Here is a 55736-nt window from a genome sequence, read left to right as displayed (position 1 = left end):
CGCGGCGCGGGGCATCCGGCCTGTCGTCGCGTTCGAGCTCGAATTCTACCTGTTCGCCGCGCAGCTCGCGGAAGGGATGCCGCAGTATCCGCGCGACCGGTTGAGCGACGACCGCGACGATCAGCCGAACATGCATATCGAGCGCCTGTCGCGCTTTTCCGACGTGCTGCACGAGATGGTCGATGCCGCGCGCGAGCAGGGTGTCGACGCGACGGTGATCACCGCCGAGCTCGGGCCCGGCCAGTTCGAGATCAATTTCGGCCACACCGACGACGCGCTGCGCGCGGCCGACTGGTCGGCGCTGTTCTGCCGCAGCACGCGCGGCGTCGCGTTGCAGCACGGCTATCGCGCGAGCTTCATGGGCAAGCCGTACCTGCATGCGCCGGGCAGCGGGATGCACGTGCACGTGAGCCTGTACGACGACGCGGGGCGCAACCTGCTCGCGGCGGACGGGCAGCGGCCGTTGCGGCATGCGGTGGCCGGCTGCCTCGCGCTGCTGCCGCACTGCATGCCCGTGTTCGCGCCGAATCACAACGCGTTCCGGCGCTACGGGTCGATGGTGAATGCGGCGAGCCGCGCAAGCTGGGGCTTCGAGGATCGCGATGCATGCATCCGGATTCCGGAGTCGGATGCCCGCAACCTGCGGATCGAACACCGGCTCGCGAGCGCGGATGCGAATCCGTATCTGGTGCTCGCGGCGATCCTGTCAGGGATGGAACACGGGCTCGACGCGCGGATCGATCCGATCGCGCCGCTCAACGAGGATCGCGGCAGCGGGATCGATTTCCCGAAGGAGATGCTGTCGGCCGTCGCCGCGATGCAGGATCATCCGGCCGTACGCGAAGGGCTCGGCAGCGAGTTCGTGATGGTGTATTGCGAAAACAAGCGGCAGGAAGAGCTGGATTTTCGCAATGAAATCGGCGCGCGGGAGTATCGGTGGTTTCTTTGACGGCCGTGCCGGCCGCTGGAGCCGGTCAGGGAAGCGCGCGCCAGTAGCGCACCTCCTCGATCGGCGTCCCGTCGATCTCGAACGTCTTGATGTCGTCTTCGGCGACGAAGCCTTCGCGTTCGTAGAATGCCCTGGCCCGGCGGTTCTTGATCAGTACCCACAGCGACACCCAGGCATGGCCGGCATCATGCAGCGACCGGCACGCATGATCGACCAGCGCCGCGCCGATGCCTTGCCCGCAATGCGACGGATGCAGATAGATCGCTTCGATTTCGCCCCACGCGCGATCCTTGTCGGTGTCGCGGGTCGGACCGTAGGCGATCCAGCCCGTCAACGCGTTTCCCGAGAGCGCAAGCGCGACGCACGGCCGTCCTGCGTCGAGTGCATAACGCCACCCGGCCGTGCGCTTTTCGATCGACAGGCCGGCGAGGAACGGAGCCGGCATGATGTCCGTGTAGGTCGCTTGCCAGGATGCGACGTGGATGCCGGCAATGGCGGGCGCATCGGCGGCGGTGGCGGCGCGGATGTCGATCGTCGTCGTGTTCGGTGCCATGCGTACCTCGCCTGATCGTGTGCCGTGCGCAGCGTTGCCCTGCACGGAATTCATTCCGCCGGATCCAGGCTGCTGTCGATGGCGAAACTGTAGCCGAGATCCACGTGTGACGCGTCGCTCGGCGTGTCGGTTTTCTTCAGCACGAACTCGAACGCGGGTTCGAACCAGCCGTTGCGCGGCACTTCGCCACCGAGGACTTCGACGTCGTACCAGCCGTTGTCGAGGTCGATCACGGGCCGGCCCGGTTCGCGATAACGCGCCAGCAGCGCGTTCACCGATTCGTCGTTGAAGCGTTCGAGAATGCGCCACGTGTAAAGCATCACCGAACGGTGTTCGACGCGTAGCACGTATCCGCCGCGCCGATGCTGCAGACGGCTTCCCGCCTTCAGCAGTTCGGGCGTGTCGTCGTCCAGCGTGAAGATGACCGTATACGGATGGTTCTCGATACCGGCCAGCGGAATGACGACGCCTTCGAGCACGGCGTTGTCGCCGCTGTCGCCGGTCGTGAACGCGAACGCGACGTCGTCCGGCAGCCGATGTGTTTCCTTGTAGCGCTTCAGCAGCAGAAGATCGCCGACGAGGAAACAGTCGATCAGGTCGTTGAGGACTTCGGAGAATTCATGCCGCATCGTCGTGTCTTCCAAAGGCGGCGTGCCGCGACCTGCATGGCGGCACACCGCGTCCGACGAGCTTACTCGCCGAGCTTCGACGTCACGCACCCCGTGCTCGAGCATTCGCGCTCGCGCTCGCGCAGGAACGACAGCCGCGACTGCGTCATGTCGTTCGCGCACTGGATATCCACGAGGTAGCTGTTGTTGCGCGTTTCGCTGCACTGTGCATCGCGCTGCTTCAGCCACGCGAGCTGGCCGGCCTTCAGCGCGGCCTGCTGGTCGCCGCTCAGTTGCTTGCGCAGGCGACCGTACTCGTCGTTGAGATCGCGATCGGATTGCGAGAACTGCGTGCTGGTGCAGTACACCTGGTCGAACGCGCTGCGCGGCTTCCCGCAGCCAGCCGCCTGTGCGGCGAACGGAACGGCGAGCGCGAGCAGCGCGCAGGATGCGAACAGCGTCTTCTTTTTCATCGTGATGCTCCTGACTGGGTGAAAACCGTTGGGCCCGATGGGCGTTCATCGTTTATTGCGGCGTCGTGCACGCGTCGATCCCGCCCGCGATCGCGGCGGACAGGCGCTGGATCGTCTCGCGCCGCGCGAGCCGTGCCTCTTCGTCCGGATTGACGATCACGCCGGCTTCGACGAGCACGGCCGGAATCGGCGCGGTGCGCAGCACGACGAGATCGTCGAAGCGGTGGATGCCGAGTGACGGGTCGATCAGCGGGCGGTTTTCGCCGCGGATCGGCTGCGCGTGATACAGCGACGGCCGTTCGCCGGCCGCGACCAGGCGTTCGGCGATCGCCTTCGCGCAACGCAGGCTTTCCGCGTAGCGCGGATTGCGTTCCGACACGAACACCGAGAAGCCGCGGAATTCGCGCTGCCGGCCCGCGTCGATGAACTGCTGCTGCATCGAGTCGTGATGGATCGACACGAACAGGTTCGCATCCGGCGCCTGCGTCGAGCGTTGATCGAGCTTGATCTCGCGGCCGTCGGCCGACGTGCGCAGCACGCGGTCGCCGTGCGCGGCGAGCCTGTCGGCGACCGCGCCGGACAGGTCGAGGTTGTACAGGTATTCGACGCGGCCGCTCGCACCGGTGGAGCCGGGGTGCGCGGGCGTATGGCCGGTGTCGACGACGATGTAGCGCCCGGAGGCCGCCTCGGTGCCGGTGGTGCCTGCGGTGCCGGCCGCATGCAGCGCGGGCGGCGCGCCGAGCAGCGGGACGCACGCGAGCACGCGCGCGGCGGCGCGCACGAACGGGCGAAGGCGTCGATGGATTCGGTTCGTCATTGTTGTCGTCGCGGAGGGCATACGGTGCGTCGCACGCTGCGGCACCGTCGGCCTGCTCGATGCAGTCGGAATGTCGCGCGATTATAGCGTTTGGCGGCGGTACCGCAATGACGGACGGCGGTGGTCAGGCGAGCACGCGCCGGGCCGCTAGCATGCCCCAGTACGACGCTTCCTCGAACAGCGACAGCCCGGACAGGTCGGCATGCGCGAACACGACCGGGCCGTCGGCGTCGCGCAGCGCAAGGAGGCCCGGCCGGTTCAGGAAGCCGACGTCGGGTGTCGCCATCGCGTGGCCGCGCACGGTGATTTCGAGCGCCGTCGCATGCTTCCAGAGTTCGCGCCCGTAGACGGCCTGCAGGTCGATCGCGGCCTGTTCGCGCAACGCATCAGGCTTGGCGTCGGCAAGCCAGCGGCGCGTGTCGTCCGGCGTTTGCGTACTCAACGCCTGATAGGCGGAGAACACCGAGCGCGTCGGCGGCGACATCCGGATCAGCTGGTGGGTCGACACGACATAGCCGAGCGCCGCGCCGTCGTAGACGACGTTGTCCCACGCGAGCGGCACACCGGCCGCTTCGGCCGGCATGCCGTCGAGCAGGAAGTTGGAGACGAGCCAGGGCGCGCGCGGCGGCAGGTCGCGCGCGGGTTCGAAGCCATACGCGGCAAGCTGCGGAAACACGCGCGCCGCGACGAACAGCGGCATCGCGCAGACGACGCGCCGCGCTTTCAGCGTGAACGTCGACAGCGTGCCGTGCTCGCCCAGACGCGCGCACAGCACGTCGACGCCGCCCGCGCGCTCGGTCGCGCGCACCGCGAACCCTTCCCGTGACCACGCGTTCGAGCCGGTGCGTGCTGTGATCGAATCGCGCAGCTTCGTCACCATCGTGTGCAGCCCGTCGGGCCAGGTCAGCACTGCGCCGTCGCCCGCATCGCCCGCATGGCCGCCGCGCGACGAGAAATAATGGAGACCGGCCCAGGCCGATACATGCTCGTAGCCCGCGCCGTAGTCGTCGCGGCAGCAGTAGTTCAGGTACCAGTGCAGCGCCTTCGCGGTGTAGCCCTCGTCGAGCAGCCACTGGCGGAACGAACGCCGGTCGAGCGCGCGCCAGCGCGGGTCGCGCGACGATTCCGCGAGCGGGATGCAGAACACCTTGCGGCCGTCGGCGCCGCGCGCGGTGCGCAGGCCGTCCGTGTACGCGAAGAACTTCGCCTGCTGCGCGAGCGCGTCGGGGTCGAGGCCGGCGGTCGGCACGATGCCGTCCTGCCACTGGCCGGCGATGAAGAGCCGCTCGTCCGGCGCATGGACGAGCGCGCGTTCGTCGTACACCGGGCGGGCGGAGAACGGCGCGGATTCGATCACGCCGAGATCGGCGAGCATGTCGCGCAGGTGCGTGGATTCGAGCGACGGCAACGGCAGGTAGTGCGCGCCTTTGGGGTAGCCGAGTTCGCCGAAGCGCCCGCCGGCCGCATTGCCGCCGAATTCGGGCCCCGCGAGCACCGTGAAGCGCTTGTGGCCCGCGCGGGCGAGCTGCCATGCGCACGACAATCCGGCCGCGCCGGCGCCGAGGATCGCGACATCCGTGTCGATCGTGCCCGACGGCGGCGGCAGCGCGGCATGATCGCGCAACGCGTGGCCTTCGCGCATGCCGGGGTAGCCGACGCGCGGCGTCGTCTCGATCCAGCCGGTGCGGCCGCATGCGGCGAGCGACGCGGCCGCCGACGCAACGAGGAACGTGCGGCGGTCCATCAGCGCAGCACGTGTTTCCAGTCGTCGTCGAAGCGGCGCACGAGCGGCTGGTCGTTGAGTTCGTTCGGCGACATCGGCAGCGCCGGCATGTCGGCCGGGAAGTGGAACATCTCGGCGGCCGTCTGCGCATCGAGCCAGCGGGTCGGCACCGAGTAACGCGTCGGCACCGTGAAGTCGCGGCGCTTGCCGGCGATCACGAAGCCCCAGTCGCCGAACGACGGCACGTAGCAGTGGTACGGCCACGTGTTGAGCCCGGCTTCTTGCAGGGTCGCGATGATGGTCCAGTACGCGTGCGGCGCGAAGTACGGCGACGTCGACTGGATCACCGCATAGCCGTTCTCCGACAGGTGGCGCGCAAGCAGGCGGAACACCGGCACCGAATACAGGCGGCCGAGCCCGAAGTTGGTCGGATCGGGAAAGTCGACGACGATCGCGTCGTACACGTCGGCGTTCGATTCGAGCCAGCGTACCGCATCGTCGTTGATCACGCGCACGCGCGGATCCTTCAGCGAGCCCTGGTTCAGCCTGACGAGCGGCGCGGACGTCGAGAACAGCTTCGTCATCGCGGGGTCGAGATCGACGAGCGTGATCTGTTCGAGGTTGCGATGCTTGAGCAGTTCGCGCACGGCGAGCCCGTCGCCGCCGCCAAGCACGAGCACGCGCTTCGCCCACGGCAGCGCCTCGATCGCCGGATGGATCAGCGCTTCGTGATAGCGATGCTCGTCGCGCGACGAGAACTGCAGGTTGCCGTTCAGGTACAGCCGCAGGTCGTCGTGCCACTGCGTGAGCACGATGCGCTGGTACGGCGTCGTTTCCGAATAGATCGTCTCGTCGCCGTACACGCCGTGCTCGGCCCAGTGCGTGATGCGGTCCGACAGGGCGAAGCCGGCGACGAGCAGCCCGATCACGAGCGACGCGCGCATCAGCTTGCCGCGCACGTTGCGGATCTCGTCGCGGAACAGGTGTGTCGTCCACAGCGCGACGCATGCGTTCAGGAGGCCGAACAGGAAGCTCGTGCGCAGCAGGCCGAGGCGCGGCGCGAGCACGAGCGGAAAGATCAGCGACACGGCGAGCGAGCCGAGGTAGTCGAAGGTCAGCACTTCGCTGACGGTATGACGGAACGCCTGGCGCCGCTGCTGGAACGCACGCATCACGAGCGGGATCTCCATCCCGATCAGCAGGCCGAGCGCGAGCACGAGCGCGTAGAGCGCCGCGCGGAACGGCGCGGCGAGCCACGCGAATACCGCGAACAGCAGCGCGGCCGACACGCCGCCGAGCAGGCCGACGAGCAGCTCGATATCGACGAAGCGGTCGAGCACGTCGTCGTCCTCGACGAACTTCGCGAGCCACGAGCCGATCCCCATCGCGAACAGGTAGCAGCCGATCACCGACGAGAACTGCAGGATCGAATCGCCGAGCAGGTAGCTCGACAGCGCGCTGCTGATCAGTTCGTAGCCGAGCCCGCACGACGCGAGCACGAGAATCGACAGGACGAGCGCGCGCTTATGCAGCATGGCGCGTCCGTTGTGCAGCGATCGGCAATGTGGATATACTGGCGCGGAATTTTGACCGCTGGCCCCGCGCGGGCCGGCCGGCGACGGGGCGGCGAACCGAGCACAAAATCCGAGGGAAAGAATGAATAGTGCCTATCTCTATGCGGTTCATTTACTGTCGGCGTTCGTGCTGCTTCTTGTGTTCGCGGCAGTGTACCTGAAGGTCACCCCGTTCGACGAACTGGCGCTGATCCGCGACGGCAACGCGGCCGCGACGCTGTCGTTCGGCGGCGCGCTGATCGGTTTCTGTCTGACGCTCGCATCCAGCATCGCGCACAACTCGACGCTTGGCGAAGTCGTGGTCTGGGCCGTTGGCGCGATGATCGTGCAACTGATCACCTATGCGGCGCTGACGCGCCTGATGCCCGGCATGAATCATGCGATCGAGGATCGCAACATCGCGATGGGCGGCCTGATGGGCACCGCGTCGCTCGTCGTCGGCATCATCAATGCCGCCTGCCTGACCTGACGCGCCACGCGTCCGAGGAGACCGACATGAGTCTGGGTTCATTCATCCGCAAGCAGTTCATCGACGTCCTGCAATGGACGGAAGACACCGACGGCGTGCTGGCCTGGCGCTACCCGATGGAAGACCAGGAGATCCAGTACGGCGGCAAGCTGACCGTGCGCGAAACGCAGGTCGCGATCTTCGTCAACGAAGGCAAGGTGGCCGACGTGTTCCAGCCGGGGTTGTACACGCTGGAAACGAATACGCTGCCGGTGCTGACGTACCTGAAGAACTGGGACAATTTCTTTCAATCGCCTTTCAAGTCCGATGTCTACTTCTTCAGCACGCGCTTGCAGCTCGGCCGTCGTTGGGGCACCGCGCAGCCGGTGACGATCCGCGATCGCGAGTTCGGCTTCGTGCAACTGCGTGCGTTCGGGATCTACTCGTACCGGATCGTCGACGCGGCCGCGTTCCACCGCGAGGTGAGCGGCACGCGTGCGCAGTACACGGTCGACGATCTCGAGCAGCAGTTGCGCAACCTGGTCGTCACCGCGATGAGCACGACGTTCGGCTCGGCCGACGTGCCGTTCGTCGACATGGCCGCGAACCAGTCGCTGCTGTCGCAGCGCGTGGCCGAGGCGCTGGTGCCGGTGTTCACGCGCTACGGGCTCGCGCTCGACGCGTTCGCGGTGGAAAGCGTGTCGCTGCCGGCCGAGCTGCAGAAGGCGCTCGACCTGCGGATCGGCGCGGGGATGGCCGGCGATCTCGCACGCGCCACGCAATACCAGACGGCGCAGGCGATTCCGCTCGCCGCGCAGAACCCGGGCGGCATCGCCGGGGTCGGTGCGGGCCTGGCCGCCGGCGCGGCGATCGGGCAGGCGATGGCCGGCCAGATCGCGGGCGCCGCGCAACCGGCGCCGCCCGCACCGCCCGCACCGCCCGCACCGCCCGCACCGCCCGCGCCCGCCGCCGCGCCGGCAGAGGGCACCGACTACGTGCAGCGGCTCGAGCAGCTGAAGGCGCTGTTCGACAAGGGCCTCGTGACCGAAGACGAATATTCGCGCGCGAAGGCCGAGATCCTCGCGAAGCTCACCCGGTAAGCATCGCGCATGTTCAGTACCTCGTGCCCCCAGTGCGGCGCGCCGGTCGAGTTTCGCTCGGCGGCGGCCGTGATGGCCGTCTGCGCGTTCTGCCGCAGCACGCTGCTCAAGCGCGGCGCCGACGTCGAGCGGATCGGCGAGCTGGCTACCGTGATCGACGATGCGTCGCCGATCCAGATCGGTACGGCCGGGCGCTACGGCAAGCGTGCGTTCACGGTGCTCGGCCGCATCCAGATGACCTACGACGCCGGCGCGTGGAGCGAGTGGTACGTCGTGTTCGACGACGGCGCGTTCGGCTGGCTGTCGGATGCGTCGGGCCAGTACGCGGTCACGGTGCGCGAGCCCGACGATGCATCCGGCGGCGCATGGCCTGCGTTCGGCACGCTCGAGCCGGGCATGCGGATCGACCACGGCGGCCGGGCGTATCTCGTGTCCGACGTGCGTACCGCGCGTTGCACGGGCGGCGACGGCGAATTGCCGTTTCGCGTCGATGCCGGCTGGGAGGCGCGCGTCGTCGACCTGCGGACCGGCAACGCATTCGCGACCTACGACTATTCCGACGCCGATTCGAACGGCGGCAGTCCGGCCGTCTATACGGGCGAAGCGCTGGAATTCGATGCGCTCGCATTCACCGGGCTGCGCGATACCGAATACGACACGCGCGAGAAGCGCGGCGCGGAGATGGTGCCGTTCGCGTGCCCGAGCTGCGGCGCGCCGCTGACGTATCTGCCGAACGTGGCCGACTACGTCGTGTGCGGCAGTTGCCACGCGGGCGTGCAATGCACGGCCGAGCAGCAGACCGTGTTCGCCGCGCAGCGCAAGCTCGATGCGGTGAAGGGCGCGCTGGAGCTCGGCGCGATCGGCACGTTCGACGGCGTGAAGTACACGGTGATCGGCATGATGCGGTGCCGCGTGCCGGGCGACGCCGAGACCTGGGACGAATACCTGCTGCTGAACCCGAAGCGCGGCTTCCTGTGGCTCGTGCAGAGCGAAGGGCGCTGGGAGCGCGTGCAGGTGCTCGACCAATGGCCGACGATCGGCGGCGAGTCCGACGTGATCGACGGCGGCAAGACCTACCGGCTGCGCGAGGCATACGACTCGGAGGTCGTCTACGTGGTCGGTGCGTTCAACTGGCGCGTGCAGGTGGGCGATCGCACGTCGATCGTCGACTATGGCTGGCAGAAGGACAAGCTGACGCGCGAGCGCAGCGACGCGGAAATCGTCTGGTCGCGCGCACGGCCGCTGTCGGGCAGCGCGCTTGCCGAACGTTTCGGCACGCCGGCGCTGGCGACGGCGGCGGCCGCTTCAGGCGCGGCCGCATCGACGGGCCTGTTCGGCGGAAAGGGTCCGCACAGTTTCGCGCCGCTGCCGTGGGTGTTCAGCGCATTGCTCGTGATCTTCAACATGGGATCGCTGTTCGCGTTCAGCGGCCGTACCGTCTACGTGCTGATCGGCCTGCTGGTGCTGTGGCTGCCGGAATGGCTGTGGAAGGGTTTTGCGTCGGACGGGGGCCAGTCGTGATCCGGTACATCCTCTACGGCATCTACGGCCTGATCGTCGTCACGCTGTTCAGCTGCGCATCGATCGGCGGCAGCGGGTCGGGCGGCAGCGGCTGGGGCAGTTCGTCGGCCCGCAGCGGCTACTCGTCGTACGGGTCGCACAAATGACCGCGCGCGACGGAATCGAGCCTCCGCGCGCGACGCTCGGCTCGCACGTGCTGGCCGACCTGGCCGGCGCCGACGCGGCGTTGCTGCGCGACGCGGCACGGCTCGAAGCGATCCTCACCGACGCCGCGCAACGGGCCGGCGCGCGCGTGATCGGCGCGCATTTCCATCACTTCGGCGGCGCGCACGGCGTGACGGGGGTCGTGCTGCTCGCCGAATCGCACATCACGATCCATACGTGGCCCGAGCATCGCTTCGCGGCCGTCGATGCGTTCATGTGCGGCGCGGCGCGCGCGGCCGAAGCCGTCGACGCGATCGCCGCGGCGCTCGGCACGCACGCGCAGGTCCGTCAGCAGGTGGCGCGTGGCGGGGCGTTGACCTGAAAGGGCGTTGCCCAACCGTTATCGACATGCTCATAAGAACCGGAATGACCGCATCGATCGGCCTGGCCTGCTTCGTTGGCAACGTTGCCGCGCAGTCGCCGCCAAAACCGCCCGGGCCGGTCGTGATGATCCACTTCGACTACGACGCGAAGGACGACGCGCGCCTTCACCGGCTCGAGCAACGGCTCGATCGCGCGGTGCGGCGGGCGGGGGCCGGTGAACTCGGCGAGACCGAGCTCCATCGCGACGGCAACGACGGTTACCTGTATTTCCATGGCGCCAGCGCCGACCGCCTGTACGCGATCGCGCGCCCGATCCTGAAATCGTCAGGATGGCTGACCGGAATGGAAGTGACGTTGCGCCGCGAATCGGGCACCGAAGCGTTCGTGACGCGCTAGCGGTCGAACCGGAACGTCGACACGCGGTACAGGGTCGCGGCCGGCGTGAGAACAACGCAAATGCCGAACACGATCATCTCCTCATCAGGTGGGCCGACGGCTGTCACGCGGCCGTCATGTGACGTTGCCGCACGCGGTTCGGGATATCGGGCTCCCCGGATCGTGTTCGTGTCGATACCGTGACAGGGCGCGTGCGCGGCTCCCGCGGTCAGTGCGGCAGCGCTTCGGCTTCGGCCCAGCGCTTGAACGAATCGAGACGCCGGCGCGTCTGCACGAGATAGAACGCACCGATCAGCGGTTCGAGCAGCCAGCGCAGCCAGGACGGCTGCGCGCGGAAGTTGTACGTGAACTTCACCTCGGTCGACCCGGGCGTGTGTTCGGTGAAGTTCCAGCTGCCGCTGAAGCGTTCGAGCACCTTCGGCCCTTCGACCATTTCGACGGCGGCGACCTGCGGCGGACGGTACGAGATGTAGCGCGACACCATCGTCGCGCCCGACTGGCTGCGGCAGAATGCGTCGACGCCCACGTTGGCCGTGGTCCCGTCGAGCAGGTAGGCGTCGGTGAGGAAGCTGTCCCACACGAGCCGCCGCGCATAATCCTGCGACCACGTGAAGAGGCGCCTGCGATCGACGCCGACGGTCCGGCTGACTGAGATCCTCATGATGGCGGGCGCGAAGGCGTGGATTGGGATGCAATCGAGTGTACCCCGCCAATAACCTGCGTTTCGTCATACTTCGTCAAGTCGAGCATGCGCTCGACTGCGTGTGATTGACGCACCTCGGGATTTCCCCTAGGATTCATTCCAACCCTTCGGGACAGACCCGGAGCGTTTCAATCTCTTGAGGGAGCCTCATGAGTACGCAACAGAACCGGCGCTTCGACGCGCTCGTTTTCATTGGTCGTTTCCAGCCTCCACATCGTGGTCACCTGAACGTGCTGAAGTCGGCACTGAGCCGGGCCGAGCGCGTGTGCGTGCTGGTCGGGTCGACCGACAAGCCCCGCACCATCAAGGATCCGTTTTCGTTCGACGAGCGCCGGCAGATGCTGGCTTCGCTGCTCGACGCGTCCGAGCGCGACCGCGTGACGATCGCGCCGCTGCAGGATTCGACGTACAACGACGGCGACTGGGTGCGCTGGGTGCAGGAGGCCGTGGCCGTCACGCTCGGCGATGTCGCGCAGCGCAAGGTCGGGCTGATCGGCCACGAGAAGGACGCCACGTCGTATTACCTGCGGATGTTCCCGCAATGGGAGCTCGTCGACGTCGATGCGACGGAAGACATTTCCGCCACCGAGATCCGCGACCAGTATTTCGCCGAACGCACCAACAGCTTCGTGCAGTGGGCCGTGCCGGAACCCGTGTTCGGCTGGCTCGAGCGCTTTCGCACGCAGCCGGAATTCGCGCAGCTGAAGTCGGAAGCCGAATTCATCGCCGCGTATCGCAAGGCGTGGGCGGCCGCACCGTATCCCGTCACGTTCGTGACGGTCGACGCGGTGGTCGTGCACTCGGGCCACATCCTGCTGGTGCGTCGCCGCAGCGAGCCGGGGCGCGGCCTGTGGGCACTGCCGGGCGGGTTCGTGAACCAGGACGAGCGGCTCGACGCGGCCTGCATCCGCGAGCTGCGCGAGGAAACCGGCCTCAAACTGCCCGAGCCCGTGCTGCGCGGCTCGATCAAGGATCGCCAGGTATTCGATCATCCGACGCGCTCGCTGCGCGGCCGGACGATCACGCACGCATGCCTGTTCAACTTCCCGACCGGCGAGCTGCCGCGCGTGAAAGGCAGCGACGACGCCGACAAGGCGCGCTGGGTGCCGCTCAACGAGTTCGCGCAGATGCGCAACGTGATGTTCGAGGATCACTTCGACATCGCGTACCACTTCCTGGGGAAGCTGTGATCCGCTGATTCCCCGCATTCCGTCCGCCGCGACAGACGCGGCGGCACTTCAACGGCCTAGAGGAGCTCTAGCCATGCAAAACGATCCCGGCGGCTTTGCCGCGGTTCTCGCCAATCCGATTCTCAATACGGATTCCTACAAGGCTTCCCACTTCCTGCAGTATCCGCCCGATGCGTCGGCGATGTTCTCGTACGTCGAATCGCGCGGCGGCCGATACGACCGCACGGTGTTCTTCGGCCTGCAGATGCTGCTGAAGGAATATCTGTGCAAGCCGGTCACGCCCGCGATGATCGACGACGCACGCGATTTCTTCGCGGTACACGGCGAGCCGTTCAACGAAGCCGGGTGGCGTTACATCGTCGAACGCTACGACGGCTACCTGCCGGTGAAGATCCGCGCGGTGCCCGAGGGCGCGGTGGTGCCGGTGCACAACGTGCTGATGACCGTCGAATGCGACGATCCGCGGGTGTTCTGGCTCGCGTCGTATCTCGAGACGATGCTGCTGCGCATCTGGTATCCGGTGACGGTCGCGACGCGCAGCTGGCACCTGCGGCAGACGATTCGCCGCTTCCTCGAAAAGACCGACGACGATCTCGCGCAACTGCCGTTCAAGCTGCACGACTTCGGCGCGCGCGGCGTATCGAGCGCGGAATCGGCCGCGATCGGCGGCGCCGCACACCTCGTGAACTTCATGGGCTCGGACACGGTGCTCGGCGTGCTGGCCGCGAACCGCTTCTATCGCGAGCCGATGGCCGCGTACTCGGTGCCGGCCGCGGAGCACAGCACGATCACGTCGTGGGGCCGTGACGGCGAGGCCGATGCGTATCGCAACATGATCCGCCGCTTCGGGTTGCCCGGTGCAATCGTGTCGGTCGTGTCGGATTCCTACGATCTGTTCGCCGCGCTCGATCTGTGGGGCGGCGAACTGCGGCAGGCCGTGATCGATTCGGGGGCGACGCTCGTCGTGCGGCCGGATTCGGGCGATCCCGTGACGATCGTGCTGCAGACCGTGCGCGCGCTCGACGCGTCGTTCGGTTCGACCGTAAACGGCAAGGGGCGTCGCGTGCTGAATCGCGTGCGCGTGATTCAGGGCGACGGTGTCGACGAGGCGTCGATCGAAGCGATCCTGACGGCGCTTGACGACGCGGGCTATGCGGCCGGCAACGTCGTGTTCGGCATGGGCGGCGCGCTGTTGCAGCAGGTGAACCGCGATACGCAGCGCTTCGCGATGAAGTGCTCGGCGGTCCGGCGCGGCGGCGTGTGGCACGACGTTCGCAAGGATCCGGTCACCGACCAGGGCAAGCGTTCGAAGCAGGGGCGGCTCACGCTGCTGCGCAATCGGCGCACCGGCGAGTATCGGACCGTGACGCTGCCCGTCGCGTGGGACGACCGCATGCTGGAAGGCGAGTGGGACGACGCGCTCGAGACCGTGTTCGATACGGGGCGGCTGCTCGTCGATACGACGTTTGCCGAGGTGCGCGCGCGGGCGCATGCGGGCGAGGCGTAACCGACGGCGGGCGCGGCAAGGCCGCCGGGCCCGCCGGCGCTCCGTTTACGCTTCGTCGGCGCGGGCGACGAGCCGGCGCAGCACGGCGTCGGCGTCGATTTCGCCTCGAACGACATCCGCGCGCGCCGACTCGAAATCGATCCAGCCCTCGTTGAATCCGTCGAGCATGCGCATGCGAGGTTCGGGGTAACGCATGTGCTGCGCATCGAACAGCGCCGCCCATGTGTCGCGCGGCACGGCTTCGGCGTGCACCGGGCGCCCGAGCACGCGGGCAAATGCGGCCGCGAGGTCGTTCGGGCTGACGCGGCGAGGCCCTTCGAGCTCGACGACGCGTGTGCCGGTCCATTCGTCCTGCATCAGCGCGGCCGCGGTCCGGCCGACGTCGTCGGTCGCCACCATCGGCACCGGTTTGTCGAGCGGCTGGAGAAAACTGTGGACGACACCGGTGTCCCGGGCGGTCGCGACGTCCCAGGCGGCATTCTCGAGGAACCACGCGGGACGCAGGAACGCGACGGGCAACGGCAAATCGGCGAATGCCTGCTCGATCATCGTCAACTGCGTCAGCAGATTCACCTGTGTCGCCTGCGCGCCGATCGTCGACAGGCAGACGACCTTGCGCGGACGCGCCGCCCGCAACGCCGTGCCGACGGCATCGATGACGGCGCGCGTTTCGGGGAACCCCGGAGACGGATCGAAGCACGGCGGCAGCAGGACGAAGACGCCGTCCGTGTTCGCGAAGGCCGCCGTCAGCGCGGCGGCGTCGGTCATGTCGGCAACCGCGACCTCGCAACCGCGCTCGGTCCACGGTGCGGCGCGGTGTGCGGCGCGCGCGACCGCGCGTACGGTTTGGCCGGAGGCGAGCAGCGTTCGGGCGAGCGCGCCGCCGACCTGCCCGGTGATACCGGTAATGGCATACATGGTTCGACATCCTCATCGAGAAGGGAGCGGGCGCACCGATTCGGTCGGGCGCCGGGACTGCATCCGGCGTTCGGACTTGCCGTCGCGATGCATCGGGTTGCATGATAGGGACTGGCGATTCCTGATGGAATCGAATTCATGTCATTGGATTGGTGATCTTGAGTCATGAGTGAAATCATGGGTATCGACGGGCGCATTCTGGCGAACGTGAGCGTGTTGGCCGCGATCGTCGAAAGCGGCAGTTTCGCGCGCGCGGCCGACGCACTCGGCCTGTCGCCCTCCGGGGTCAGCCGGGCCGTGGGGCGGCTCGAGGCACGCGTCGGCGTGCGGCTGCTCGATCGCACGACGCGGTCGGTCACGCTGACGGACGAAGGGCGCCGGCTGTACGAAGAGATCGGCCCGCTGCTTGCCGGCATCGGCGATGCGCTCACGCTGGCCGCCGGTTCGGCCGCCGCCGTGCGCGGCAGGTTGCGCGTGAACGTCGATGCGTATTTCTCGCGGCGGATGCTGGCGCCGCATCTTCCGGCGTTCCTGGCGCGCCATCCCGATCTGTCGCTGGAACTGGCGGCGCGCGAGCAACTCGGCGACCTGGTCGCCGACGGATTCGACGTGGCGGTGCGGTTCGGCGAGCCGCCCTCGTCGTCGCTGGTGGCGCGCAAACTGCTGGAAACCCGTGCGCTGACGGTCGCTTCACCCGCTTACGTGAAGCGGCACGGCCGTCCCGTGGCGCCGGCCGATCTTGCCGGCCATGCGTGCATCCAGATGCGCAATACGCTGACCGGTCAGCCGCTCGAATGGGTCTATCGGCTGGGGCGCAAGCGCGTGCCGGTCAAGACGGCGGGCCGGCTGCTCGTCAACGACGCCGGCACGATGCTCGGCGCGTGCCTGGCCGGTGTGGGTGTCGCGCGTTTCAAGGCGAGCGGGGTGGCGGGCCTGATCGAGCAGGGGCGGCTCGTCGAGCTGCTCGCGGATTGGCGCGGCGAGTCGTTTCCGCTGTTTGCCTACTATCCGTCGCGTCACCTGCCGCCCGCAAAGGTGCGGGCGTTCGTCGATTTCGTCGCGGAGATCGTGGCGGCCGGCCCTTAGCGTGCCCGCCTGCCGTCAACGCGGGCCGGCAACCGGCCGTGCGATCGCGTGCGCCGCCGAACGCGTTGCGTCCATCGCCCGCGCAAGCGCATCGAACACGGCGGGCCCCTTGCAGCGCGATACGTTGAAGCGCAGGTACGACGTCGCGCCGTGCGACGGACTGAACACGTTGCCGGGCGCGAGCACCACGTCGTGATCCAGCGCGTGGCGCGCCACGCGCGCGCCATCGAGCCCGTCGGGCAGTTCCGCCCACACGAACAGGCCGCCGCGCGGCTCCGTCCAGATGCCGAGCCCGGCCCGTGTGAGGCGCCGGATCGTTTCGCCCATCGCATCCGCGAGACGCGCGTGCAGGCTGTCGAGATGGCGCCGGTACGTGCCGTCGATCAGCAGCCGGTGCACCACGTTCGCGCCGATCTGCGCGTTGCCGAACGACGTCGCGAGCTTCAGGTCGACGAGCGCGTCGATCCATTCCGGGCGCGCGGCGACGTAGCCGCAGCGGATCGCGGCCGACAGCGTCTTCGAGAAGCTGCCGATCGACACGACGCGCGACAGCCCGTCGAATGCCGCGAGGCGCGGCGCGGGCGTGCTTTCGAAATCCGCGAAGATGTCGTCCTCGACGATCAGCAGCCCGTGCTCGGCCGCGAGCGTCAGCAGCCGGTGCGCGACGGGCGGCGCGAGCGTCGCGCCGGTCGGGTTGTGCAGCGCCGCGTTGGTGATGTACAGGCGCGGGCGATGCTCGGCGAGCACCTGCTCGAAGCGCCCGAGATCGGGGCCGGTCGGCGTGTACGGGACGCTGACGATCCGTGCGCGGTGCGCGCGCAGCAGCGCCTGGAAATTGAAGTAGCACGGATCGTCGAGCACGACCGTGTCGCCGGGTTCCAGCAGCAGGCGGCACACGAGATCGAGCGCATGCGTGCCGCCGTCGGTCAGCATGATCTGCGTGGGCTCTGCATGGACACCGTGCTGCGCGAGCCGCCACGTGAGCTGCTGGCGCAGCGCGGGCAGACCGAGCGGCGTCGCGTAGTCGGTCAGCGCGTCGGCGTCGTCGCGCGACACGGCGCGCAGCGCACGGCGCAGGCTCTCGTCCGGCAGCCACGACGACGGCAGCCAGCCGCAGCCGGGCTTCACCGAGGTCGGCGCCGCTTCGAGCGACTGGCGCGACAGCCACAGCGGATCGAGTTCGCGATCGAGGCGCGGGCCGAGATCGGCGAGCGCGAGCGGCGGCGCGTGGCCCGACACGTAGAAGCCCGAACCGCGCCGCGCAATCAGCACGCCTTCGCTCGCGAGCCGCTCGTACGCATCGACGACCGTCGATTTCGATACCCCCAGACTGTCGGCCATCATCCGGATCGACGGCACGCGCGCGCCGGGCATCAGCGCGCGGCTCGCGATGCGCGCGTGCAAGGTATCCATCACGGTTTCGACGCGTGTACGCGACGCCGCGGGCGGAACGGGAGACGGGGCGACCTGGCTCATGGCGAAAAAAGAACTGTACGGCCGGTTGTCCAGTACAGTTCGTCCGGATTGTATTGGGCTGTAGCTTACGCGCTTTTCGCGGGCGGCGGATCATCGGTGATCTACTTTTCCCGTTCAGGATTTCCCGTGCAAAAGACGACCGACGGATGGCTCAGCGGCCTGCTGGGCGTGATCATCTTCAGTGGCTCGCTGCCTGCGACGCGTATCGCGGTGCAGGGGCTCGATCCGCTGTTCCTCACGTTCGCGCGGGCGACGATCGCCGGTGCGCTCGGCCTGCTGCTGCTCGCCGTGCTGAAGCAGCGGCGGCCGACGCATGCCGAGATCGTGTCGCTGGCCGTCGTCGCGCTCGGCGTCGTGGTCGGTTTTCCGTTATTGACGGCGCTCGCGCTGAAGCATGTCACGTCGGCGCACGCGATCGTGTTCGTCGGCCTGCTGCCGCTGGCAACCGCGTTGTTCGGCGTATGGCGCGGCGGCGAGCGGCCGCGGTTGCCGTTCTGGATCTTCTCGATCGTCGGCAGCGGCGCGGTGGCCGCGTTTGCGCTGCGCAACGGCGGGCAGGCGTCGGTCGTCGGCGATGCGCTGATGCTGGCGGCGATCGTCGCGTGCGGGCTCGGCTACGCGGAAGGCGCGCGCCTGTCGCGCCAGCTCGGCGGCTGGCAGGTGATCTCGTGGGCGCTCGTGCTGTCGCTGCCGCTGATGGGGCCGCTCGCGTGGTTCACGTGGCCCGCGTCGTTCGACGCCGTCGATGCCGCCGCGTTGTGGGGGCTCGCGTACGTGTCGCTGTTCAGCATGCTGATCGGCTTCGTGTTCTGGTATCGCGGGCTCGCGCTCGGCGGGATCGCCGGTGTCGGCCAACTGCAGTTGCTGCAGCCGTTCTTCGGTTTCCTGCTGGCGGCCGGCCTGCTGCACGAAACGGTGCCGCCGTCGATGATCGTCGTGACGGTGGTCGTGGTCGGCTGCGTGGCGGGCGCGAAGTATTTCTCGAAGATGGCGCCCGTGCGGCGCACGGGGTGATCGAGGCGCGCGGGCGCGCGCCCCGTCCCGCGATGCGCGGCGTTATTCGAACGTCTCGAGTGCGAGCAGTTCCTCGATCGTTTGCCGGCGCCGGATCAGTCGCGGCGTGCCGTGATCGACGAGCACTTCCGGCGCGAGCGGCCGGCTGTTGTAGTTCGAGGACATCGACGCGCCGTATGCGCCCGCATCGTGCAGGAACAGCAGGTCGCCGATCTGCGGCTGCGGCAGCTTGCGGTGCGTGACCACGCCGCCCGCGTCCTGCGTGAACACGTCGCCGGATTCGCACAGCGGGCCCGCGATCGCCAGATCGACGGCCGGGCGGCCGGCCGGCAGCGTGCCGTCGTGCGCGTGCACGGACACCGCGTGATAGCTGCCGTACATCGACGGCCGCATCAGGTCGTTGAAGCCCGCGTCGATCAGCACGAAATCGTGCTTCGGCCGGCGGTTCACGGCCTGCACTTCGGTGACGAGCGTGCCGGCTTCCGCGACGAGGAAGCGGCCCGGTTCGATCTCGATGCGCACCGGGTGGCCGAGGTGCCGCTCGATCCGCTTGCGGGCGGCGTCCCACTGGCTGAAGTAGTGACCGACGTCGACGCGCGGTTCGCCGTCGCGATACGGGATCGACAGGCCGCCGCCGGCCGAGATCGCGTCGATGTCGTGGCCGAGCGACGTGACGAGATCGACCATCGCATCGCACACCTGCGACAGGTGGCCGTAGTCGACACCCGAGCCGATGTGCATGTGGATGCCGACGAGCGTCAGCCCGTACTGGCGCACGATCTCGATCGCGCGCGGCACGTCGTCGATCCAGATGCCGTGCTTGCTCTGCGGGCCGCCGGTGTTGGTCTTGTTGCTGTGGCCGTGGCCGAAGCCGGGATTGACGCGCAGCCACACGCGGTGGCCCGGCGCGTGCTCGCCGATGCGCGCGAGCATGTCGAGCGAACCGGCGTTGACGGTTACGCCGTGCTTGAGCACGGCCGCGAGCGTCGGGCGGTCGATCAGGTCGGCCGTGAACACGACGCCTTCCGGTTCGCCGGCCGGGCTGAAGCCCGCCGCGAGGCTGCGTTCGATCTCGCCGAGCGACACGGCGTCGACGCACGCGCCTTCCTCGCGCATCAGCTTCAAGATATGGACGTTCGAGTTCGCCTTCTGCGCGTAGCGGATCACGTCGAACTGGCGCAGTTGGGCAATGCGGTCGCGGATGACGTCGGCGTCGTACACCCACAGCGGGGTGCCGTATTGCTGCGCGAGCGTCGCGAGCTGGCGGGAATCGAGTGACATATGGTGGATGAATCGGATCGAATGAACGGATAGCGTGGATGATGCACCCGATCGTCTATACAGTAAAATGCCTGTTTTTAGATGTTCGATTCATTTCTGATATAGATAGTCATGCTCACGCACCGTCACATCGAGGTATTCCGCGCGCTGATGGTCACCGGCAGCACGACGCGCGCGGCCGAGATGCTGTACACGTCGCAGCCGACGATCAGCCGCGAACTCGCGCGGATGGAGCAGGTCGTCGGCTTCGCGCTGTTCGAGCGCGCGCATGGCCGGCTGCGGCCGACGATGGCCGCGCTCACGCTGTTCGACGACGTGCGGCTCGCGTATGTGGGGCTCGAACGCGTCGCGGCGACGGCCGCGCGCCTGCGCGAGTTTCGCGACGGCCAGCTGTCGGTGATCGCGCTGCCGGCGTTTGCGCACGCGATCCTGCCCGGCGCGGCCCGCCGTTTTCACGGCGCGCATGCGGGTGTCAGCCTGTCGGTCGAAACGCAGGAATCGCCGATGCTCGAAGAGTGGCTGACCGCGCAGCGTTACGACCTGGGGCTGACCGAGCACGACGTCGCGCCGGCCGGCACCGTGCTCACGCCGCTGCTCGAAGTCGATGAAGTATGCGTGCTGCCCGACGGTCACCCGCTGCTCGCGCAGGACGCGATCGACCTGCTGGATCTCGCCGATCGACCGTTCGTGAGCCTGTCGCTGAACGATCCGTACCGCATCCTGATCGACGAGGCGTTCGCGCAACTCGGCGTCGCGCCGCGCTCGGTGGTCGACACGCCGTCGGCCGTATCGGTGTGCGCATTCGTGCGGCAGGGGCTCGGCGCCGCGATCGTCAATCCGCTGACCGCGCTCGATTTCGTCGGGCGCGACCTGCACGTGCGGCCGCTCACGCGATCGTTTCCGTACCGCGTCAGCATGATCGTGCCCGAGCACCGGCCGAAGAATCTGCTCGTCGATGCGTTCGCCGATGCGCTGCGCGGCGAGGCGAAGGCCATCCGCAGGCGGCTGGCCGCGCACCTCGGCTAGCGGCCCCGTATGATGGGCGTTTCGCCGCCATCGTCCTCGTTTCCCGGAATCTCGCCATGACCGCCGCATCGTCTTCCCTCGAACCACCGACCCTCCGCGGCGAGCGCGTCGTCCTGCGGCCGCTCGATGCATCCGACCGGCAGGCGCTGCTCGATGCCGCCGCCGACGGCGAGTTGTGGAACCTGACGGTCACGGTCGTGCCGGGCGCGGGGACGATCGACGCGTATATCGATACCGCATTGCAGGGGCGCGCGGCCGGCACCGTGATGCCGTTCGTGATCGTCGATCGCGCATCGGGCCGCGTGATCGGCAGCACGCGCTTCTGGAAGATCGACCGCAAGAATCGCAAGCTCGAGATCGGTCATACGTGGTTGAGCGAATCGGCGCAGCGCACGCGTGCGAATACCGAGGCGAAGTGGCTGCTGCTGGCGTATGCGTTCGACACGCTGCACTGTGTGCGCGTGCAGTTCACGACCGACGAGCTGAACGAGAAATCGCGCGCGGCGATCCTGCGGATCGGCGCGAAACAGGAGGGCATCGTGCGTCACGAACGGATCATGCCGGATGGCCGCAAGCGCAATTCGGTGCGCTTCAGCATCATCGACGACGAATGGCCGGAAGTGAGCGCGCGGCTGGTGGCGAAGCTCGCGAGCTGACGCGTGACGTGCGTCGCGCCGCCGGCGGGAGCGGCGGCAGCGCGACGACGGGGGAAGTGGTGTGCCGCGCGCGAGGCGCGGCGCTGTATCGCGTTACTGCGCCGAAGCGAGGTGATGACGCTGCGCGAGCTTCTGCGCGTCCGCGTAGTGCGCCTGCAGAATCGGCAGCGACTGGCGTGCGACTTCCTTCAGCTTCGTGTCGCGGCCCGAGGCGATTTCGGCCTGGAATGCCGAGATCGCCTTCTGCTGGCCCGCGAGCGCGACCTGCTCGATGTATGCCTTGTCGAACTCGGCGCCGCGCAGGTTCTTGATGCTGCTCAGCACGGCCGTGTCGGGGTCGTTGGCCGGCACGTCGACGCCGCGCGGGCTCGCCGCGCGCATCGCCTGGATGATCTTTTCATCGTCGGTCGACACGCGTTGCGCGAATGCCTTGACCTGGCTGTCCGACGTGCGCGAATCGGCGATGCGCGCCGCGTCGTGCTGCGTCGACACGGTCTTCGTGCCGTCGGTGATGAAGGCCTGGTCGGCTTCGTGGATGCGCGTCGCGGCGGCGGCCGGCGCAGCCGGTGCCGGTTGCGCGGTTTGCGCGGTCGCCGTCACGGCGACGAGAAGCAGGCCAGCGGCAGACAAAGCAAGGCGCGAGATGGGGGGAAAGCGGTTCATGAGGACCTCCTGTCAATCGGGGCTCTGGTTGAAAAACGGATCACGTGATCCGTCGCTGTGCGAGAGACCGGGCGCGCCCGGACCGGATTCGACAACCGCTCTGCCGCGGCGCCGGTCGAAGTGTTTCCCGGCCCGACTGATTCTAGGAGGGCGGTCGGGTAGCAGGTGCAACCGCGATGTGGCTTGTGTAACGGTTGGTAAGACGAAACGATGCGCGCGCCGGCGGACAGGTAGTGCGTACCTGATGCCCCTGCGGCGGCGGCAATTTTTGCGTGCGCGTGACGCATGCGATGCATGGGACGCACGCGCGTGTCATCGGTGGTTGAGCGTCGTGCTGTCGGGTCGCGCATGCGATGCGCGAGCAAGCGTCACACGCGATCGAGCAACGCATCGAGGCGCGGCAGCAGCGGTGTCGCGCAATGTGCCTGCAATGCATCGGGCGCGGTGTAGCCCCACGCGACACCCTGGAACGCGATGCGTGCGCGTCGCGCTGCGTCGGCGTCGCGGATTTCGTCGCCGACGTACAGCACTTCGTCGGCACGTACGCCGGCCTCGCGCACCAGCGCGCGCAGGCGACGCGCCTTGCCGAACAGCGGAATGCCGCATGCGAACGTGTCGACGTGGGCACTGGCACGCGGGCCGAGCCGGTCGCGCACGATGTCTTCGGTGTTGGACGTGGCGATCGCGATACGGATGCCGCGCGCGGCGAGCGCGTCGAACGTTGCGTCGACGCCGGGGAACAGCGTCACCTGCGCGACGCGCGGCCGCATCAGGCGGCGCATGTCGATCGTCACGCGCGGCACTTTCCACATCGGCACCTCGAGCGCGCGAATGATGTCGCGTGCCGACATGCCGCGCAGCGCGGGGCGCAGTTCGGGCGTCGCGTCGCGGAAGCCGTGCAGGCGCGACGCTTCCGACAGCGCCGCGAGAAAGCTGTCGAGCGAATCGGCGAGGGTGCCGTCGAAGTCGAATGCGATGAGGCGGAAGGGCATGAGGCGACGTGACCGGTTCATGGGGCGGGTGACATTGTCGCCGATTCGGCCGCGGCGGATCGATGGTGTACCTTGTCCGCCGCTTCACGGCGCGGTATCGTCGATGCTCCGCCTTCCGACCTCGACCGGAGAACCGCCGTGCCCGCAGCCGCCCCCGCCACGCTGAGATTTTCCACCGACAAGCGCGAACTCGACATCGACGCGATCCACGACTTCCTGCATCGCGATGCGTACTGGTCGCAGGGCATTCCGCGCGACGTGGTCGAGAAGGCGATCGAGGGTTCGCTGTGCTTCGGTGCGTATGTCGGCGATCGGCTCGTCGGGTTCGCGCGGCTCGTTACCGATCATGCGACGTTCGCGTACCTGTGCGACGTGTTCGTGTTGCCGGCCGATCGCGGCAACGGCTACGGCCGTGCGCTGATCGATCACGTGTTCGCGCAGGAGATGGTGCAGCGGCTGCGCCGCATCATGCTCGTGACGACCGATGCGCACGAACTGTACCGGCCGGTCGGCTTCGGGCCGTCCGCGAATCCCGAGCGGCTGATGGAGATCCGCCGCCCCGACATCTACGCGAAACGCTGACGCGCGGCGCAGCGCATACAATACGCGCTTTCCGTTTTTTGCCGAAGAGAAGCCCATCATGATCGAACAGGAAGCCGAACAGCTCGCGACGCACCGTCACTACAAGGGCGGGCTGTACCGCTACATCGGCGTTGCACGCCACTCCGAAACCGAGGAATCGGTGGTCGTGTACGAGCATCTGTGGCCGCATGCGCGCGGGCTGTGGGTGCGTCCGGAAGCGATGTTCAACGGGAACCTCGAGGACGGTACGCCGCGCTTTCGCAAGCTGCGCGACTGATCCGTGCCGGCGGCGCGTGCGCCGCCGCCGCGAGGGCCGGCCAATCCGTCACGCGCCGGTCAGCGCCTTCACCAGCTCGGGCGGCGCGTGTCTGACCGTCACCTCCGGTGTGCCGTGCCACGCCGCGAGTCTCTTCACGGCCTTCGCGACGTCGGCCGCGAGCCCCGCACCGACGCGCACGCCCGGCTCGACATGCACCGCCTTCAGCTCGAACGTACCCAGCGTGCGATGCGCTTTCGCATCGACGCGGCCGACCAGCCGGCCGCGATGCAGCACGGGCAGGCAGAAATAACCGTAGCGCCGCTTGTGCTCGGGCGTATAGCACTCGATCGTGTAGTCGAAGCCGAACAGCGTCGACGCGCGCCGCCGGTCCCAGACGACCGGATCGAACGGCGACAGCAGCGTCGTGACCGTCGAGCGCAGCGTGTCGGCCTCGGCGGCCGGCAGCCAGGCTTCGAGCGAGCGATGTACGTAGGCCGGTTCCTTCCAGTCGTCGATCCGCGCCGGAATCAGGTCGCCGGCTGCCGCGAGCTGCTCCAGTTCGTCGCGGTACGAGCGGCGCGGCAGCCGGTAGTAGTCGGCGACCCAGTCCGCGCGCACGACGCCGAGCGCACGGCACGTGTAGTCGAGCAGCGCCGGCAGCACGGCTTCGCGTGGCGGCAGGTCGCGTGAATCGTCCCAGCCGGGCAGCACGCGTTCGCGGACGTCGTACACGCGCTGGAAATTGCGGCGTTCCGACACCATCAGGTCACCCGTCGTGAACAGCACCTCCAGGTGCCGTTTCTCCGGCTTGCGATCCCACCATCCGTTGCCCTTCGCGCCATCCTCGCGCGCGAAATCGGCCGACCGCACCGGGCCCTCGTCGCGAATCCGCGCGAGCAGCCGTTCGATGTCGGGCCGGTTGCGCTCATGCCATTCGGCCGCGTATTTCCAGCCCATCCCCGACGGATCGAGCATCTTGTAGCGCATCAGCCCGAACTGCTCGACCGGCAGGAAGCACGCCTCGTGCGACCAGTACTCGAACAGGCGCGCTTCGGCGAGATGTTCGTCGAGCCACTGTGGCGAGAAATCGCCGAGGCGGCTGAACAACACGAGATACGGACTGCGCGCGACGACGTGAATGGTGTCGATCTGCAACTGCGCCATGCGGCGGATCGTGTCGAGCACGTCGGTTTTGGTTGCTTTGCGGCGGGGCGGCGTCAGCAGGCCCTGCGCGGCGAGATGCAGCGCGCGGGCGGCGGCGGGCGAGAGCGTAAGCATCGGAATGGCGGTCGAGGGTGGTGATCGGGGACCACTTTAGCGCGAAAGCGGCGCACGCGTGCGATGCGCTGCCGCCGCGCGTCTGACAATGCTTGACAGATAGGTTTCGCAAGTTTCCCTATAGTGCAGTTCATGGCGCGGCGACAAATGCGCGCAACGATTCCGCTTCCGACGCACATATGTCCATGGCACGCAGGAAGCGAATCCTGGATTCTCAACCCCCATCGGGAATTCAGGAGCCCTGAGCGGACATCCATGCGGCTGTGCACCGGCCCCGAGTGGATGTCCGCTGATTTTTTTCCATTGCCGGATTTTCACGCGCCGCCGGCGTGCCTGTCACGCCGCGGCACTCGTTTCCCCGGGCCGCAGCGCGCGCGACAGGTCGTAGTGTCTGGCCGCACCGTAGCGTGGCGAACCGAAATGCCAGTCGTAGTTGCCGCGGATGTACGAGCGCGCGCCTTCGAGCAGGCGCAGCGACGTTCGATCGTCGGTGCGCGCCCGCACGCGGGCCTCCAGTTCCAGATAACGCATCAGATACCCGTTGTGGATCGCGGCCGCCGCGTCGAGCGCGGCTTGCGGCGCGAGGCCGCGCTCGTGCATCAGGACGCAGACGAGATTGCTGCTCGATTCGCCGGCTTCCTTCGGATACGAAAAGATGTCGTTGCAGAGGCACAGGATCAGGCCGGACAGCTTGCGCAGGCGCCGGACCTCTTCGTCCGCATAGAATGCGACGGGCGCTTCGTACCCCGCCGCGATGTCGATCAGTGCAAACGCGCCTTCGCCGCATCCGTTGTACGTGCGGCCGGAAAGGTATTCGGCCTCGCCCGGCACGACATCCGTCGCGTAGCGGCCGGCCTCCCACAGCGTCGAAAACAGGAACGTCATCATGCCGGCCGTCCAGCGTGCGTATTGCGCGGCCGTGGACGCGGCTGCGATGCGCGTGCAGATGTCCTGCGTCGCGCGTTGCAGCGCGGGCAGGAACGCGGCCATGTGCGGCAGGCGCGCGGCCAGCGCATCGCGCAGCGGCGCCGGATCGTGACCGGCCGGATCCGCGATCATCTCGTACAGCCACAGGTAGAGCGCCCCGAGATCGCCCGGCGAGCGGGCGACGCCATGCAGGCTGCACAGGCCATCGTCGATCGAGAAAATCCAGCCGTACGCGCGGGTCGCCGAGCACAGGCCGTCGAAGGTCGAATACGCATAGACCCGTGCGCAGTATTCGCCGATCTTGCCGTGACGGATGCCGCTGGCCCAGCGCGGATCCTCGAGCAGGCCATGACCGTTCATCCAGGCCTGCAGGTCGGCTTCGGCGCGGTCGGCGTCGGGGTGCACGGGCGTCCGGAACGAGTGAAACAGGTGCGGAAGCACCAGCGTGGGCGCGGCGGCAACGGTTTCGACGGCGGACATGGCGTACCTCGCGGATAGCGGGTGACAACGGGTGTCGTGAAGGGAGTCCGGCTTATTTGCCGAACCGGCGCGCGCGCTTGCCGTACGCATCGATGGCCTGATCGAAATCGTCGCGTCCGAAATCGGGCCAGCAGGTCGGCGTGAAATAGAACTCCGAGAAGGCGGTTTGCCAGAGCATGAAATTCGACAGGCGCTGCTCGCCGGACGTGCGGATCACGAGGTCCGGCTCGGGCTGGCCGGCCGTACAGAGCCGGCTCGCGATCATTTCCGGGCTGAGTTGCGCGAGCAACTGATCGACGGTGCCGGCCGCGACGTGCTCCTCGATCAGCGACCGGATCGCATTCAGCAGGTCGAGGCGGCCGCTGTACGCGACGGCGATGTTGACGTCGAGCCCGCGCGCATCGGCCGTGCGTCGTTGCGCGGCGCCGATCCGTTCGGCCGTGTCGGGCGGCAGCTTCGTCAGGTCGCCGATCACGTGCAGGCGCCAGCGGCCGCTGGCGGCGAGCTCGTCGAAAACGTCGGCGATCACCGCGAGCAGCCCGCGCAATTCCTCGGCGTCGCGGTTCAGGTTTTCGGTGGACAGCGGCCACAGCGTGACGAACGGGATGGCGGCTTCCTCGCACCACGACAGCAGCGCATGCACGTTGCGGCCGCCGGCCCGGTAGCCGTCGGCGGTCGGCAGGCCGAGTCGGTCGGCCCAGCGCCGGTTGCCGTCGAGGATGACGGCGAGATGCGTGGGCAGCGGCTGTGCCGCAACGCTCGGTACGGCGGGCGAATCGATGGCGAATGTTTCCGGCGCGCGCACAATCAGCTCTTGAGTCATGGCGACTCCTTCGAGGCGGGAAGCGATCGAAACGTCAAACAGCAGGGGGATTGTTATGCCAACTTCCGTATGTCGGCGTGGGGATGAATGTTCGCGCCGATGCGACCGCCCATTATTGGCCGATATATTCGGGATTTTCAAGTTAACGACGTGCGCGCAATCGCGGTGCGTCGGCCGTGCGGCCGGGCGGGCATTGCACCGCGGCGCATGGATCTCCGATCCGATTCGGTGCAGGCGATTTTCCAGCTGATGTCTTGTCGAAGCCGTCATTCCGGCCCGCGTTTTTCGCGCGTTTCGATTTCTTGAATAAACCGGAAATTAAAAATAAAAACGAGGCAATCGACAGGCGGCCGAGGGCGGCGGAAACGATTCCGATGCGCCGACCGCGTGTTGCCGCTCATTGCCGTTTGCCGCGCGCCACTTCGTCGCCGGCGCCGGGCGGCAGCCGCCGCGTGATCGGAATCGACGCGAACGAGCACAGCCCGACCACCAGGAACGCGGGCCAGAAATCCGACCACATCATCTTCTGGTGGCCCTGCAGCCAGTGCGACACGTGCAGCACGAGGCCGGCCACCGTCACGCCGAGGCCGAGCGACATCTGCTGCACGACGCTGCCGAGGCTCGTGGCACGGCCCGCGTCGCGCGGCGAGATGTCCGCGTAGATCATCGAGTTCAGGCTCGTGAACTGCAGCGCGGGGAAGATGCCGCCGACGAGCACGATCAGCCAGATCGCCCAGGTCGCCATGCCGGGATGGAACACGCCGTACGCGGCGATCGCGAGGCCCGCGAAGGCCGCGTTGTAGATCAGCACCGTGCGAAAGCCGAAGCGGCGCAGCGTATGCGTGGCCGTCGAGCGGCTCACCGCGCCGCCGAGCGCGGACGCGCACGTGATGAGCCCCGAATGGAACGCGCTCATGCCGAGCCCTTCCTGCAGCGCGAGCGGCAGCAGGAACGGCACCGCGCCGAGGCCGATGCGGAACAGCGACCCGCCGACGACGCTCGCGTGATACGTCGGGATCTTCAGGAAACTGAGATCGAGCACCGGCCGTTCCTTGCGGCGCGCATACGGCACGTAGAGCGCCAGCATCGCGGTGCCGGCCACGCACATGAGGAGCGCGTTCGAGCGCGACGTGAGCGCGCCGTCGATCAGCGTGAGCCCCATCAGCAGCAGGGCGGCGCCGCTCGCCGACAGCAGGAAGCCGAACCAGTCGAGCGGGCCGGGATCGGGCTCGTGCGTGTTCGCGATGTGCTTGCTCGCGAGATAGATCCCGTAGAGGCCGATCGGCACGTTGATGAAGAAGATCATCCGCCAGTGCAGGTAGGTCGTGATGAAGCCGCCGACGAGCGGTCCGACCGTGGGCCCGAACAGCGCGGGAATCGCGAGGTAGTTCATCGCGCGCACGAGATCGGAGCGCGGCACCGCGCGGAAGATGATGATGCGGCCGACCGGGACCATCATCGCGCCGCCGACGCCCTGGATGAAGCGCGCGAACGTGAGCACGCCGAGCGAGTTGGAGGCCGCGCACATCAGCGAGCCGACGACGAAGATGCCGATCGCGGTGCGGAACACGGAGCGTGCGCTGAAGCGGTCGGCGAGCCAGCCGCAGATCGGAATGAACACGCCGAGGCCGACCACGTAGGCCGTGATCGCGATGTTCAGTGTGACGGGGTTGTGCCCGAAGTCCCTCGCCATCGCGGGCAGGGCGGTGACGATGATGTTCGCGTCGACGCTTTCCATGAACAACGCACAGGCAACGATGAGCGGTGCTAGAAAGACGGGCGACATGGGCTGGGCGCGCGGTAAAGACGCCATTATGCCCACAATGTGACCGTTGCGTCACGCATGACAACAGTTGTTCCGCATGTTGCAACAGTCGTCCTTTCCGGCCGGATGCGCGGAAGGAACGACTGCGCATGCGTGCCGATTTCTTTTGACGGTGGGCACGTGCGTTTCTAGAATATGAGCGTTTGCTCATATTCGAAACTTGCCTGCCCGCCATGTCCGGATCGTCCTCGCGTATCGCGCTGTCGCCCCGCAAGGCGCCGCGCCAGCGCCGCTCGGCGGCCACCGTCGACGCGATCGTCGAGGCCGCTGCCCGCATTCTGGAGCGCGACGGCTTCGACGGTTACACGACGAACGCCGTCGCCGCGCTGGCCGGCGTGAGCATCGGCTCGCTCTATCAATACTTCCCGAATCGCGACGCGCTGACGGCCGCGCTCGTCGAGCGCGAGAGTGCGCATCTGCTCGACGACGTCGACCGGGCGGCCGCGCTGTCGTCCTGCGACGACGTGCTGCGCGCCCTGGTGCGCGGAGCCGTCGCGCACCAGATGCGCCGGCCGGTGCTCGCGCGGCTGATCGATTTCGAGGAAGCGCGGCTGCCGCTCGGTGCGCGTGCGGCACGCGTCGCGGACCGCATCCACGCGACGCTGCTGCATGCGCTCGGCTTGCGCGATGCGCCGCGTGTCGCCGCGCCCGACGTCGTCGCGCACGATCTGCTGGCGATCGTGAAAGGGATTGTCGACGCGGCGGGCGCGCGCGGCGAGACCGATGCGGCGGCGCTCGAGGCGCGTGCATGGCGGGCCGTGCGCGGTTACCTGCGCGAGTCGCGCGAATCGAAACTTGCTTGATGTGCGCGTTTCGTGCGACAGTCGGACCGACTCGCACCACCACATGACGCGTATCGATCGAGGGCCATCGAGACGAACGCGCGCGCGAACGAGACCCCTTGCCGATCCATTCACCATCGAAAGGAGGGGACACGTCATGACGCCACGTCGTGCCGCACCGATTGCAACTCGCTTCCCGGTTCATCTCTCGTCACGCGCTGCGCCACCCGCGCCGCGTCTTCGCTGGGCGGCCACGCTGGCCGTCGCCTATCTCGCTGTCGCAGGCTGCGCCGCGCAGGCCGACAACGCGAACCAGGCCGCCGCGCAAGCGGCGGGCCAGTCTCCGGCCGCGGCCGCCACCGCCGCGGCACCCGCCGTATCGGGCACGCTGCTGCCGCCGCCGAGCCAGCTCTACGGCGACCTGTTCGTCGCGGTGCAGACCGCGCAGATCTACCCCGACCAGAAGACCTTCGTCGACGCGACGCCCGATACCGATCCCGCGACGATCGTGCAGTTGTATCAGCAACAGAAATCGCAACCGGGCTTTTCGCTGAAGACGTTCGTCGGCCAGCACTTCACGCCGCCGCCGGAAAGCGGCGTGACGCCGCCGCCGAACCAGACGCTGCGCCAGCACATCGACTGGCTGTGGCCGCAGCTCACGCGCACGAGCGTCACGGTGCCCCAATACGGTTCGCTGATCGCGATGCCGAAACCGTATGTCGTGCCGGGCGGCCGCTTTCGCGAAGGCTACTACTGGGATACCTATTTCACGATGCTCGGCCTGCAGGTGTCGGGACGCGAGGATCTCGTCGACAACATGCTCGACAACTTCGCATATCTGATCGATACGATCGGCCACATCCCGAACGGCAACCGGACGTATTACGCGAGCCGCTCGCAGCCGCCGTTCTTCGCGTACATGGTCACGCTCGCCGCGCAGGCCGAAGGCGACAGGGTCTACCAGAAATACCTGCCGGAGCTGCGCAAGGAACACGCGTACTGGATGCAGGGCGAAACCACGACGCCGCGCGGGCAGGCCGCGCGCCACGTGGTCGCGATGCCCGACGGCGCGGTGCTGAACCGCTACTGGGACGCGAGCGACACGCCGCGCGACGAGTCGTATCTGGAGGACGTGACGACCGCGAAGTCGGCAACCGGCCGCCCGGCGAACGAGGTCTACCGCGACCTGCGTGCGGGCGCCGAAAGCGGCTGGGACTACAGCTCGCGCTGGTTCGGCGACGGCAAGACGCTCGCGACGATCCGCACGACGTCGATCGTGCCGGTCGACCTGAACAGCCTGATGTTCCATCTCGAGACGACGATCGTGAAGGGCTGCACGGTCGCGCGCGACATGGCATGCGTGATCGATTTCTCCGGGCGCGCGGCACGGCGTGCGGCCGCGATCAACCGTTACCTGTGGAATCGTCACGGCTATTACGGCGACTACGACTGGCAGTTGCGCAAGCCGCGCGACGGCGTGACGGCGGCCACGCTGTATCCGCTGTTCGCGGGCGTCGCATGGCCCGAGCGCGCGAAGGCGACCGCGCGCGAAGTGCGCAAGACGCTGCTGCAACCGGGCGGGCTCGCGACGACGACCGAGAACACGGGCCAGCAGTGGGATGCGCCGAACGGGTGGGCGCCGCTGCAGTGGATCGCGATCGACGGGCTGCGCCGTTATGGCGAACCGGCGCTCGCGAAGGACATCGGCACGCGCTTCCTGTCCGACGTGAAGCATGTGTATGCGACGGAAGGCAAACTCGTCGAGAAGTACGTGGTCGAAGGCGCCGGCACGGGCGGGGGCGGAGGCGGTGAATATCCGCTGCAGGACGGGTTCGGCTGGACCAACGGCGTCACGCTGAAACTGCTCGGGCTGTACGGCGAGTAATTCGCGGCGCGGCACACGAGCAAACGGGCCGGACGGTCGCGCGAGCGGCCGACCGGCCCGTGTTTTCATGCGGCGCGCATCAGAACGTGATCGTCGTGCGTACGCCGACCACCGTTTCGTCGCCGATGCGCGCGCCGGCCGCGTTCGGGTTCGGGATGCCGCCGCCCGGGCGGAAGAAGTGCTGCAGGTCGGCCTGCAACTGCCACCACGGCGTGACCTGGTACTGGTAGGTCGCTTCGACGACCGTCTCCGCGCGACGCACCGGATAGCCGGGCGTCGTGTACACGCCGGTATCGCCGTCGAGGCCGCGCGCATGCGAGCCGATCTTCGCGTAGCCGATCGCGATGCCGGCGACGTCGTTGTCGCGTCCGGCGAACGGCGCCTTCAGCGTCACGCCTGCGTTGGCCGCGAAGTCGACGACATTGCGGTCGCCGGGTGCGCCCATCACGCGTGCGAACACGCCGAGCGCGCGCGGGCTGTCGGCCGACGGCCGCCACACCATCTGGTCCGCGACCGCATAGAACCCGTAGTTGCCGCGATGCGTGGCGGGCGTGCCGTGACTCGCCGGATCCGCGAGCGACAGGCCGTCGGTGCCGTAACGTGGGTCGTTCGCGTGCTGCGACTGATACCAGAAGCCGAGCTTGTACGTGCCGGGCAGGCCGACGGGCTGCGGCGCCTTCGGATCGGCCGGCGGCGCGTTCAGCGCGTACTGCACCTCGCCGATCACGAACGCACCGCTGCGCAGGTTGAAGTGGGTGCCGTGCGCGTTCAGCACCTGCGCGTCGCCGTCGGTGCGGCCGGCCGGGTTGCCGTCGAACACGCCGATCATCGCGGTCCATGCGTCTGCCGGCTTCACGCGCAGGCGCACGCCGAGCGACGACAGCGGATACGCGGGGCCGCCGGCCGGCAGGTCGGTCGACGGCAGCACGGGCCAGCCGAACGTCGCGTTCATGAACGTCGACGCGTTCTGGCTTACCATGAATTCCTGGTCGACGCTCTGCTGGCCGACCTTCACGTCGATCTTGCCGTCGAGCAACGACTGCTGGTACCAGAGCTCCCACAGGCGCGTGGTCGAGTTCGCTTCGATGCCGGTCGCGGTCTGCAGTGTCTGCAGGTAGCGCTGCGTGAGGTTGGTGCCGTGGATCTGCAGCCCCGACACGTTGAACGTGCCGCCCGGCAGGCCGATCGCCTTGCCGGTATCGACGTTGAAACCGAATTGCGTGAGCCCCTGGTACGCGCCGCCGCGATGCGTGCCGCCGGACGTGTTGTACAGGTACTCGCTGGTTTCCTGCAGGCTCAGCGTGACGCCGTGATCGCCCAGCAGGTCGCGCAGGCCGCCCATGTCGCCGAGCAGGTTCGAACGCTCCCAGAAGCCGGTGGGGGCGGGCGCGGCGGCATCGGCGGCCTGTCGTGCGGGCGCGGCGTCGTCGCTGGCGCCGGCTGCCGGTTCGGCCGCGGCCGGTGACGACGCCTGCGCGAACGCGGGTGTGGCGGCAAGCGACAGCAACAGCGTGGCGAGCGCATTGACGCGGCGCTTGCGCGGGACAGGTTCGAGGTGATTCTTCATGCGGATTCCGTTGATGGTTTGATTAGCTAGACTGAATAAATGAAGGCGCGATGCGGGAAATGCGACGAGACGATCGCGCGGCGTTCCAGGGCGAGTGGTACCGCCGCGCGGCGACGGGATTACGGCAGCCAGCCGCCGACGCGCCACACCTGCGCGAAGCCGAGGCGCGAGGCGGCCGCGCACAGCAGCGCGGCGAGCGCGACCGCGGCCGCCATCGCGGCGACCAGCACGCAGTCGAGCGGGCGTGGTGCCGCGGGCACGTGGGCGAGCGCGATGCCGCGCCAGTTGCTGAACGCGTGGGCGAGCGGCGAGAGGCCGGAAACGAATGCACGGTCGCACGCGACGTGGGCGATGCGCTTGAGTCTGAGCGCGAAGGATGGAAAGAACATGACGCTGCCTCCGTCCGGTCCGGCAAACGCCGGACGACGTGATCGAGCGCGGGCGCATGACGCAACCTGCGATCGGAGGGTGGAACGTAACGGAGCGTGCGACTGGCGAGGCGGCGATGGCCGGCCCGGGAGGAAGCGCGCTAACCCGACGAATGCGAGCTAGCGGCGAAAGACATGCGTCTGGCTGCTATCTCGCGATGGCTTGGCCGGCCTGGACCGGCATCGAACTGCAACTAGAGCATGTGTCCACGGGGGGACTCCCTTGATGAATTGGGGCGGATTGTAGTCGCGACTTTTGCTGCGGCGCAAGCAAAAAACGCATGAAAGATGACGTCCGTGGCCTGCGCGTCGCAACGGACCGCGGTCGCGCGGCAGCGGCCTGGCGGGGGCCGGAAGCGCACGCGGCGGGATACTCCGTGCCGTTGCGCGCACGCATCGCCGCCGGAGCGCATCCTGACGCGCTGAAAGGTTTCGGTGCGCCATTTCAAGGGCAAATCTTTCAGCGGCGAAACGCGGGGAATTTATTTCGAGAAATGGGGTTGGGAGGGGTTGACTTCACTTTCGGGCCGTCCATAGAATCCGCCATCTTCACTCTTGGGGCCGCCGCCTTGGACGCCTGCAGTAGTCGATCTTCGAACGAAATTTCCGCCTGAGCGACCGACGTCCGCGCCTCATCGAAGCCGCCGTTTGTCTCCCGGGCAAACGGTGCGCGCAGCAGCATTCCGCAGCAAATCCCTACGTGCACCCTGATTCGCGCCGGTTAGCGTGATGCGTTTTCGCATGCGTTGGCCGGTTTCACCGCCGCCTGGCAGGCGGCCGCGTTCGCGCGTGCCTTTTCCCGGCTCGCGAATGGCGGCCCGCCGGCCTGACGGCGGTCAACCGTGTTTTCCGGAACACCGCACAGGAGCCGCCATGAACGACAGTGACAGTTGTCCCTTATGCCCGTTGCACGCACCGACCCTTTTGAACCCCGGTCGCAGGGACAATCCGGCCGACTAGCCTGACACGTCGTTCAGGCCCCGGACTGGCCCCGCGCCCACGACGCGGCCGGCACGCCTGCCGTCGCCGCACGGAGCCAGACCATGAACTTCGGCCTTCTGCTGTCGAACCTTCCGCACGTCACGGAATCGCGCAACCAGTACGACGCGATGCTGACGCTCGACGCCCGTCCGCGGGTGTTCTCCCGCCTGCTGAACCAGCTGAAATCGTTGATCCACTGAAGGAAGCGCCGAGCGCGCCTCGGCATGCGCACGCGTGGCCGCCTTCGGGCGGTCGCCCCGTGCGCATTCCAAGGTCGCACGCTTATCGAATCGCATAACCCTTAGCCGTACGGAACACATCATGTCCACGCCATCCAACGTCTCTCCACCGATCGCCGCCGAACGCAGCGCCGTGCTCGACGACGCCCACCTCGGCGACATCCGCGGCGCACTCGGCACGATCCCGCACCACGACACCGGTGCGCGCGGCACGTGGTGGGCGCGCCTGCGCACGCTGCTCGCGATCATCGGCCCGGGCCTGATCGTGATGGTCGGCGACAACGACGCCGGCGCATTCGGCACCTACACGCAGGCCGGCCAGAACTACGGCACGACGCTGCTGTGGACGCTGCTGCTGCTCGTGCCCGTGCTGTACGTGAACCAGGAAATGGTGCTGCGCCTCGGCGCGGTCACCGGCGTCGGCCATGCACGCCTGATCTTCGAGCGGTTCGGCAAGTTCTGGGGCGCGTTCAGCGTGATCGACCTGTTCCTGCTCAATGCGCTCACGATCGTCACCGAGTTCATCGGCATCACGTTCGTGCTGGATTTCTTCGGATTGCCGAAGGTGGCCGGCGTGTGCGTGGCCGCCGCGCTGACGATGGCCGCGGTGAGTACCGGCGATTTCCGGCGCTTCGAGCGGTTCGCGATCGGGCTGTGCGTGATGAGCCTGCTGCTCGTGCCCGTGCTCGTGTCGATCCATCCGAGCGTCGCGCAGATGTCGCGCGATTTCTTCGTGCCGAACTGGCCCGCGCACGCGAAGCTGTCGGACGTGATGCTGCTCGTGATCGGCATCGTCGGCACGACGGTTGCGCCCTGGCAGCTGTTCTTCCAGCAGAGCTACGTGATCGACAAGCGCATCACGCCGCGCTTCATGAAGTACGAGAAGGCCGACCTGTGGATCGGTATCGCGTTCGTGCTGGTCGGCGCGGTGGCCATGATCGGCTTCAGCGCCGCGCTGTTCAGAGGCCATCCGGAAGCCGGCAACTTCACCGACGCGGGCGGCATCATCGCGGGCCTGGAGAAGTATGCGGGCCGCACGAGCGCGACGCTGTTCGCGATCGCGCTGCTCGACGCATGCATCATCGGCGCGGCGGCGGTGTCGCTGTCGACCGCGTATGCGATCGGCGACGTGTTCAAGATCCGCCACTCGCTGCATCGCGGCGTGACCGACGCAAAGGGCTTTTATCTCGTCTACTTCGGCATCGTCGCGGCGGCGGCCACGCTCGTGCTGATCCCGGGCAGCCCGCTCGGCCTGCTGACCGAAGCCGTGCAGACGCTGGCCGGCGTGCTGCTGCCGAGTGCCACGGTGTTCCTGCTGGTGCTGTGCAACGACCGCCAGGTGCTCGGCCCGTGGGTCAACTCGACGAAGCTCAACGTGTTCACGGGCGCGGTGATCTGGGTACTCGTGCTGCTGTCGATCATCCTGACCGCGTCGGTGATGTATCCGGATATCAGCGGCGAAGCGATCGTCGACGTGCTGGTGGGCGGTACCGTGCTTGCGATCGCGGGGTATCTCGCGACGGTCCTGATTCGCCGCAACAAGCGCGTGGTGGAGCCGGGTGTAGACCGGTCGCTGCGCGATACGTGGCGCATGCCGCCGCTCGACACGCTCGAGCCGCAGAACATGACGCTCGCGACGCGGATCTGGATGGCCGTGCTGCGCGGCTATCTCGTGATCGCGGTCGGGCTCGTGATCGTGAAGGTCGTGCAGATGACGCTGCTGAAGTAACGTCGCACCGCAACCCGCGCATGCCGGCCCTCGAGGCCGGCATGCGCGTTTACGCGTTCGAATTCGCCAAGCGGCGGCGCCGCGCTCAGATCAATTCGAGCTTCGACGTCAGGTACGTGAGCTGGATCCGGTTCGCGACGCCGAAGCGCTTGCGCAGCTTGCGCAGGTGATAGTCGACGTTGTGCGCGCTGGTGTCGAGGCGCCGGCCGATCTCCTTGTCGGATGCGCCTTCGGCAATGCCGAGCAGCAGTTCCTGCTCGAACGGCGTGAGCCCGTTCACCGCGCGCTCGCGCGACGTCGAGATCAGTTGCGGCGAGGCGAACTTGTGCACCGACAACCCGATCGACAATGCCTGCTCGATCGTCGCCGGCGTGATCCACTCGCGCGTGCGGCGCGGCGCGGTGAAGCTCATGAACGCGTGCAGCCGCGTGCCGGGCACGGCCATCGAATACATGATGCCGCTGCACATCCCGTCGTCCTGCATCGTCTGCAGGAAGCCGTCGAGCGTGGCGGGGCTTTCGTTCGGGCCGTCGTCGCGCTCGCGGTGCTCGCGGCGCAGCTGCTGCAGGTCCCACACGATCGGCATGTTGCAGACGCGCGCGCCGAGCGTGCGCGGATCGACGTCGTGATGGTTGTGCCGCACGTAGTCGCCGCGATAGGTGGGCGGCGTGAACGCTTCGTGCAGATAGAGGCTTTCGACGCGCTCGCGCGAGAATTCGAGCGCGAAGTACGCGAACGTCGAGAAGCCTGTCAGATGCAGCAGGCTCGTGACGATCCGGTTGCGCTCGGCCGTGCTCTGCGCGTGCGCGAGCGTATCGGCGACGCCGAGCTTCGGCGCGTGCGGCTGCGTGACGTCGCCGCCCTTCACGTCGTCGCACCAGACGACCTGCACGGTGTGCTCCCGGCGCGCATCCGCGCAGGCGCCCGACGCGCTCGACGCGCGCGGAAAGGTTGGGGCGACCGCTTCTTCATGCAATGCAATATCGGACATGAGCCATCCCTCGGAATCGACGCGCATCGCCTGGCGGCGGCCGTATCGTGAACGGCATTCGCGGCGGTGCGATCGAGCATCGTTTTGATATGCGCCGATCGTCATCCCTGACGAAACGCGGGGGCATTGTACAAAAATGCCTGTGTATGCGTAATATGCCGTAATACTAATTGCGGCGAAAGGTTCATGTTCGCGCGCGTATATTGACTACCAGAAAATCATAAAGAAAAGACCAGATCGTGACGGGGCGCAGTTTCATATATTGGGAAAGGGGCGGGCTCCTCATGACACATGCTGACGGCGCACCACGCGTCGAATGGTTCTCACATGCCGATATCGCGGCCGCGGCCGCTTATTCGAGCGAATATCAGGCAATCGAGCGCGACGTTTTTACCGGCATTCAAATCGGATCCGGTAAAACCGACCTTGCGCCAATCGATTTCGCGCAATGCCATGCGCGATTGCGGCAAATCGGTTTCAGTACGCTCGGTTACGGCGCCTACGAAATGATCGGGCGGCGCATTCTATGTGCCCATCTGCTGCGCGATCTCGCGCCGGCAACGTTCATGCAGCCGTTCATCGAAGGGATGCTCTACGAGAGCGACCCGCGTTTCGCGCAGGTGCGGCAGAGCGGCTTTCCGGTTGCATGGCGGCTCGACGAGATCGAGGCGGCCGCGCAGGGCAGCGGCGACCGCAAGGTGCTGGCGCTCGCCGGCCATCTGCGTGCGCACGCGATGAACAGCGGCGTGATCTTCAGCCTGTCGGCGCCGCGTCTCGACCTGCGCGTCGCGGTGAACGTGACGTCGGAGACGCATGGCACCGAATGGATCGACGATCGCGTGATCGGCGGCGCGCTGGCGGTGAGCCTTGCCGTGCATCGCGTCGCGCTGCCGTTCCTCGAGGCGCGTATCGCACGCATGCGCGGTTTCGCGCTCGGCGACGAGCAGCAGCAGGTGCTCGATCGCCTCGTGCACGGGCTGTCCGACCAGGAGATCGCGAGCGCGCTGCGCACGTCGCTGCACAAGGTCGGCCATCACATCCGGTCGCTCGAGAAACTCTTCAACGTGCAGAACCGCGCGCAGCTCGCGTACCTCGCCGCGCGGCGCCTGTAACCCCGAAACGGCGCACCGCCGGCGTGCGCGCCGGCGGCCCGGCCCGCAATGGAAGCGGTTCCGGCGGCGCGTGCCCGAGCGTGCCGCCGGGTTTCGTAGTCCGATTCGATCGTCGCCGGAAAACGCGCTTTCGCGCTACGAGGCGCATCCCTTTTTCCATCGTTTCCCGTCGCTACACTCGTCCCATTCAACGGTCCGCGCGGCACGGGCAGGATTGCCCGTGCCGGCCGGCGATAACGACAGGACTACGGCACGATGGCTGAACCGAAGGCGCTCCCCCGCGACTGGCAGCGGTTGTTTTCCGCCGGCCGCGGCGTGTCCGGACCGCGTCTCGGGGGCGCATCGCCGCGCGCCGACCTGTTCATCGCGATGTTCATCGTCGCGGTCGTCGCGCTGTTCATCCTGCCGCTGCCGCAGGCCGCGCTCGACGGGATGATCTCGCTGAACCTCGCCGCGAGCGTCGTACTGCTGACGGTATCGACCTACGTGCCGTCGGCGGTGAGCTTCTCGTCGTTTCCCGCCTTGCTGCTGTTCACGACACTGTTCCGGCTCGCGCTGAACATCGCGTCGTGCAAGCTGATCCTGCTGCACGCGAACGCGGGCCACGTGATCGACGCGTTCGGGCGGCTCGTGGTCGGCAACAACGTCGTGGTGGGCGGCGTGGTGTTCCTCGTGATCGCCGTCGTGCAGTTCATCGTGATCGCGAAAGGGTCGGAGCGGGTGGCGGAAGTCGGTGCACGCTTCTCGCTCGACGCGATGCCCGGCAAGCAGATGAGCATCGACGCGGACTTGCGCGCGGGCATCATCAGCGCCGACGAAGCGCGCGAGCGACGCGAGAAGCTGGAGCAGGAATCGCAGATGCACGGCGCGATGGACGGCGCGATGAAGTTCGTGAAGGGCGACGCGATCGCGGGCCTCGTGATCGCGTTCATCAACATCGTCGCGGGGATCGCGGTCGGCACGCTGATGCACGGGATGGATATCGGCCAGGCGCTGCAGCGTTACGCGATCCTGACGGTCGGCGACGGGATGGCGTCGCAGATTCCGTCGCTGCTTGTGTCGATCGCCGCCGGCATCGTCACGACCCGCGTCGCGACGCGCGATGCGCGGCAGCGCCAGCTCGGCGAACAGCTCGGCGAGCAGCTGGGGGCGCATCCGCGCGCGCTGCTGATCGCGGCGGTCGTGCTGGCCGGCTTCCTCGTCGTGCCCGGTTTTCCGAAATGGTCGTTCGCGCTGATCGCGATCGGCCTCGGCGTGTTCGCGTTCTCGCAGCTCAAGCGCAAGACGGCCGCGCCGAGTTTCAACCTGATCCAGATCGCGGGGCGCGTCGGCGCGGCCGACGACGGCCAGCCCGCGAAGGTGTCGCATGCGGCCGGCGTCACGTCGCTGATCGCGGTGTCGCTGTCCGACGACCTGCGCGCGAGCCTGAACCTCGCGCAGTTGCAGGCCGCGCTGTCGAGCGCGAAAGCGCGCGTCGATGCGGACATCGGCACGGTGTTCCCGCGCATCACGCTGAACGACGACGAAGGCGCGGCGGCCAGCACGTACCGGATCTATCTGCAGGACGTGCTCGCCGCGCACGGCGCGCTGAAGCCGGGCTGGCTGCTGTGGGACGGCGTCGCGCCGCTGCCCGAGCGCGCGGAGCGCCAGCCGGCCGAGGCATTCGGCCCGTTCGCGACGGCGCTGTGGATCAAGCCCGACGGCTCCGCGCCGGACGGCAAGTGGCTGTCGAGCGAAAGCGCGCTCGCCGCGCATGTCGAGCAGATCGTGCGCCAGCATGCGGACGAACTGCTCGGGATCCAGGAAACGCAGGCGCTCGTGCACCTCGTGCGCCGCGAGCACCCGGAACTCGTGGGCGAGCTGACGCGGCTCGTGCCGCTGCAGCGCGTGACCGAGGTGCTGCGCCGGCTGCTGGCCGAGCAGGTACCGATCCGCAATTTGCGCGTGATCTTCGAAAGCCTGATCACGTGGGCGCCGAACGAACCGGACGACGTGATCGCGCTGGTCGAGCTCGTGCGCGTCGACCTGCGCCGGATGATTACCGACCGCCACGCGGGCACGGCGCGGCAGCTGCGGGTCGTACTGTTCGAGCAGAACCTGCAGGAGCGGATCGAGAGCGCGGTGATGCGCACCAAGCAGGGCAATTTCCTCGCGCTGTCGAGCGCGGTCAAGCAGGACATCGGCGAGCAGGTGCGCGCGATCGTGCAGGCCGCGCAGGCGGGCGGCGCCGGCGGGCACGGCAATGCGCAGGGCGCCGTGCGGCTCGCGGTGATGGTCGCGCTCGGCGCGCGCCGCTACGTGAAGACGATCCTGCAGCCGGTCCTGCCCGACCTCGCGGTGCTGTCGTACCAGGAGGTCGAGGAAGACGTGCAGCTGCATACGGTCGGCTGGGTCAAGAACCCGCCGGACGACGGCACGGTCGGCGCGGGTGCCGGCGTGCGTGCGCCGGGAGCCGTGCAATGACGAGCTCGACGATCCTCGACCTGACGCGCCAGGCGCTGATGCTCGTGCTGCTGCTGTCGCTGCCGATCGTGCTGATCGCCACCGTCACGGGCCTCGTCGTCGCGATTCTGCAGGCCGTCACGCAGGTGCAGGACGCCAACATCGGCATCGCGGTGCGGCTGATCGCCGTGATGGTCGCGCTCGTGCTGTTGTCGGGCTGGCTCGGCGGCGAAGTGCTGCGCTTCGCGCAGCAGGCGCTGGAACGCATGTTCGTTTCTTCCACAGGAGTCCTTTGATGCGTCGACGCGTCGCCTCGATCCGGTTTCAACCGCGCAGCCTGCAACGGGCCGCGCTCGCCATGTGCGCGACCGCGTTGCTCACGGCGTCGCTGTGCATGGCGCCCGCGCAGCATGCGCGGGCCGCGGACCTGCGCTGGCGCAACAAGCCGTTCACGATCGTCGCGAACGGCAAGAAGATCGGCGACTTCATCCGCGAGCTCGCGTCGTCGCAGGGCGTGACGGCGGTGGTCGACCCGAAGGTCGACGGCGTGATCAGCGGCCGCTTCTCGGGCACGCCGCAACAGACGCTCGACACGATCTGCTCGACCTACGGGCTCACGTGGTACTACGACGGCTCGTTCCTGTACGTCGATCCGGCCGATCAGTCGCAGACGCAGATGATCCCGATCCCGCCGAACGCAGCCGGTGAAATCGGCCGCGCGCTGCAGGCGATGCAGATTCCCGACAAGCGCTACACGCTGGTGATCAACGACCGCGCGAACAGCGTGTACGTGGCCGGCCCGCGCCGCTACGTCGAGCTCGTGCGGCAGGCGGTCGGCTCGGTCGGCGATCCGTCGGCGAACGGCGCGCATGCGGACATCCGCGCGTTCCGGCTGAAGTACGGCTGGGCGTCGGATTTCACGATCAACCGCTCGGGCAAGGAGGTGACGGTGCCGGGCGTCGCGACGATCCTGAGCCGCCTGTTCGGCAAGGGCGGCGGCACGAACGCGCTGCCGTCGAGCACGCCGCTCGGACAGGCCGCGCGCCAGGTGAAGCTGGGCTCGGGGCTGACGATCGCCGTGCCGCGGCTCGACTTCCCCGATATCGCCGGCGGCCCGCGCGCGGGCGGTTACGCGGGCGACAGCAGCGCAGGCGGCGGGCTTGCACCGTTCGGGAACGCCGGCGGCGGCGACGCGCTGCCACAGATCGTCGCCGATCCGGCGATCAACGCGGTGATCGTGCGCGACCTGCCGGAGAACATGTACCGCTACCAGTCGCTGATCAACCAGCTCGACGAGCGGCCGCGCATCGTCGAGATCAACGTGACGATCATCGACATCAACGAGGATTCGCTCGACAGCCTCGGGATCGACTGGCGCCTGCACACGACGCACGGCGACGTGCAGATCGGCAACGGCGCGAATCCGCTGAACGGCAACACGCAGTACAACGGCTCGGGCAATCCGCCGCTCACGTTCGGCGTCGGCACGTCGGAAACCGGGCAGACGGGCACCTTCCTGCCGACCGGCATCGCGTTGACGGCATCGATCGGCGGCTCGCTGCGCAACTACCTGCTCACGCGCGTGAACGCGCTCGCGCAGAAGGGGCAGGCGCAGTTGCGTTCGAAACCGAAGGTGCTGGCGCTCGACAACACCGAGGCGATCCTCGAGAACCTTACGCAGTTCTACGTGCAGGTGCAGGGCTACCAGGATTCGTCGCTGTACAGCGTGACGACCGGCACGAGCATCAAGGTGACGCCGATGATCGTCGACGAGGCGATCCGCAACGCGGCGGCCGTGTCCGGCAATCCGCAGAGCGTGATGATGTCGATCGACATCCAGGACGGCAACGTCGTGCAAGGGCAGGCCGTGTCGAACATTCCGGTGATCCAGCAGCGCAACATCGTCACCAAGTCGATGATCGACGAGGGCAAGAGCCTGCTGATCGCGGGTTTCAACGACGACGAGGTGAAGCTGAACAAGAGCGGCGTGCCCTGGCTGTCCGACATTCCGCTGATCGGCAACCTGTTCAAGTACACCGACAAGTCGGGCAACCACATGGAGCGGTTCTACCTGCTGACGCCGCGCGTGGTGACGACCGCGTCGATGTATGCGCCGGACGGCTCGCCCGTGAACCCGGGTGTCGACGCGCCGGCCGGCCAGGAAGGACTGTCGATGTACCGCCCGCCGGACAACGACGTCGCGGTGCCGCTGACGCCGAAGCCGCTGCCCGGCACGAAGTTCGGTCCGCCCGCGCTGCCGCCGCCGAAGGATGCGGCGGCGCAGCCCGCGACGACCGCAGGAGCCACTCCCCATGTCGACGAGCATCATTGATCCGCACGGCGACGGCGCATTGCCCGGCGGCGCGGGGGGCGGCGCGGCCGCGTTCGCGTCGCCGTGGAACCTGTGCTTCCTGAGCGGGCCGATGTACGGCCGCACGATGTCGCTCGCGCGCGGCGCGAACTGGGTCGGCACCGCGGCCGATTGCGAAGTGATCCTGCCCGATCGCGAGATCGGCGCGAAGCAGGTGTGCCTGCAGGTCGGCGCGCTCGCGGTGACCGTGCAGAACCACGGCGGCGAGACCGGCGCGGCGGTGCTGTTCAACGACGAACCGCTCGGCGCGGGGCGCCGCTCGCTGACGCCGCACGACGTCGTGACGGTCGGCTCGATCCGGCTCGGCATCGCGCGGCATGCGCAGGCGAGCGTCGCGGTGCCGGACGAAGCCGATGCGCCGGACGCCGCGCGCGAGGCCGCGTGGCTCGGCTGGCTCACGGGCGGCCTGCGCCGCCTCGGCAGCCGCCGGCTCGTGATCGCGCTGGTCGCGTTGTGGATCGGCGTGCTGCTCGGCGCGCTCGGCTACGGCTTCGTCGCGTGGTCGGGGCGCCTGCCGTGGCAGCACGAATCGGTGCTCGCGGGCACGCACCGGCTGCAGCAGCTGCTGCATGCGTATCCGGAGCTGGCCGTCGCGCCGCGCGACGACGGCGTGATCGTGTCGGGCTACGTCAGCGATCCGGCCGCGCGCGAACGCGTCGCGCAGATCGTCGCGGAGGTCGACAACGCGGCGCTCGGCAACATCTACGTGGTCAGCGACCTGGTGGCGACCGCGCAGACCTATTTCAGCGATACGGCGCTGACGGTGACGTATCTCGGCCGCGGCCGGATCGAACTGACGGGCGCGGCCGCGCGCGCGCAGATCGAGCCGCGCATCCGCAACTACATGAAGGATGCGCGACCGGCGCTCGAAGTCGTCGATCACGTGCGCGATGCCGATCCGGCCGCGCCGCGCACGGCGACGACGCTGGGCGGCACGGCAGGCATTCCGGAGATCACGACCGTGTTCGCGGGCGACGGCGACCAGCGCTACATCGAGACGGCCGACGGCAGCCGCTATTTCGAAGGCGCGCGGCTGAAGGAGGGGGCGACGGTCGTGTCGATCGGCCCGGACGAAGTCGTGTTCGAACGCGGCGGCCAGCGCATCACGATGCCGCTCGGCGGCCCGTCGGCGCGTGCGCCCGAACAGGCGCCGGCGCCGCCCGTGGCACCGCTCGCGAGCGGCGCGGCCGCCGGGGTCGCGCAGCCGGTACCGGGGCCGACGCTGTTGCCGGAGGCGGCGGCAACCGCGGCGGCATCGAAGGAGAAGGCGCACTAGCGCCGCGACAGGTCATGCGCATCGCGCGGCGCGCGGTGCGCGCATTACGCGAGGCGTCGCAGCGGTGCGGCGGCTCACGTCGCCGGCGGGGCATGGGGCCGCCGCCGGAAGGTGGATGAACTTCACTTAAAGGAGCACAACATGGGTACGCAGGCAGCAGGTGGTGCAACCAACACGAACCAGGTCCAGCAGCAGGCCGACGACCTGACCAAGACGCAGCTCGAACTGACGAAGATCAACTTCCAGGTCCAGCAGTCGACGGCGACGTTCGAAACCAGCAACGCAGTGACCGCGCAAGAGGGGACGGCGAACGCCCAGGTTGCGCAGCACCTGAGCTCGGCCGGCCGCGCATGACGCCGGTCGCCGGCCGTGCCGCGCGTGGCCGCGCGCTGGGTCTGCCCGAGCAGGGCGTCCGGCGGCGGATGCGTGCGTGCCGGCCGGTTTGTTCCGGGCTGGCCCGACCGATCCGGTCCGGCGTCGGCCACTCGAGGAGGGCATGAACATGTCAGTGACAGGCGTAGGCGCGGCGCCGCCGGGCGCGGCCGCGCTCGCGAGCGCCGCGCAGCAGCAAACGGGTGCGGCGTCCGATCCGGCGCAGGTGCGCCAGTTCGATGCGCTGATGCAGCCGGGGGCATCGGCGGCGGCCCCGCCGTCCGCGTCGGGCGTCGCGATGTCGCGCGCGCCGGCGGATGCGGCGCCGGCCGTGCAGATGACGCCCGCGCAGGCGAACCAGTCGTCGCTCGTCGAGCGGTTGCGCACCTACGGCAACGATCTCGATTCGCGGTACGCGAACATCGACAAGCATCGCAGCGAGATGCTGACGTCGATGGCGGACAGCCGCAGCGACCCGCTGATGACGATGGTGAAGGCGATGGACTTCCAGTGGACGGCGACCACCACGATTTCGGAATACCAGTTGAGCCTGTCGGTCGCGCAGGCGGCGAACGGCTTCACGCACACGGTGCTGAAGACGCAGGAGTGATGGCGCGCGTGGGCCGGATCCGGTCTCGCGCGCCCTGAAGCGGACAAACGATGACGACGATCGATTCGACGCCGCGCCTGCATGCGTGGCGCAGCCGGGCGGCGCGCGCGCTGCTCGCGGGGCTGCTCGTGCTGTTGGCCGGGTGCCAGAAGGAGCTGTACTCGGGCCTGTCGGAGCGCGACGCGAACCAGATGGTCGCCGTGCTCGGCGACGCGGGCATCAGCGCGTCGAAGGACAACGACGCGCGCGACACGTCGGACCGCAACGCGTGGCTCGTGAGCGTCGCGGACGGCGACATGCAGTCGGCACTCACGGTGCTGCAGGCGAACGGGCTGCCGAAGCCGAGCTATGCGAGCCTCGGCGAGCTGTTCCAGAAGCAGGGCCTCGTGTCGACGCCCGCTGAGGAGCGCGTGCGCTACCTGTACGGCGTGTCGCAGGATCTGTCGCGCACGCTGCAGGACATCGAGGGCGTCGTGGTCGCGCGCGTGCAGGTCGTGATTCCCGAGAACGATCCGTTGGCGGACAAGATCAAGCCGTCGTCGGCGGCCGTCTACATCCGCTACCGGCCCGGCGTCGACCTGCGCGCGATGGCGCCGATGGTCAAGGATCTCGTCGCGCACAGCATCGAAGGGCTGCAGTACGACAACGTGTCGCTGTTCCTGCAGCCGGCCGCCGCGCGCGCGACACGCGTGGACGGGATCGGCAGCGCGGTGTCGGACGTCCTGCGGCTGCGTTCGCCGCTCGGCTGGCTCGTGTTCGCGCTGATCCTGCTGACCTGCGCGGTCATTGCGCTGTCGGCCGCGCGGCGCGGGATGTTCGGCGCGCGGCTCGCGGGCCTGCTCGGTGCGCCGCGCGGGGCGAACGGTGCCGGCGGCGCGTCGCAGTCGGGCGGCGGCCTGCGCGCGGCGGACGGGGCGCGCGACGGCGCATGAGCGATCCGCACGCGCCGCCGCCGGGCGACGGGCTCAACCCGGCCGACGCCGCGCCGCCGCCGTGGCTGCAGCCGCTCGCGGCACCGCCCGCGCCGCGCCGCGCGGCGTTTCATGCGCTCGTCTGCGATTTCAACCTGCGGCCCGACCGCTACCTGCACGTGACGCGCGTGCCGGCCGACTGGCCCGCGCGCTACCGCTCGCCGGACGCGTTCGGCGCGGCCGGCCGCAAGCTGCTCGCGCGGCACCTGCTCGCGGCGAACGACGTGGCCGGCCGGCACGACTTCGACGTCGCGAACCCGTGCGCGCGGCTCGCGCTGCTGCCGGGCGCGGCGCTCGAGCAACTGGCCGCGTATGCGGGGCTGCTGCTGCATCGCGCGTGGCTGCGCGACGCGCTGGCCGGGCGCCGCATCCGCGCGGAAGTCGCGGCGCGGCTCGGCGGCGACGCGCTGGACCTCGTGCTCGAACGCGCGCCGGAATTCGGCGCGCTGGCGGAAACGCTCGAACCGTGGCGTGCCGATCCCGCCGCGTTGCCGGTCGTGATCCGCGCGCGCGGCGGCCGGCTGCTCGCGGATTTCATCGGCGCGTCCGGCGAGGCGGTCGCGCGGCGCGTGCGCCTGAAATTCAACCGCGCGATCGACGACGAGGCGCCTTACTGGCTGAACCGCGCCCAGCGCGACCAGTTCGGCGAACTGATGTTCCTGTTTCTGATTCCCGAGAGGCTTGCGTCATGGGACTGGCTTTTCTGATCACGAGCGACAACCTGCAGCTGCTGTCGGAGCGCAAGGTGCTCAAGGAGCGCGAGTACGCGGCGCTGCTCGATGCGTCCGCGGTGATCGCGACCGCGCATGAAGAGGCCGCGCGCATCGTCGCCGACGCGCAGCGCGAATTCGACAAGCGCCAGGCGGCCGGCTACGACGAAGGGATGCGCCGCGCGCAGCGCGAGCAGGCCGCGCAGGCCTACGCGCAGGCGCTTGCCGCCACGCGCACGATGGAGATGATGAAGGATGCGATGGCCGATATCGTCGTGAAAGCCGTGCGCGCGATCGTCGGCGAGATGAGCACGCAGAAGCTGTACGAGGCCGCGCTCGCGCGGATCGCGCCGCTCGTGCGCGACGAGGCGTTTCTGGTCGTGCATGTCGCGCCCGGCCGCCAGGACGAGATGCGCGACGCGCTCGACGGCGCGTTCGCCGGACAGTCGAACCGGCAGAAGATCCGCATCGTCGAGGACGCGCGGCTCGAGCGCCACGCGTGCACGGTCGAGACGCCGTCCGGGCGCATCGACGCGAGTCTCGACCTGCAGATCGACGCGCTGCGCCAGGCGATCCGCCGCGATGCGCTGAAGGGCGCCGCGCGATGAACGCGCCGCTCGACGATCCGCAACCGTTCGGCGGTGACGACGACGGCGCGCCGTTCGATCGCGGCCGCCTCGTCGGCGAACTCGACGCGGGGCTCGCGTTCTTCTCGCCGGTATCGGTGCAGGGTCGCGTCAATCACGCGGTCGGGCAGATCCTGAACGCGACGGGCATCCGCGCGCGGCTCGGCGAGATCTGCGAGCTGCGCACGCCGAACCAGCCGACGCTGCTCGCGGAGGTGGTCGGTTTCTCGCGGCAGACGACGTTGCTCACGCCGCTCGGCGACGTGGCGGGGCTGTCGCCGGAGACGACCGTCGTGCCGTCCGGGCGCGAGCATGTGTTTCCGGTGGGGGACGGGCTGTTCGGCCGGGTGCTCGACGGGCTCGGCCGGCCGCTCGACGATCGCGGGCCCGTGACGGGCGCCGCGTGGGTGTCGACGCAGCAGGACCCGCCGAATCCGCTCGCGCGCAAGATGATCGACACGCCGTTTCCGACCGGCGTGCGCGTGATCGACGGCCTGATGACGCTCGGCGTCGGGCAGCGCGTGGGCATCTTCGCGCCGTCCGGCGTCGGCAAGAGCACGCTGCTCGGGATGATCGCGCGCGGCGCGCAGGCCGATGTGAACGTGATCGCGCTCGTCGGCGAACGCGGTCGCGAGGTGCGCGAATTCATCGAGCACAGCCTGTCGCCGGAGGTGCGCGCACGGTCGATCGTCGTCGTATCGACCTCCGATCGCCCCGCGATGGAGCGCGTGAAATCCGCGCTGGTCGCGACCGCGATCGCCGAGCACTTCCGCGACGCGGGCAAGCGCGTGCTGCTGCTGGTCGATTCGCTGACGCGTTTTGCCCGCGCGCAACGCGAGGTCGGCCTCGCGAGCGGCGAGCCGCCGACGCGGCGCAGCTTCCCGCCGTCGACGTTCGCGGTGCTGCCGCGCCTGCTCGAGCGTGCGGGGCAGGGTGCGCACGGGTCGATCACCGCGCTCTATACGGTGCTCGTCGAAGGGGACGAGGAATCGGACCCGATCGCCGAGGAGGTGCGCTCGATCCTCGACGGCCATATCGTGCTGTCGCGCAAGATCGCGCTCGCGAACCGCTATCCGGCGATCGACGTGCTCGCGAGCCTGTCGCGCGTGATGCCGCTCGTCGCGAGCCGCGCGCACCAGCAGGCGGCCGCGCGCGTGCGCGAGCTGATCGCGAAGTACCAGGAGATCGAGCTGCTCGTGCAGATCGGCGAGTATCGCGAAGGCAGCGACCGGCTCGGCGATCTCGCGCTGCGCGCGCGCGACGCGATCGGCGCGTTCTGCGCGCAGGCGTCGAACGAGGACGTGCGTTTCGATGCGCAGCTCGCGAAGCTGATGAAGCTGGCGAACGATCATGTCTGAAGCCGACGACCGCCTCGTGCTCGCGACGCTCGCGCGCCTGAAGCGCGTGCGCGAGATGCGCAGCCAGATCGCCCGCGTCGCGGCCGCGCGCCAGCAGGGCGTCGCCGCGCAGAGCCGTCGCGCGCTCGATGCCGCGCAAGCGCAGCTTGCGCAACAGGTTGCCGCGAAGGCCGCGATCCAGGTGCGGCTCGCCGACGATCTGCGCGAGGCGCGCGCGCTGCAGGAGGCCGCGGCCGATACACGCACGTTCGACCGCCACATCGGCACCGCGAACGCATCGGTGAACCAGGCCGCGCACCTGCATCGCGGCCACGAGGCGACGCTCGCCGACCTGCAGCGCGCCGCGCGCAAGGCGAAGGCCGCCGAGGACAAGCTCGAGAAGGCCGGCGAGAAGGCGCTGCAGGCGCGCGCCGCCCGGATCGAGCGCGACGCCGACGAAGTCGCGGACGGTTACGCGGTGCGGCGTTTCTCGACGGCCGGCGCATGGGTGGCCGGGGCGGGCGATACGGCCGGTCATGGGGCCACGCCGCCTGAAGTGGCCGCCGCGTTCGATGCGGAGATGTCCGACCCGGCTGGCGAGGCCGCGGCCGACGATGCCGCGCCGCCCGCGGCCGCGGAGCGCCGATGCTAGATCAGGCCGCGGGTTTCAACGACGTCGCGGGCACGCTGCGGCCGCTGCTCTACGTGATGCCGCGCCTGTTGCCGGTCATGTTCGTCGTGCCGGTGTTCAACGAGCAGATCATCACGGGCCTCGTGCGCAACGGGATCGCCGTCGTGATCGCCGCATTCGTCGCGCCCGCGATCGATTCCGCGCAGGTGGCCGCGCTGCCGTTCCTGATGTGGTGCCTGCTCGTCGCGAAGGAGGCGGTGGTCGGCATGCTGCTCGCGGGTGCGTTCAGCGCGGTGCTGTTCGCGATCCAGGGCGTCGGTTACCTGATCGACTTCCAGACCGGCAGCGGCAGCGCCGCGTTCTTCGATCCGATGGGCGGGCACGAGGGCGGCCCGACGTCGGGATTCCTGAATTTCGTCGCGATCACGCTGTTCGTCACGGCGGGCGGCCTGCAGGTGCTGGTGCAGCTGTTCGCGCAGTCGTATGCGTGGTGGCCGATCGGTTCGCTCGGCCCCGATTTCTCGTCGATGCTGCAGACCTTCATCGTGCGGCAGACCGACACGATCTTCGAATGGATGGTGAAGCTCGCGGCGCCGGTGACGATCGTGCTGGTCCTTGTCGAGCTCGGCATCGGCCTCGTCGGGCGCGCGGTGCCGCAGCTGAACATCTTCGTGTTCTCGCAGCCGCTGAAGAGCGCGCTGGCCCTGCTGATGATGATGCTGTTCCTGCCGGTGGTGTACGCGTCGCTGCATTCGCTGCTGAGCCCCGACAGCGGGCTGATGGCGCTGCTGCGCGCGCTGTTCGCCGCGCACGGCGGCGGCTGAGCGCGGCGGCGCCGACATGGCCGAAAAGGACCAGAAGCCGACCGCGAAGCGCCTGCGCGAGGCGCGCGAGAAAGGCGACGTGCCGAAGAGCGCGGAGACGGTTTCGTCGGCGTTCTTCGTCGGCGTGTGCGTCGCGCTCGCGGTGGGCATCGGTTCGCTGTTCGCGCGGCTGCAGGCGCTGTTCCGGCTCGTGTTCGACGCGGTGGGCGCGGCGGACCCGGCCGCGCGGCTCGCGGTGCTGATCGACGGCGCCGCGCGCGACTGGGCGACGCTGTCCGCGCAGATCGTCGCGGCCGGGTTGCTGGCCGGGCTGCTCGCGGGCTTCGTGCAGGTGGGCGGCGTGATGGCGTGGAGCCGTCTCGTGCCGCAGCTGTCGCGGCTCAATCCGGCCGAGGGCATGAAGAACCTGTGGTCGCTGCGCAACCTCGTCAATCTCGCGAAGATGCTGCTGAAGACGGCGCTGCTGGTCGCGACGCTCGGCTGGCTGATCGTCGAGTCGCTCGACCCGGCGGTGCAGTCGGGTTTCACGCGGCCGGTCTCGATCCTCGCGCTGATCGTGAAGCTGCTGATGCTGCTGTTCGGCTGGGCCGCGCTGATCTACATCGTGATGGCGCTGATCGACATCGTGCACCAGCGGCACGAGTTCAACCAGAAGATGAAGATGTCGATCGACGAAGTGCGGCGCGAGCACAAGGAGGACGAAGGCGATCCGCACATCGAGGCGAAGCGCCGGCAGCTCGCGCGCGAAGCGCAGTTCGCGTCGCTGCCCGACCGTATCGGCTACGCGTCGGTGGTCGTGTATTCGCCGCGCGTCGCGGTGGCGCTCTATTACGGCGGGATCGGCACGCTGCCGTGGGTGCTCGCGCGCGGCGAGGGCGACGCGGCCGAGCGGATCGTGCGGCTCGCCCGCGACGCGTTGCGCCCGACGCTCGCGAACGTCGGGCTCGCCCAGGCGCTGTACGAGACGACGCCCGAGAACGGCACGATTCAGCCGCAGCATTTCCGCGAGGTCGCGCAGTTGCTGAAATGGGCGACCGGCGGGGGGTGACGCGGCGTGGCGCGGTGGCGGCGAGCGTTTGTGCATGCCGCCCTTATTTCCCGCGCACGTCGCGCATCGGCCGTCCGTTCCCGTTCGATATGGCCCCTTGGCGGGGCGATCCGCCCCCGGGGCTTGACGCGGGTTTTTTTCCGGATTTCGTCTGCGTTCACCAGTGAATTATTGCTGATTTATTTCTTCGTAATATGGCCCGACCGTCACGCCCGACGGCGGCCGCGAGTTTGCGCGGTACATGACGGAACAGGTCAACAGGGGCAGACAAATCAAATGTGCGGAATCGACGGCTTTCTGAATAGCGTCGCCTTCGATGAGGAGACAGCGCGCGGCACGCTCGCGCGAATGACGACGAGCCTCGCGCATCGCGGGCCGGACGGGCAGGGGATCTGGGTCGACCCGGAAGCCGGCATCGCGCTCGGCCACCGGCGACTTGCGATCCTCGACCTGTCGGTGCATGGCCGGCAGCCGATGGCATCCGCGTGCGGCCGCTACGTCATGGTCTTCAACGGCGAAATCTACAACCATCGCGAACTGCGCGCGGAGCTCGAGCGCGCGGGTCGCGCACCGGCGTGGCGCGGCCACTCCGACAGCGAGGTGCTGATCGCGGCGATCGTCGCGTGGGGTATCGAGGCAACGTTGCGCCGCGCGACCGGCATGTTCGCGTTCGCGCTGTGGAATCGCGCGTCGCGCGTGCTGACGCTCGCACGCGACCGGATCGGCGAGAAGCCGCTCTACTACGGCCGGATCGGCGACGCGCTGGTGTTCGCGTCCGAGCTGAAGGCGCTGCGCGGTTATCCGGGTTTCGACGGCGCGATCGATCGCGACGCGCTGTGCCTGTACCTGCGTCAGTCGAGCGTGCCTGCGCCTTACACGATCTATCGCGGCATCCACAAGCTGCCGCCCGGCACCTACATCCAGTTCGAGCATGCGCGCGACACGCCGCGCGTGCGGGCGTACTGGACGCTCGAGCAGACGATCGAGGCGGGCCGTGCGCAGCCGTTCGAGGGCAATGCCGACGAAGCCGTCGACCAGCTCGACGCGATCCTGCGCCGGGCCGTCGCGCGGCAGATGGAAGCGGACGTGCCGCTCGGCGCGTTCCTGTCGGGCGGCATCGATTCGTCGACGATCGTCGCGCTGATGCAGGCGCAATCGTCGACGCCGGTCGACACGTTTACGATCGGCTTCCACGAGGCCGGCTACGACGAAGCCGGTTACGCGAAGGCCGTCGCGCGCCACCTCGGCACACGCCATACCGAACTCTACGTGACGGCCGACCATGCGCTCGGCGTCGTCCCGAAGCTGCCGTCGATCTACGACGAGCCGTTCGCCGATGCGTCGCAGATCCCGACCTTCCTCGTGTCGGAACTGACGCGCCGGCACGTGAAGGTGAGCCTGTCCGGCGACGGCGGCGACGAGCTGTTCGGCGGCTATACGCGTTACTTCCTGACGCCGCGCCTGTGGCGCAAGCTGCACCGCGTGCCGGCGGCCGTGCGGGCGCGGATCGCGGCCGCGCTGCATGCGCTGCGGCCCGATCACGCGGACCAGCTCGCGGCCGTCGCGCAGGGCGCGTGGGGCGGCGTGGAGGCGCGCGACACGGCGACGCGCATCGGCGATCGCCTGCACAAGCTCGGCCACGTGATGACGGCCGAGAGCCGCATCGGGCTGTACCGGCTGCTGATGTCGTCGGTGCATCATCCCGAGCGCATCGCGCTGTCGGGGCAGGAGCCGCCGACGCCGCTCGACACGGTGTCGGCGTGGCCCGCGCACCTGAGCTTCGCCGAGCAGGCGATGGCGATCGACACGCTCACCTACCTGCCGACCGACATTCTCGCGAAAGTCGATCGCGCGGCGATGGCCGTGAGCCTCGAGACGCGCATGCCGTTCCTCGATCATCACGTCGTCGAATTCGCGTGGCGCGTGCCGGCGTCCGTGCGCTTGCCGGAAGGGCAGTCGAAGGCGCTGCTGCGCCGGCTGCTCGACCGGTACGTGCCGTCCGCGCTGATCGACCGGCCCAAGCAGGGCTTTTGTGCGCCCGTCGATCACTGGCTGCGCGGCGCGCTGCGCGACTGGGCCGAGGCGCTGCTGCGCCCGTCGCGGCTACGCGAAGAAGGCTTCTTCGACGCGACCGCGGTCGAGCGGCTGTGGCGGCAGCACCAGACCGGCCGGATGAACTGGCAGCACCCGTTGTGGACGGTGCTGATGTTCCAGGCGTGGCTGGAACATCAGCGGGCGGCGTGATGCGGCGTGATATCGGCGCCCCGCGGACGGCGCGCCGATATCAGCCCACGATCAGCGGCGTGCCGACCGACAACTGGTTCGGATCGCGTGAAACCGACGGATTGAGCTGCAGGATCTCGTTGAGTGCGAGCATATCCTGCTTGCCGCGCGGCATCTCCTGCTGGTCGGCGCGCGACACGTGCGCGGCGTCGAGCAGCGACTGGCGATGCCGGTCGGCGATCACCCACAGCGAATCGCCGGCCACGACGATATAGGGCTGCGGCGGCCCGGACGGTTGCGCGGTCGACGGCGTGGCGCTGGCCGACGGCGAAGCCGGCGCGGCAGGCGAGGTACCGGGCGACGCAGTCGCCGAAGCGCCCGGCGCGGCGCTGGCCGAAGGATGGGCCGAAGCGCTCGGCGACGCGCCGGGCGCGAGATGCGATTGCGACGAATTCGACTGATTCGGCTGATTCGACGCGCCGGACCCCGAGCCGAAGAACGTCGTCCACAGACCTTCGATCAGCTTGTACGCGAACGCGCCGACCGGAATCAGCACGACGGCCGTGGGGATCTTCTTGATCAGCGGCGTCGCGTTCGGGAAATGCGTGTTCAGACGCCCGCCGAGCAGCAGCGCGGTGGACACGCCGGTCGCGATGGCGAGATCGTAATGGCCGCCGCTCCACTGCACGCCGGTGCCGAGACCGCCGTACGCGACGGCCATGAAGTCGCTCGCCGAATCGGTGAAGCGCACGATGCGGCTGCGCTTGTCGGCATTCACGCGGTGCGCGCCGATCGTATAGACGAGCCCCGCGTACGTGGCACCTAACGCACCGCTCGCGATGGCGGCCGAGCCGTAGGCGAGATCGAACGCGCCGTGCGCGTGCACGACGCCGCTGATGCCGACCGCGAGCGTCGCGGTCGATGTGATCGCGGCGCCCGCGCGACCCGCGATCCCGAACAGGTGGCGCGGGTTGCCGGTATGGAGCTGCTGCAGCGACGTGCCGCCGACGGTGCCCTGCATCTGCGCGAGCACGTCCGCGGCGAGCGCCTTGATGTGGGTGGTCGCGTCGTCGAAACTCATCAGCCCGACGCGATTCAGTTCGACGTACTGCGCGGCCAGCGTCCGCGCTTCGTTCGAGATTTGCTCCAGCTGGGCGCGCCGGTTCTGGCCGTAATCGTGCGCGCCCGAGCGCAACTGCCGCGAC

At 68.4% G+C, this 55736-nt stretch carries 55 protein-coding genes (2 of these 55 running past the window's edge); 34 read left to right on the top strand and 21 right to left on the bottom strand.

From position 1 onward, the window contains the following. A protein-coding gene (locus tag AC1VVG_RS30140) for a glutamine synthetase family protein (RefSeq protein ID WP_034189365.1) crosses the window boundary here: on the top strand, window positions 1-949 show its 3' portion. The gene continues 398 nt to the left of window position 1, outside the view; only the last 949 of its 1347 coding nucleotides appear in the window; the start codon falls outside the window, past its left edge; its stop codon occupies window positions 947-949. 25 nt (window positions 950-974) lie between these two features. Here AC1VVG_RS30140 and AC1VVG_RS30135 read toward each other — a convergent pair whose 3' ends face one another. The 6 genes from AC1VVG_RS30135 to AC1VVG_RS30110 form a co-directional block, all read right to left on the bottom strand. After that, window positions 975-1502: a GNAT family N-acetyltransferase gene (locus AC1VVG_RS30135; protein ID WP_049029693.1), complete on the bottom strand. Its 528-nt coding sequence runs from the start codon at window positions 1500-1502 to the stop codon at window positions 975-977. Between the two features lie 50 nt (window positions 1503-1552). Beyond that, window positions 1553-2131, bottom strand: a complete 579-nt coding sequence (locus AC1VVG_RS30130; protein ID WP_034189517.1) for a hypothetical protein — start codon at window positions 2129-2131, stop codon at window positions 1553-1555. A 62-nt stretch (window positions 2132-2193) separates the two neighbouring features. Beyond that, window positions 2194-2583: a lysozyme inhibitor LprI family protein gene (locus tag AC1VVG_RS30125; protein ID WP_034189366.1), complete on the bottom strand. Its 390-nt coding sequence runs from the start codon at window positions 2581-2583 to the stop codon at window positions 2194-2196. A 52-nt stretch (window positions 2584-2635) separates the two neighbouring features. Beyond that, entirely contained in the window at window positions 2636-3400 is a 765-nt protein-coding gene (locus AC1VVG_RS30120; protein WP_059556810.1) for an N-acetylmuramoyl-L-alanine amidase family protein, read from the bottom strand. Window positions 3401-3524: 124 nt separating this feature from the next. Beyond that, the gene (locus tag AC1VVG_RS30115; protein ID WP_482837137.1) at window positions 3525-5144 is read right to left on the bottom strand and encodes an FAD-dependent oxidoreductase; all 1620 of its coding nucleotides are present in this window, start codon (window positions 5142-5144) and stop codon (window positions 3525-3527) included. Further along, complete coding sequence (locus tag AC1VVG_RS30110; protein ID WP_482837135.1) at window positions 5144-6658, bottom strand: polyamine aminopropyltransferase; 1515 nt, start codon at window positions 6656-6658, stop codon at window positions 5144-5146. Before AC1VVG_RS30110 ends, AC1VVG_RS30115 begins: the two co-directional genes overlap by 1 nt. A gap of 121 nt (window positions 6659-6779) precedes the next feature. On the opposite strand from AC1VVG_RS30110, the gene AC1VVG_RS30105 reads away from it, so the two are divergent. The 6 genes from AC1VVG_RS30105 to AC1VVG_RS30080 are packed head-to-tail and all read left to right on the top strand — an operon-like array spanning window position 6780 to window position 10690. After that, window positions 6780-7166: a DUF350 domain-containing protein gene (locus AC1VVG_RS30105; protein ID WP_034189370.1), complete on the top strand. Its 387-nt coding sequence runs from the start codon at window positions 6780-6782 to the stop codon at window positions 7164-7166. Between the two features lie 26 nt (window positions 7167-7192). Then, entirely contained in the window at window positions 7193-8245 is a 1053-nt protein-coding gene (locus AC1VVG_RS30100; RefSeq protein ID WP_482837134.1) for an SPFH domain-containing protein, read from the top strand. 9 nt (window positions 8246-8254) lie between these two features. Then, window positions 8255-9766, top strand: a complete 1512-nt coding sequence (locus AC1VVG_RS30095; protein ID WP_482837132.1) for a DUF4178 domain-containing protein — start codon at window positions 8255-8257, stop codon at window positions 9764-9766. Next, the gene (locus AC1VVG_RS30090) at window positions 9763-9912 is read left to right on the top strand and encodes a hypothetical protein (RefSeq protein ID WP_155291822.1); all 150 of its coding nucleotides are present in this window, start codon (window positions 9763-9765) and stop codon (window positions 9910-9912) included. Before AC1VVG_RS30095 ends, AC1VVG_RS30090 begins: the two co-directional genes overlap by 4 nt. Next, a complete protein-coding gene (gene speD / locus AC1VVG_RS30085) occupies window positions 9909-10292 on the top strand; it encodes an adenosylmethionine decarboxylase (protein WP_049035595.1) in 384 nt (127 codons plus the stop codon). Before AC1VVG_RS30090 ends, speD begins: the two co-directional genes overlap by 4 nt. Before the next feature lie 44 nt (window positions 10293-10336). Continuing rightward, window positions 10337-10690 carry a hypothetical protein gene (locus tag AC1VVG_RS30080; RefSeq protein WP_226252644.1) on the top strand — a complete coding sequence of 118 codons (354 nt, stop codon included), beginning with the start codon at window positions 10337-10339 and terminating at the stop codon, window positions 10688-10690. A gap of 208 nt (window positions 10691-10898) precedes the next feature. Here AC1VVG_RS30080 and AC1VVG_RS30075 read toward each other — a convergent pair whose 3' ends face one another. After that, entirely contained in the window at window positions 10899-11351 is a 453-nt protein-coding gene (locus AC1VVG_RS30075) for a type II toxin-antitoxin system RatA family toxin (RefSeq protein WP_034189375.1), read from the bottom strand. A 191-nt stretch (window positions 11352-11542) separates the two neighbouring features. Between AC1VVG_RS30075 and AC1VVG_RS30070 the strand changes: the two genes are divergently transcribed. Both AC1VVG_RS30070 and AC1VVG_RS30065 read left to right on the top strand, forming a co-directional pair. Next, the gene (locus AC1VVG_RS30070; RefSeq protein ID WP_069706819.1) at window positions 11543-12583 is read left to right on the top strand and encodes a bifunctional nicotinamide-nucleotide adenylyltransferase/Nudix hydroxylase; all 1041 of its coding nucleotides are present in this window, start codon (window positions 11543-11545) and stop codon (window positions 12581-12583) included. Window positions 12584-12656: 73 nt separating this feature from the next. Continuing rightward, entirely contained in the window at window positions 12657-14090 is a 1434-nt protein-coding gene (locus AC1VVG_RS30065) for a nicotinate phosphoribosyltransferase (protein ID WP_124670271.1), read from the top strand. A gap of 45 nt (window positions 14091-14135) precedes the next feature. Here the strand turns inward: AC1VVG_RS30065 and AC1VVG_RS30060 are convergent, their stop codons facing one another. Continuing rightward, on the bottom strand, window positions 14136-15008 hold the full coding sequence (locus AC1VVG_RS30060) for an NmrA family NAD(P)-binding protein (protein WP_482837128.1): 873 nt from the start codon (window positions 15006-15008) through the stop codon (window positions 14136-14138). Between the two features lie 177 nt (window positions 15009-15185). Between AC1VVG_RS30060 and AC1VVG_RS30055 the strand changes: the two genes are divergently transcribed. Further along, window positions 15186-16094 (top strand): LysR family transcriptional regulator, encoded by a 909-nt coding sequence (locus AC1VVG_RS30055; RefSeq protein ID WP_482837241.1) that lies wholly within the window; start codon window positions 15186-15188, stop codon window positions 16092-16094. A gap of 15 nt (window positions 16095-16109) precedes the next feature. On the opposite strand, the gene AC1VVG_RS30050 is transcribed toward AC1VVG_RS30055, so the two are convergent. Further along, a complete protein-coding gene (locus AC1VVG_RS30050) occupies window positions 16110-17570 on the bottom strand; it encodes an aminotransferase-like domain-containing protein (RefSeq protein ID WP_069706822.1) in 1461 nt (486 codons plus the stop codon). A 126-nt stretch (window positions 17571-17696) separates the two neighbouring features. Between AC1VVG_RS30050 and AC1VVG_RS30045 the strand changes: the two genes are divergently transcribed. Continuing rightward, entirely contained in the window at window positions 17697-18584 is an 888-nt protein-coding gene (locus AC1VVG_RS30045) for a DMT family transporter (protein WP_482837127.1), read from the top strand. A 42-nt stretch (window positions 18585-18626) separates the two neighbouring features. Here the strand turns inward: AC1VVG_RS30045 and lysA are convergent, their stop codons facing one another. Then, the gene (gene lysA, locus AC1VVG_RS30040; protein WP_482837125.1) at window positions 18627-19865 is read right to left on the bottom strand and encodes a diaminopimelate decarboxylase; all 1239 of its coding nucleotides are present in this window, start codon (window positions 19863-19865) and stop codon (window positions 18627-18629) included. Between the two features lie 111 nt (window positions 19866-19976). Between lysA and AC1VVG_RS30035 the strand changes: the two genes are divergently transcribed. After that, on the top strand, window positions 19977-20891 hold the full coding sequence (locus tag AC1VVG_RS30035; RefSeq protein WP_059556801.1) for a LysR family transcriptional regulator: 915 nt from the start codon (window positions 19977-19979) through the stop codon (window positions 20889-20891). Between the two features lie 56 nt (window positions 20892-20947). Further along, window positions 20948-21547 carry a GNAT family N-acetyltransferase gene (locus AC1VVG_RS30030; protein ID WP_034189383.1) on the top strand — a complete coding sequence of 200 codons (600 nt, stop codon included), beginning with the start codon at window positions 20948-20950 and terminating at the stop codon, window positions 21545-21547. A 93-nt stretch (window positions 21548-21640) separates the two neighbouring features. Here the strand turns inward: AC1VVG_RS30030 and AC1VVG_RS30025 are convergent, their stop codons facing one another. Both AC1VVG_RS30025 and AC1VVG_RS30020 read right to left on the bottom strand, forming a co-directional pair. Continuing rightward, a complete protein-coding gene (locus tag AC1VVG_RS30025) occupies window positions 21641-22210 on the bottom strand; it encodes a DUF4142 domain-containing protein (protein WP_049034712.1) in 570 nt (189 codons plus the stop codon). A gap of 368 nt (window positions 22211-22578) precedes the next feature. After that, window positions 22579-23202: an HAD hydrolase-like protein gene (locus tag AC1VVG_RS30020; protein ID WP_124670275.1), complete on the bottom strand. Its 624-nt coding sequence runs from the start codon at window positions 23200-23202 to the stop codon at window positions 22579-22581. 138 nt (window positions 23203-23340) lie between these two features. Between AC1VVG_RS30020 and AC1VVG_RS30015 the strand changes: the two genes are divergently transcribed. After that, complete coding sequence (locus tag AC1VVG_RS30015; RefSeq protein WP_034189386.1) at window positions 23341-23784, top strand: GNAT family N-acetyltransferase; 444 nt, start codon at window positions 23341-23343, stop codon at window positions 23782-23784. Between the two features lie 58 nt (window positions 23785-23842). Further along, on the top strand, window positions 23843-24061 hold the full coding sequence (locus tag AC1VVG_RS30010; RefSeq protein WP_301742187.1) for a DUF1653 domain-containing protein: 219 nt from the start codon (window positions 23843-23845) through the stop codon (window positions 24059-24061). A 48-nt stretch (window positions 24062-24109) separates the two neighbouring features. On the opposite strand, the gene AC1VVG_RS30005 is transcribed toward AC1VVG_RS30010, so the two are convergent. From AC1VVG_RS30005 to AC1VVG_RS29990, 4 genes are all read right to left on the bottom strand, one after another. Next, complete coding sequence (locus tag AC1VVG_RS30005; RefSeq protein ID WP_301742186.1) at window positions 24110-25321, bottom strand: winged helix-turn-helix domain-containing protein; 1212 nt, start codon at window positions 25319-25321, stop codon at window positions 24110-24112. Between the two features lie 336 nt (window positions 25322-25657). After that, on the bottom strand, window positions 25658-26728 hold the full coding sequence (locus AC1VVG_RS30000; RefSeq protein ID WP_482837121.1) for a terpene synthase family protein: 1071 nt from the start codon (window positions 26726-26728) through the stop codon (window positions 25658-25660). Window positions 26729-26780: 52 nt separating this feature from the next. Next, window positions 26781-27821: a polyprenyl diphosphate synthase gene (gene uppS, locus AC1VVG_RS29995; protein ID WP_241510403.1), complete on the bottom strand. Its 1041-nt coding sequence runs from the start codon at window positions 27819-27821 to the stop codon at window positions 26781-26783. Between the two features lie 127 nt (window positions 27822-27948). Further along, on the bottom strand, window positions 27949-29337 hold the full coding sequence (locus tag AC1VVG_RS29990; protein WP_059556796.1) for an MFS transporter: 1389 nt from the start codon (window positions 29335-29337) through the stop codon (window positions 27949-27951). A gap of 212 nt (window positions 29338-29549) precedes the next feature. Between AC1VVG_RS29990 and AC1VVG_RS29985 the strand changes: the two genes are divergently transcribed. Together AC1VVG_RS29985 and treA are read left to right on the top strand one after the other, a co-directional pair. After that, the gene (locus AC1VVG_RS29985) at window positions 29550-30179 is read left to right on the top strand and encodes a TetR/AcrR family transcriptional regulator (RefSeq protein ID WP_034189391.1); all 630 of its coding nucleotides are present in this window, start codon (window positions 29550-29552) and stop codon (window positions 30177-30179) included. A 136-nt stretch (window positions 30180-30315) separates the two neighbouring features. Then, a complete protein-coding gene (gene treA / locus AC1VVG_RS29980) occupies window positions 30316-32043 on the top strand; it encodes an alpha,alpha-trehalase TreA (RefSeq protein WP_200086380.1) in 1728 nt (575 codons plus the stop codon). A 79-nt stretch (window positions 32044-32122) separates the two neighbouring features. Here the strand turns inward: treA and AC1VVG_RS29975 are convergent, their stop codons facing one another. The 3 genes from AC1VVG_RS29975 to AC1VVG_RS29965 all read right to left on the bottom strand — a co-directional run bounded on the left by AC1VVG_RS29975 (window position 32123) and on the right by AC1VVG_RS29965 (window position 34720). Further along, the gene (locus AC1VVG_RS29975; protein ID WP_482837118.1) at window positions 32123-33610 is read right to left on the bottom strand and encodes a carbohydrate porin; all 1488 of its coding nucleotides are present in this window, start codon (window positions 33608-33610) and stop codon (window positions 32123-32125) included. A gap of 119 nt (window positions 33611-33729) precedes the next feature. Continuing rightward, window positions 33730-33999 carry a hypothetical protein gene (locus tag AC1VVG_RS29970; protein ID WP_049035638.1) on the bottom strand — a complete coding sequence of 90 codons (270 nt, stop codon included), beginning with the start codon at window positions 33997-33999 and terminating at the stop codon, window positions 33730-33732. Window positions 34000-34498: 499 nt separating this feature from the next. Next, on the bottom strand, window positions 34499-34720 hold the full coding sequence (locus tag AC1VVG_RS29965; RefSeq protein WP_154233767.1) for a hypothetical protein: 222 nt from the start codon (window positions 34718-34720) through the stop codon (window positions 34499-34501). Between the two features lie 361 nt (window positions 34721-35081). On the opposite strand from AC1VVG_RS29965, the gene AC1VVG_RS29960 reads away from it, so the two are divergent. Both AC1VVG_RS29960 and AC1VVG_RS29955 read left to right on the top strand, forming a co-directional pair. Further along, a complete protein-coding gene (locus AC1VVG_RS29960; protein ID WP_167361904.1) occupies window positions 35082-35219 on the top strand; it encodes a hypothetical protein in 138 nt (45 codons plus the stop codon). A 121-nt stretch (window positions 35220-35340) separates the two neighbouring features. Then, complete coding sequence (locus AC1VVG_RS29955; RefSeq protein ID WP_482837116.1) at window positions 35341-36987, top strand: NRAMP family divalent metal transporter; 1647 nt, start codon at window positions 35341-35343, stop codon at window positions 36985-36987. Window positions 36988-37072: 85 nt separating this feature from the next. Here AC1VVG_RS29955 and AC1VVG_RS29950 read toward each other — a convergent pair whose 3' ends face one another. Beyond that, complete coding sequence (locus AC1VVG_RS29950) at window positions 37073-37978, bottom strand: helix-turn-helix transcriptional regulator (RefSeq protein WP_482837115.1); 906 nt, start codon at window positions 37976-37978, stop codon at window positions 37073-37075. Window positions 37979-38262: 284 nt separating this feature from the next. Here AC1VVG_RS29950 and AC1VVG_RS29945 point away from each other — a divergent pair, with 284 nt between their 5' ends. The 15 genes from AC1VVG_RS29945 to asnB all read left to right on the top strand — a co-directional run bounded on the left by AC1VVG_RS29945 (window position 38263) and on the right by asnB (window position 54552). After that, a complete protein-coding gene (locus AC1VVG_RS29945) occupies window positions 38263-39090 on the top strand; it encodes a helix-turn-helix transcriptional regulator (RefSeq protein WP_034189396.1) in 828 nt (275 codons plus the stop codon). A 255-nt stretch (window positions 39091-39345) separates the two neighbouring features. Beyond that, complete coding sequence (gene sctV / locus AC1VVG_RS29940) at window positions 39346-41553, top strand: type III secretion system export apparatus subunit SctV (protein ID WP_482837113.1); 2208 nt, start codon at window positions 39346-39348, stop codon at window positions 41551-41553. Further along, entirely contained in the window at window positions 41550-41828 is a 279-nt protein-coding gene (gene sctS / locus AC1VVG_RS29935; RefSeq protein WP_006480854.1) for a type III secretion system export apparatus subunit SctS, read from the top strand. Before sctV ends, sctS begins: the two co-directional genes overlap by 4 nt. Then, a complete protein-coding gene (sctC, locus tag AC1VVG_RS29930; RefSeq protein ID WP_049029126.1) occupies window positions 41828-43864 on the top strand; it encodes a type III secretion system outer membrane ring subunit SctC in 2037 nt (678 codons plus the stop codon). The genes sctS and sctC overlap by 1 nt, the downstream gene beginning before the upstream one ends. Then, on the top strand, window positions 43845-45179 hold the full coding sequence (sctD, locus tag AC1VVG_RS29925; protein WP_482837112.1) for a type III secretion system inner membrane ring subunit SctD: 1335 nt from the start codon (window positions 43845-43847) through the stop codon (window positions 45177-45179). Before sctC ends, sctD begins: the two co-directional genes overlap by 20 nt. Window positions 45180-45320: 141 nt before the next feature. Further along, window positions 45321-45533 (top strand): hypothetical protein, encoded by a 213-nt coding sequence (locus tag AC1VVG_RS29920; RefSeq protein WP_034180511.1) that lies wholly within the window; start codon window positions 45321-45323, stop codon window positions 45531-45533. 148 nt (window positions 45534-45681) lie between these two features. Further along, entirely contained in the window at window positions 45682-46161 is a 480-nt protein-coding gene (locus tag AC1VVG_RS29915; RefSeq protein ID WP_034189520.1) for a hypothetical protein, read from the top strand. Between the two features lie 50 nt (window positions 46162-46211). Beyond that, entirely contained in the window at window positions 46212-47093 is an 882-nt protein-coding gene (gene sctJ / locus AC1VVG_RS29910; RefSeq protein WP_482837110.1) for a type III secretion system inner membrane ring lipoprotein SctJ, read from the top strand. Beyond that, the gene (locus AC1VVG_RS29905; protein WP_482837108.1) at window positions 47090-47839 is read left to right on the top strand and encodes a SctK family type III secretion system sorting platform protein; all 750 of its coding nucleotides are present in this window, start codon (window positions 47090-47092) and stop codon (window positions 47837-47839) included. The genes sctJ and AC1VVG_RS29905 overlap by 4 nt, the downstream gene beginning before the upstream one ends. Then, window positions 47821-48450 carry a type III secretion system stator protein SctL gene (gene sctL / locus AC1VVG_RS29900; protein ID WP_482837107.1) on the top strand — a complete coding sequence of 210 codons (630 nt, stop codon included), beginning with the start codon at window positions 47821-47823 and terminating at the stop codon, window positions 48448-48450. Before AC1VVG_RS29905 ends, sctL begins: the two co-directional genes overlap by 19 nt. After that, window positions 48447-49826, top strand: coding sequence for a type III secretion system ATPase SctN (sctN, locus tag AC1VVG_RS29895; RefSeq protein ID WP_034189403.1), 1380 nt, complete (start codon window positions 48447-48449; stop codon window positions 49824-49826). Before sctL ends, sctN begins: the two co-directional genes overlap by 4 nt. Next, window positions 49819-50457: a hypothetical protein gene (locus AC1VVG_RS29890; protein WP_482837105.1), complete on the top strand. Its 639-nt coding sequence runs from the start codon at window positions 49819-49821 to the stop codon at window positions 50455-50457. The genes sctN and AC1VVG_RS29890 overlap by 8 nt, the downstream gene beginning before the upstream one ends. After that, complete coding sequence (sctT, locus tag AC1VVG_RS29885) at window positions 50451-51260, top strand: type III secretion system export apparatus subunit SctT (RefSeq protein WP_034189405.1); 810 nt, start codon at window positions 50451-50453, stop codon at window positions 51258-51260. The genes AC1VVG_RS29890 and sctT overlap by 7 nt, the downstream gene beginning before the upstream one ends. Before the next feature lie 16 nt (window positions 51261-51276). Next, the gene (locus tag AC1VVG_RS29880; protein WP_034189406.1) at window positions 51277-52308 is read left to right on the top strand and encodes an EscU/YscU/HrcU family type III secretion system export apparatus switch protein; all 1032 of its coding nucleotides are present in this window, start codon (window positions 51277-51279) and stop codon (window positions 52306-52308) included. Window positions 52309-52584: 276 nt separating this feature from the next. Next, window positions 52585-54552 (top strand): asparagine synthase (glutamine-hydrolyzing), encoded by a 1968-nt coding sequence (gene asnB / locus AC1VVG_RS29875; protein ID WP_034189407.1) that lies wholly within the window; start codon window positions 52585-52587, stop codon window positions 54550-54552. Between the two features lie 40 nt (window positions 54553-54592). On the opposite strand, the gene AC1VVG_RS29870 is transcribed toward asnB, so the two are convergent. Further along, window positions 54593-55736 carry the final stretch of an LWXIA domain-containing protein gene (locus AC1VVG_RS29870; RefSeq protein WP_482837103.1) on the bottom strand. The gene runs 12368 nt beyond the window's last position, so only the last 1144 of its 13512 coding nucleotides appear in the window; the start codon falls outside the window, past its right edge — the gene reads right to left on this strand; its stop codon occupies window positions 54593-54595.

Source organism: Burkholderia sp. L-4 (assembly GCF_056856535.1).
Note: the sequence above shows the minus strand (reverse complement) of the source record. Positions and strands in the feature narration are given on the sequence as shown.

Excerpts from the sequence above, each read along its gene's own strand:
- AC1VVG_RS30135 (WP_049029693.1), bottom strand. The coding sequence starts at position 1,502 with ATGGCACCGAACACGACGACGATCGACATCCGCGCCGCCACCGCCGCC.
- AC1VVG_RS30130 (WP_034189517.1), bottom strand. The coding sequence starts at position 2,131 with ATGCGGCATGAATTCTCCGAAGTCCTCAACGACCTGATCGACTGTTTC.
- AC1VVG_RS30125 (WP_034189366.1), bottom strand. The coding sequence starts at position 2,583 with ATGAAAAAGAAGACGCTGTTCGCATCCTGCGCGCTGCTCGCGCTCGCC.
- AC1VVG_RS30120 (WP_059556810.1), bottom strand. The coding sequence starts at position 3,400 with ATGACGAACCGAATCCATCGACGCCTTCGCCCGTTCGTGCGCGCCGCC.
- AC1VVG_RS30115 (WP_482837137.1), bottom strand. The coding sequence starts at position 5,144 with ATGGACCGCCGCACGTTCCTCGTTGCGTCGGCGGCCGCGTCGCTCGCC.
- AC1VVG_RS30110 (WP_482837135.1), bottom strand. The coding sequence starts at position 6,658 with ATGCTGCATAAGCGCGCGCTCGTCCTGTCGATTCTCGTGCTCGCGTCG.
- AC1VVG_RS30105 (WP_034189370.1), top strand. The coding sequence starts at position 6,780 with ATGAATAGTGCCTATCTCTATGCGGTTCATTTACTGTCGGCGTTCGTG.
- AC1VVG_RS30100 (WP_482837134.1), top strand. The coding sequence starts at position 7,193 with ATGAGTCTGGGTTCATTCATCCGCAAGCAGTTCATCGACGTCCTGCAA.
- AC1VVG_RS30095 (WP_482837132.1), top strand. The coding sequence starts at position 8,255 with ATGTTCAGTACCTCGTGCCCCCAGTGCGGCGCGCCGGTCGAGTTTCGC.
- speD (WP_049035595.1), top strand. The coding sequence starts at position 9,909 with ATGACCGCGCGCGACGGAATCGAGCCTCCGCGCGCGACGCTCGGCTCG.
- AC1VVG_RS30080 (WP_226252644.1), top strand. The coding sequence starts at position 10,337 with ATGACCGCATCGATCGGCCTGGCCTGCTTCGTTGGCAACGTTGCCGCG.
- AC1VVG_RS30075 (WP_034189375.1), bottom strand. The coding sequence starts at position 11,351 with ATGAGGATCTCAGTCAGCCGGACCGTCGGCGTCGATCGCAGGCGCCTC.
- AC1VVG_RS30070 (WP_069706819.1), top strand. The coding sequence starts at position 11,543 with ATGAGTACGCAACAGAACCGGCGCTTCGACGCGCTCGTTTTCATTGGT.
- AC1VVG_RS30065 (WP_124670271.1), top strand. The coding sequence starts at position 12,657 with ATGCAAAACGATCCCGGCGGCTTTGCCGCGGTTCTCGCCAATCCGATT.
- AC1VVG_RS30060 (WP_482837128.1), bottom strand. The coding sequence starts at position 15,008 with ATGTATGCCATTACCGGTATCACCGGGCAGGTCGGCGGCGCGCTCGCC.
- AC1VVG_RS30055 (WP_482837241.1), top strand. The coding sequence starts at position 15,186 with ATGGGTATCGACGGGCGCATTCTGGCGAACGTGAGCGTGTTGGCCGCG.
- AC1VVG_RS30050 (WP_069706822.1), bottom strand. The coding sequence starts at position 17,570 with ATGAGCCAGGTCGCCCCGTCTCCCGTTCCGCCCGCGGCGTCGCGTACA.
- lysA (WP_482837125.1), bottom strand. The coding sequence starts at position 19,865 with ATGTCACTCGATTCCCGCCAGCTCGCGACGCTCGCGCAGCAATACGGC.
- AC1VVG_RS30035 (WP_059556801.1), top strand. The coding sequence starts at position 19,977 with ATGCTCACGCACCGTCACATCGAGGTATTCCGCGCGCTGATGGTCACC.
- AC1VVG_RS30030 (WP_034189383.1), top strand. The coding sequence starts at position 20,948 with ATGACCGCCGCATCGTCTTCCCTCGAACCACCGACCCTCCGCGGCGAG.
- AC1VVG_RS30025 (WP_049034712.1), bottom strand. The coding sequence starts at position 22,210 with ATGAACCGCTTTCCCCCCATCTCGCGCCTTGCTTTGTCTGCCGCTGGC.
- AC1VVG_RS30020 (WP_124670275.1), bottom strand. The coding sequence starts at position 23,202 with ATGCCCTTCCGCCTCATCGCATTCGACTTCGACGGCACCCTCGCCGAT.
- AC1VVG_RS30010 (WP_301742187.1), top strand. The coding sequence starts at position 23,843 with ATGATCGAACAGGAAGCCGAACAGCTCGCGACGCACCGTCACTACAAG.
- AC1VVG_RS30005 (WP_301742186.1), bottom strand. The coding sequence starts at position 25,321 with ATGCTTACGCTCTCGCCCGCCGCCGCCCGCGCGCTGCATCTCGCCGCG.
- AC1VVG_RS30000 (WP_482837121.1), bottom strand. The coding sequence starts at position 26,728 with ATGTCCGCCGTCGAAACCGTTGCCGCCGCGCCCACGCTGGTGCTTCCG.
- uppS (WP_241510403.1), bottom strand. The coding sequence starts at position 27,821 with ATGACGGCTTCGACAAGACATCAGCTGGAAAATCGCCTGCACCGAATC.
- AC1VVG_RS29990 (WP_059556796.1), bottom strand. The coding sequence starts at position 29,337 with ATGTCGCCCGTCTTTCTAGCACCGCTCATCGTTGCCTGTGCGTTGTTC.
- AC1VVG_RS29985 (WP_034189391.1), top strand. The coding sequence starts at position 29,550 with ATGTCCGGATCGTCCTCGCGTATCGCGCTGTCGCCCCGCAAGGCGCCG.
- treA (WP_200086380.1), top strand. The coding sequence starts at position 30,316 with ATGACGCCACGTCGTGCCGCACCGATTGCAACTCGCTTCCCGGTTCAT.
- AC1VVG_RS29975 (WP_482837118.1), bottom strand. The coding sequence starts at position 33,610 with ATGAAGAATCACCTCGAACCTGTCCCGCGCAAGCGCCGCGTCAATGCG.
- AC1VVG_RS29970 (WP_049035638.1), bottom strand. The coding sequence starts at position 33,999 with ATGTTCTTTCCATCCTTCGCGCTCAGACTCAAGCGCATCGCCCACGTC.
- AC1VVG_RS29965 (WP_154233767.1), bottom strand. The coding sequence starts at position 34,720 with ATGCTGCTGCGCGCACCGTTTGCCCGGGAGACAAACGGCGGCTTCGAT.
- AC1VVG_RS29960 (WP_167361904.1), top strand. The coding sequence starts at position 35,082 with ATGAACTTCGGCCTTCTGCTGTCGAACCTTCCGCACGTCACGGAATCG.
- AC1VVG_RS29955 (WP_482837116.1), top strand. The coding sequence starts at position 35,341 with ATGTCCACGCCATCCAACGTCTCTCCACCGATCGCCGCCGAACGCAGC.
- AC1VVG_RS29950 (WP_482837115.1), bottom strand. The coding sequence starts at position 37,978 with ATGTCCGATATTGCATTGCATGAAGAAGCGGTCGCCCCAACCTTTCCG.
- AC1VVG_RS29945 (WP_034189396.1), top strand. The coding sequence starts at position 38,263 with ATGACACATGCTGACGGCGCACCACGCGTCGAATGGTTCTCACATGCC.
- sctV (WP_482837113.1), top strand. The coding sequence starts at position 39,346 with ATGGCTGAACCGAAGGCGCTCCCCCGCGACTGGCAGCGGTTGTTTTCC.
- sctS (WP_006480854.1), top strand. The coding sequence starts at position 41,550 with ATGACGAGCTCGACGATCCTCGACCTGACGCGCCAGGCGCTGATGCTC.
- sctC (WP_049029126.1), top strand. The coding sequence starts at position 41,828 with ATGCGTCGACGCGTCGCCTCGATCCGGTTTCAACCGCGCAGCCTGCAA.
- sctD (WP_482837112.1), top strand. The coding sequence starts at position 43,845 with ATGTCGACGAGCATCATTGATCCGCACGGCGACGGCGCATTGCCCGGC.
- AC1VVG_RS29920 (WP_034180511.1), top strand. The coding sequence starts at position 45,321 with ATGGGTACGCAGGCAGCAGGTGGTGCAACCAACACGAACCAGGTCCAG.
- AC1VVG_RS29915 (WP_034189520.1), top strand. The coding sequence starts at position 45,682 with ATGTCAGTGACAGGCGTAGGCGCGGCGCCGCCGGGCGCGGCCGCGCTC.
- sctJ (WP_482837110.1), top strand. The coding sequence starts at position 46,212 with ATGACGACGATCGATTCGACGCCGCGCCTGCATGCGTGGCGCAGCCGG.
- AC1VVG_RS29905 (WP_482837108.1), top strand. The coding sequence starts at position 47,090 with ATGAGCGATCCGCACGCGCCGCCGCCGGGCGACGGGCTCAACCCGGCC.
- sctL (WP_482837107.1), top strand. The coding sequence starts at position 47,821 with ATGGGACTGGCTTTTCTGATCACGAGCGACAACCTGCAGCTGCTGTCG.
- sctN (WP_034189403.1), top strand. The coding sequence starts at position 48,447 with ATGAACGCGCCGCTCGACGATCCGCAACCGTTCGGCGGTGACGACGAC.
- AC1VVG_RS29890 (WP_482837105.1), top strand. The coding sequence starts at position 49,819 with ATGTCTGAAGCCGACGACCGCCTCGTGCTCGCGACGCTCGCGCGCCTG.
- sctT (WP_034189405.1), top strand. The coding sequence starts at position 50,451 with ATGCTAGATCAGGCCGCGGGTTTCAACGACGTCGCGGGCACGCTGCGG.
- AC1VVG_RS29880 (WP_034189406.1), top strand. The coding sequence starts at position 51,277 with ATGGCCGAAAAGGACCAGAAGCCGACCGCGAAGCGCCTGCGCGAGGCG.
- asnB (WP_034189407.1), top strand. The coding sequence starts at position 52,585 with ATGTGCGGAATCGACGGCTTTCTGAATAGCGTCGCCTTCGATGAGGAG.